This window comes from Janthinobacterium sp. GW823-FHT03B06 (assembly GCF_058796955.1).
In genome coordinates this window covers 171,195-227,280 of the sequence record NZ_JBXAJE010000004.1, presented here as the reverse complement: position 1 = coordinate 227,280, position 56,086 = coordinate 171,195, and the positions used below count along the sequence as shown (strand labels likewise).

Annotated in this window: 55 protein-coding genes and 1 other RNA gene (2 of these 56 only partly in view); 36 read left to right on the top strand and 20 right to left on the bottom strand. The window is 62.8% G+C overall.

All coding sequences use genetic code 11. The annotated features are described in order from the left end of the window. The 10 genes from AC1RBA_RS15670 to AC1RBA_RS15625 form a co-directional block, all read left to right on the top strand. Window positions 1-137, top strand: the 3' end of a protein-coding gene (locus tag AC1RBA_RS15670) for a UxaA family hydrolase (protein ID WP_070221792.1). It extends 199 nt beyond the left edge of the window; only the last 137 of its 336 coding nucleotides appear in the window; its start codon lies beyond the left edge, outside the window; the stop codon is at window positions 135-137. Next, on the top strand, window positions 134-1,357 hold the full coding sequence (locus AC1RBA_RS15665; RefSeq protein ID WP_230503746.1) for a UxaA family hydrolase: 1,224 nt from the start codon (window positions 134-136) through the stop codon (window positions 1,355-1,357). Before AC1RBA_RS15670 ends, AC1RBA_RS15665 begins: the two co-directional genes overlap by 4 nt. An 11-nt stretch (window positions 1,358-1,368) precedes the next feature. Beyond that, window positions 1,369-2,385, top strand: coding sequence for an aldo/keto reductase (locus tag AC1RBA_RS15660; protein ID WP_492418988.1), 1,017 nt, complete (start codon window positions 1,369-1,371; stop codon window positions 2,383-2,385). Continuing rightward, on the top strand, window positions 2,382-3,212 hold the full coding sequence (locus AC1RBA_RS15655) for an amidohydrolase family protein (RefSeq protein ID WP_492418986.1): 831 nt from the start codon (window positions 2,382-2,384) through the stop codon (window positions 3,210-3,212). Before AC1RBA_RS15660 ends, AC1RBA_RS15655 begins: the two co-directional genes overlap by 4 nt. 114 nt (window positions 3,213-3,326) lie before the next feature. After that, window positions 3,327-3,656, top strand: a complete 330-nt coding sequence (locus AC1RBA_RS15650) for an L-rhamnose mutarotase (protein WP_492418984.1) — start codon at window positions 3,327-3,329, stop codon at window positions 3,654-3,656. 77 nt (window positions 3,657-3,733) lie between these two features. Further along, on the top strand, window positions 3,734-4,489 hold the full coding sequence (locus AC1RBA_RS15645) for an SDR family oxidoreductase (RefSeq protein ID WP_070221788.1): 756 nt from the start codon (window positions 3,734-3,736) through the stop codon (window positions 4,487-4,489). A gap of 21 nt (window positions 4,490-4,510) precedes the next feature. Beyond that, window positions 4,511-5,377: a fumarylacetoacetate hydrolase family protein gene (locus tag AC1RBA_RS15640; protein WP_492418982.1), complete on the top strand. Its 867-nt coding sequence runs from the start codon at window positions 4,511-4,513 to the stop codon at window positions 5,375-5,377. An 81-nt stretch (window positions 5,378-5,458) separates the two neighbouring features. Further along, window positions 5,459-6,991: a sugar ABC transporter ATP-binding protein gene (locus AC1RBA_RS15635; RefSeq protein WP_492418980.1), complete on the top strand. Its 1,533-nt coding sequence runs from the start codon at window positions 5,459-5,461 to the stop codon at window positions 6,989-6,991. A 20-nt stretch (window positions 6,992-7,011) separates the two neighbouring features. Beyond that, window positions 7,012-7,986, top strand: a complete 975-nt coding sequence (locus AC1RBA_RS15630) for an ABC transporter permease (RefSeq protein WP_034759656.1) — start codon at window positions 7,012-7,014, stop codon at window positions 7,984-7,986. Window positions 7,987-8,046: 60 nt separating this feature from the next. Further along, window positions 8,047-9,009 carry an ABC transporter substrate-binding protein gene (locus AC1RBA_RS15625; RefSeq protein WP_070292077.1) on the top strand — a complete coding sequence of 321 codons (963 nt, stop codon included), beginning with the start codon at window positions 8,047-8,049 and terminating at the stop codon, window positions 9,007-9,009. A 355-nt stretch (window positions 9,010-9,364) separates the two neighbouring features. Here the strand turns inward: AC1RBA_RS15625 and AC1RBA_RS15620 are convergent, their stop codons facing one another. Beyond that, window positions 9,365-10,309, bottom strand: a complete 945-nt coding sequence (locus AC1RBA_RS15620) for an SMP-30/gluconolactonase/LRE family protein (protein WP_492418978.1) — start codon at window positions 10,307-10,309, stop codon at window positions 9,365-9,367. Between the two features lie 74 nt (window positions 10,310-10,383). Continuing rightward, entirely contained in the window at window positions 10,384-10,626 is a 243-nt protein-coding gene (locus tag AC1RBA_RS15615; protein ID WP_230503762.1) for an Imm32 family immunity protein, read from the bottom strand. Window positions 10,627-10,961: 335 nt separating this feature from the next. Between AC1RBA_RS15615 and AC1RBA_RS15610 the strand changes: the two genes are divergently transcribed. Beyond that, a complete protein-coding gene (locus tag AC1RBA_RS15610; protein ID WP_230503764.1) occupies window positions 10,962-11,204 on the top strand; it encodes a hypothetical protein in 243 nt (80 codons plus the stop codon). 45 nt (window positions 11,205-11,249) lie between these two features. Here the strand turns inward: AC1RBA_RS15610 and AC1RBA_RS15605 are convergent, their stop codons facing one another. Together AC1RBA_RS15605 and AC1RBA_RS15600 are read right to left on the bottom strand one after the other, a co-directional pair. Then, window positions 11,250-12,404, bottom strand: a complete 1,155-nt coding sequence (locus tag AC1RBA_RS15605; RefSeq protein WP_070292072.1) for a sensor histidine kinase — start codon at window positions 12,402-12,404, stop codon at window positions 11,250-11,252. A gap of 180 nt (window positions 12,405-12,584) precedes the next feature. Then, on the bottom strand, window positions 12,585-12,941 hold the full coding sequence (locus AC1RBA_RS15600) for a hypothetical protein (RefSeq protein WP_492418976.1): 357 nt from the start codon (window positions 12,939-12,941) through the stop codon (window positions 12,585-12,587). Between the two features lie 188 nt (window positions 12,942-13,129). On the opposite strand from AC1RBA_RS15600, the gene AC1RBA_RS15595 reads away from it, so the two are divergent. Beyond that, window positions 13,130-14,731 carry a GGDEF domain-containing protein gene (locus AC1RBA_RS15595; RefSeq protein WP_492418974.1) on the top strand — a complete coding sequence of 534 codons (1,602 nt, stop codon included), beginning with the start codon at window positions 13,130-13,132 and terminating at the stop codon, window positions 14,729-14,731. A 183-nt stretch (window positions 14,732-14,914) separates the two neighbouring features. Here the strand turns inward: AC1RBA_RS15595 and AC1RBA_RS15590 are convergent, their stop codons facing one another. Further along, entirely contained in the window at window positions 14,915-15,283 is a 369-nt protein-coding gene (locus tag AC1RBA_RS15590) for a hypothetical protein (protein ID WP_492418973.1), read from the bottom strand. A 1-nt stretch (window position 15,284) separates the two neighbouring features. After that, entirely contained in the window at window positions 15,285-15,749 is a 465-nt protein-coding gene (locus AC1RBA_RS15585) for a hypothetical protein (RefSeq protein ID WP_492418971.1), read from the bottom strand. A gap of 204 nt (window positions 15,750-15,953) precedes the next feature. Here AC1RBA_RS15585 and AC1RBA_RS15580 point away from each other — a divergent pair, with 204 nt between their 5' ends. The 5 genes from AC1RBA_RS15580 to AC1RBA_RS15560 all read left to right on the top strand — a co-directional run bounded on the left by AC1RBA_RS15580 (window position 15,954) and on the right by AC1RBA_RS15560 (window position 18,765). Further along, a complete protein-coding gene (locus tag AC1RBA_RS15580) occupies window positions 15,954-16,793 on the top strand; it encodes a hypothetical protein (protein WP_492418969.1) in 840 nt (279 codons plus the stop codon). A 12-nt stretch (window positions 16,794-16,805) separates the two neighbouring features. Continuing rightward, window positions 16,806-17,258: a GTP pyrophosphokinase gene (locus AC1RBA_RS15575; protein ID WP_492418968.1), complete on the top strand. Its 453-nt coding sequence runs from the start codon at window positions 16,806-16,808 to the stop codon at window positions 17,256-17,258. A 283-nt stretch (window positions 17,259-17,541) separates the two neighbouring features. Further along, window positions 17,542-18,003, top strand: coding sequence for a M74 family metallopeptidase (locus tag AC1RBA_RS15570; protein WP_139143186.1), 462 nt, complete (start codon window positions 17,542-17,544; stop codon window positions 18,001-18,003). Between the two features lie 13 nt (window positions 18,004-18,016). Beyond that, window positions 18,017-18,385 (top strand): hypothetical protein, encoded by a 369-nt coding sequence (locus AC1RBA_RS15565; protein ID WP_070292055.1) that lies wholly within the window; start codon window positions 18,017-18,019, stop codon window positions 18,383-18,385. After that, window positions 18,379-18,765 carry a hypothetical protein gene (locus AC1RBA_RS15560; protein ID WP_083293755.1) on the top strand — a complete coding sequence of 129 codons (387 nt, stop codon included), beginning with the start codon at window positions 18,379-18,381 and terminating at the stop codon, window positions 18,763-18,765. The genes AC1RBA_RS15565 and AC1RBA_RS15560 overlap by 7 nt, the downstream gene beginning before the upstream one ends. Window positions 18,766-19,036: 271 nt before the next feature. Here AC1RBA_RS15560 and ssrA read toward each other — a convergent pair. From ssrA to ompA, 4 genes are all read right to left on the bottom strand, one after another. Beyond that, window positions 19,037-19,397: a transfer-messenger RNA gene (gene ssrA / locus AC1RBA_RS15555) on the bottom strand. 91 nt (window positions 19,398-19,488) lie between these two features. Continuing rightward, window positions 19,489-20,193 carry an HAD family hydrolase gene (locus AC1RBA_RS15550; protein WP_121670972.1) on the bottom strand — a complete coding sequence of 235 codons (705 nt, stop codon included), beginning with the start codon at window positions 20,191-20,193 and terminating at the stop codon, window positions 19,489-19,491. A 68-nt stretch (window positions 20,194-20,261) separates the two neighbouring features. After that, a complete protein-coding gene (ubiG, locus tag AC1RBA_RS15545; protein WP_070219394.1) occupies window positions 20,262-20,957 on the bottom strand; it encodes a bifunctional 2-polyprenyl-6-hydroxyphenol methylase/3-demethylubiquinol 3-O-methyltransferase UbiG in 696 nt (231 codons plus the stop codon). Window positions 20,958-21,082: 125 nt separating this feature from the next. Then, complete coding sequence (gene ompA, locus AC1RBA_RS15540) at window positions 21,083-21,793, bottom strand: outer membrane protein OmpA (RefSeq protein WP_070219395.1); 711 nt, start codon at window positions 21,791-21,793, stop codon at window positions 21,083-21,085. Window positions 21,794-22,449: 656 nt separating this feature from the next. On the opposite strand from ompA, the gene gyrA reads away from it, so the two are divergent. The 15 genes from gyrA to AC1RBA_RS15465 all read left to right on the top strand — a co-directional run bounded on the left by gyrA (window position 22,450) and on the right by AC1RBA_RS15465 (window position 39,647). Continuing rightward, entirely contained in the window at window positions 22,450-25,128 is a 2,679-nt protein-coding gene (gene gyrA, locus AC1RBA_RS15535) for a DNA gyrase subunit A (protein WP_070219396.1), read from the top strand. Window positions 25,129-25,282: 154 nt separating this feature from the next. After that, entirely contained in the window at window positions 25,283-25,867 is a 585-nt protein-coding gene (locus AC1RBA_RS15530) for a DUF2059 domain-containing protein (protein WP_070219422.1), read from the top strand. A gap of 26 nt (window positions 25,868-25,893) precedes the next feature. Further along, a complete protein-coding gene (gene serC, locus AC1RBA_RS15525) occupies window positions 25,894-27,000 on the top strand; it encodes a 3-phosphoserine/phosphohydroxythreonine transaminase (protein WP_492418963.1) in 1,107 nt (368 codons plus the stop codon). Between the two features lie 83 nt (window positions 27,001-27,083). Continuing rightward, a complete protein-coding gene (gene pheA / locus AC1RBA_RS15520; RefSeq protein WP_099410369.1) occupies window positions 27,084-28,154 on the top strand; it encodes a prephenate dehydratase in 1,071 nt (356 codons plus the stop codon). 173 nt (window positions 28,155-28,327) lie between these two features. Further along, on the top strand, window positions 28,328-29,434 hold the full coding sequence (gene hisC / locus AC1RBA_RS15515; RefSeq protein WP_492418961.1) for a histidinol-phosphate transaminase: 1,107 nt from the start codon (window positions 28,328-28,330) through the stop codon (window positions 29,432-29,434). A gap of 4 nt (window positions 29,435-29,438) precedes the next feature. Next, window positions 29,439-30,347: a prephenate dehydrogenase gene (locus AC1RBA_RS15510; RefSeq protein ID WP_492418959.1), complete on the top strand. Its 909-nt coding sequence runs from the start codon at window positions 29,439-29,441 to the stop codon at window positions 30,345-30,347. Between the two features lie 18 nt (window positions 30,348-30,365). Further along, window positions 30,366-31,721: a 3-phosphoshikimate 1-carboxyvinyltransferase gene (gene aroA / locus AC1RBA_RS15505; RefSeq protein WP_034751802.1), complete on the top strand. Its 1,356-nt coding sequence runs from the start codon at window positions 30,366-30,368 to the stop codon at window positions 31,719-31,721. 111 nt (window positions 31,722-31,832) lie between these two features. Continuing rightward, window positions 31,833-32,501 (top strand): (d)CMP kinase, encoded by a 669-nt coding sequence (gene cmk, locus AC1RBA_RS15500; protein WP_070219400.1) that lies wholly within the window; start codon window positions 31,833-31,835, stop codon window positions 32,499-32,501. A gap of 119 nt (window positions 32,502-32,620) precedes the next feature. Next, entirely contained in the window at window positions 32,621-34,333 is a 1,713-nt protein-coding gene (gene rpsA, locus AC1RBA_RS15495; RefSeq protein ID WP_071650172.1) for a 30S ribosomal protein S1, read from the top strand. A 17-nt stretch (window positions 34,334-34,350) separates the two neighbouring features. Next, the gene (locus AC1RBA_RS15490) at window positions 34,351-34,656 is read left to right on the top strand and encodes an integration host factor subunit beta (RefSeq protein ID WP_008446215.1); all 306 of its coding nucleotides are present in this window, start codon (window positions 34,351-34,353) and stop codon (window positions 34,654-34,656) included. 240 nt (window positions 34,657-34,896) lie between these two features. Beyond that, window positions 34,897-35,199 carry a LapA family protein gene (locus AC1RBA_RS15485; protein ID WP_029496228.1) on the top strand — a complete coding sequence of 101 codons (303 nt, stop codon included), beginning with the start codon at window positions 34,897-34,899 and terminating at the stop codon, window positions 35,197-35,199. 46 nt (window positions 35,200-35,245) lie between these two features. Next, window positions 35,246-36,421, top strand: a complete 1,176-nt coding sequence (lapB, locus tag AC1RBA_RS15480; protein ID WP_070219401.1) for a lipopolysaccharide assembly protein LapB — start codon at window positions 35,246-35,248, stop codon at window positions 36,419-36,421. A gap of 79 nt (window positions 36,422-36,500) precedes the next feature. Further along, the gene (locus AC1RBA_RS15475; protein ID WP_409027002.1) at window positions 36,501-37,868 is read left to right on the top strand and encodes a UDP-glucose dehydrogenase family protein; all 1,368 of its coding nucleotides are present in this window, start codon (window positions 36,501-36,503) and stop codon (window positions 37,866-37,868) included. Then, window positions 37,865-38,818, top strand: coding sequence for a D-glycero-beta-D-manno-heptose-7-phosphate kinase (gene rfaE1, locus AC1RBA_RS15470; RefSeq protein ID WP_070219403.1), 954 nt, complete (start codon window positions 37,865-37,867; stop codon window positions 38,816-38,818). Before AC1RBA_RS15475 ends, rfaE1 begins: the two co-directional genes overlap by 4 nt. Window positions 38,819-38,984: 166 nt before the next feature. Beyond that, window positions 38,985-39,647, top strand: coding sequence for a ComEA family DNA-binding protein (locus tag AC1RBA_RS15465; RefSeq protein WP_492418956.1), 663 nt, complete (start codon window positions 38,985-38,987; stop codon window positions 39,645-39,647). 94 nt (window positions 39,648-39,741) lie between these two features. On the opposite strand, the gene AC1RBA_RS15460 is transcribed toward AC1RBA_RS15465, so the two are convergent. Further along, the gene (locus AC1RBA_RS15460) at window positions 39,742-41,307 is read right to left on the bottom strand and encodes a phospholipase D family protein (RefSeq protein WP_492418954.1); all 1,566 of its coding nucleotides are present in this window, start codon (window positions 41,305-41,307) and stop codon (window positions 39,742-39,744) included. A 199-nt stretch (window positions 41,308-41,506) separates the two neighbouring features. Between AC1RBA_RS15460 and AC1RBA_RS15455 the strand changes: the two genes are divergently transcribed. Further along, entirely contained in the window at window positions 41,507-42,871 is a 1,365-nt protein-coding gene (locus AC1RBA_RS15455; RefSeq protein ID WP_492418953.1) for a M20/M25/M40 family metallo-hydrolase, read from the top strand. Here the strand turns inward: AC1RBA_RS15455 and AC1RBA_RS15450 are convergent. Then, window positions 42,868-44,637: an FAD-dependent oxidoreductase gene (locus AC1RBA_RS15450; protein ID WP_492418951.1), complete on the bottom strand. Its 1,770-nt coding sequence runs from the start codon at window positions 44,635-44,637 to the stop codon at window positions 42,868-42,870. The two genes, AC1RBA_RS15455 and AC1RBA_RS15450, sit on opposite strands and share 4 nt — an antisense overlap. A 252-nt stretch (window positions 44,638-44,889) precedes the next feature. Between AC1RBA_RS15450 and cysM the strand changes: the two genes are divergently transcribed. Further along, complete coding sequence (gene cysM, locus AC1RBA_RS15445) at window positions 44,890-45,792, top strand: cysteine synthase CysM (protein ID WP_035825682.1); 903 nt, start codon at window positions 44,890-44,892, stop codon at window positions 45,790-45,792. A 100-nt stretch (window positions 45,793-45,892) separates the two neighbouring features. On the opposite strand, the gene AC1RBA_RS15440 is transcribed toward cysM, so the two are convergent. The 5 genes from AC1RBA_RS15440 to AC1RBA_RS15420 all read right to left on the bottom strand — a co-directional run bounded on the left by AC1RBA_RS15440 (window position 45,893) and on the right by AC1RBA_RS15420 (window position 51,736). Next, window positions 45,893-46,225 (bottom strand): hypothetical protein, encoded by a 333-nt coding sequence (locus tag AC1RBA_RS15440; RefSeq protein WP_034751784.1) that lies wholly within the window; start codon window positions 46,223-46,225, stop codon window positions 45,893-45,895. Between the two features lie 438 nt (window positions 46,226-46,663). Beyond that, entirely contained in the window at window positions 46,664-47,827 is a 1,164-nt protein-coding gene (gene mltB / locus AC1RBA_RS15435) for a lytic murein transglycosylase B (RefSeq protein ID WP_070219407.1), read from the bottom strand. Beyond that, window positions 47,818-49,839, bottom strand: a complete 2,022-nt coding sequence (locus tag AC1RBA_RS15430; RefSeq protein WP_492418949.1) for a transglutaminase TgpA family protein — start codon at window positions 49,837-49,839, stop codon at window positions 47,818-47,820. Before AC1RBA_RS15430 ends, mltB begins: the two co-directional genes overlap by 10 nt. Beyond that, complete coding sequence (locus AC1RBA_RS15425) at window positions 49,836-50,822, bottom strand: DUF58 domain-containing protein (RefSeq protein WP_492418948.1); 987 nt, start codon at window positions 50,820-50,822, stop codon at window positions 49,836-49,838. Before AC1RBA_RS15425 ends, AC1RBA_RS15430 begins: the two co-directional genes overlap by 4 nt. Window positions 50,823-50,827: 5 nt before the next feature. Beyond that, window positions 50,828-51,736 carry an AAA family ATPase gene (locus AC1RBA_RS15420; RefSeq protein WP_070219410.1) on the bottom strand — a complete coding sequence of 303 codons (909 nt, stop codon included), beginning with the start codon at window positions 51,734-51,736 and terminating at the stop codon, window positions 50,828-50,830. A gap of 217 nt (window positions 51,737-51,953) precedes the next feature. On the opposite strand from AC1RBA_RS15420, the gene AC1RBA_RS15415 reads away from it, so the two are divergent. Further along, the gene (locus AC1RBA_RS15415; RefSeq protein ID WP_070219411.1) at window positions 51,954-52,880 is read left to right on the top strand and encodes a histone deacetylase family protein; all 927 of its coding nucleotides are present in this window, start codon (window positions 51,954-51,956) and stop codon (window positions 52,878-52,880) included. A gap of 12 nt (window positions 52,881-52,892) precedes the next feature. Here the strand turns inward: AC1RBA_RS15415 and AC1RBA_RS15410 are convergent, their stop codons facing one another. Together AC1RBA_RS15410 and AC1RBA_RS15405 are read right to left on the bottom strand one after the other, a co-directional pair. Further along, a complete protein-coding gene (locus AC1RBA_RS15410; protein ID WP_070219412.1) occupies window positions 52,893-53,219 on the bottom strand; it encodes a hypothetical protein in 327 nt (108 codons plus the stop codon). A gap of 67 nt (window positions 53,220-53,286) precedes the next feature. After that, window positions 53,287-54,177, bottom strand: coding sequence for a hypothetical protein (locus AC1RBA_RS15405; protein WP_492418946.1), 891 nt, complete (start codon window positions 54,175-54,177; stop codon window positions 53,287-53,289). Between the two features lie 201 nt (window positions 54,178-54,378). Here AC1RBA_RS15405 and ylqF point away from each other — a divergent pair, with 201 nt between their 5' ends. Next, window positions 54,379-55,326: a ribosome biogenesis GTPase YlqF gene (gene ylqF / locus AC1RBA_RS15400; protein WP_071650173.1), complete on the top strand. Its 948-nt coding sequence runs from the start codon at window positions 54,379-54,381 to the stop codon at window positions 55,324-55,326. A gap of 202 nt (window positions 55,327-55,528) precedes the next feature. On the opposite strand, the gene AC1RBA_RS15395 is transcribed toward ylqF, so the two are convergent. After that, window positions 55,529-56,086, bottom strand: partial view of a DODA-type extradiol aromatic ring-opening family dioxygenase gene (locus AC1RBA_RS15395; protein WP_492418944.1) — the 3' portion only. It continues 279 nt past the right edge of the window; the window shows 558 of its 837 coding nt (coding positions 280-837); the start codon falls outside the window, past its right edge; the stop codon is at window positions 55,529-55,531.

Sequence of the window (56,086 nt, the reverse complement as noted above, 5' to 3'; positions counted from 1 at the left end):
CCCTGATCGGCAGCATCACGGCTCCCGTCGCCATCGGCGAGCATATCCACACGCACAACCTGGCAAGCGACTACATCCCCACATTTACCCTGGGCCAGGACGGCCACCATTTCCTGCACAAGGACGACCAAGCATGAACGCTCCCGTAACGACACCCGCCCTGTCGGGCTACCTGCGCGCCGATGGCCGCAAGGGCATCCGCAATATCGTGGTGGTGGCCTATATGGTCGAATGCGCGCACCATGTGGCGCGCCTGATGGTCAACGCCTTTCCCGGCCAGCCCGTGCACCTGATCGGCTTTACGGGCTGCTTCCCCAACGAATACGCGGACCAGGTGATGCGCCGCCTGCTGACGCACCCGAACGTGGGCGCCGTGCTGCTGGTGTCTCTCGGCTGCGAAGGCTTCAACAAATATGGCCTGTCCAGCGCCGTGGCCGACAGCGACCGCCCCGTGCACACGATCACCATCCAGGAAAACAGCGGCACGCGCCCCAGCGTGAGCAGCGGCGTCGAATGGATAGGCTGGGCTTTGGAACACCTGGCGCGGCAGGAGCGCGTGCCGATGGGGATCGAGGAACTGGTCGTCGCCACCATCTGCGGCGGCTCCGACAGCACCAGCGGCATCAGCGCCAACCCGGCCGTCGGCGTAGCCTTCGACACGCTGATCGCGGCCGGCAGCCCCTGCATCTTCGAGGAGACGGGCGAACTGGTGGGCTGCGAATACCACATGCAGCGGCGCGCCGTCAGCCCGGAGCTGGGCAACGCCATCGTCGACACCGTGGCCAAGGCCGCGCGCTACTACACCATCATGGGCCATGGCAGCTTCTCGCCGGGGAACGCCGATGGCGGCCTCACCACGCAGGAAGAAAAATCGCTGGGCGCCTACGCCAAGAGCGGCTCCTCGCCCATCGTCGGCATTCTGAAACCGGGCGACCAGCCGGCCGGCGGCGGCCTGTACCTGCTCGACGTGGTGCCGGACGGCGAGCCGCGCTTCGGTTTCCCGAACGTGTCGGACAACGCGGAAATCGTCGAACTCATTTCCTGCGGCGCCCACATCACCTTGTTCACTACCGGACGCGGCTCCGTGGTGGGATCGGCGATTTCGCCCGTCATCAAGGTGTGCGCCAATCCGCAAACCTTCGAGCGCCTGGCCGACGACATGGATATCAACGCCGGCAAGATCCTCACGGGCGCAGCCACCTTGGAAGAAGTGGGCGCCGAGATCGTCGCCGCCGTGCTGAACGTGGCCAACGGAGAACTGAGCCGCTCGGAAGACCTGGGCCACCAGGAGTTCGTGCTGACCTATAAACAATTCGACGCGGTGGGGCCAGGCTGCTTCCCCTTGCGCGCTGCTTGAGGACCGGGTTCATGGATGTCACACAATTGCGTACCTTGCCGCGTGGCGGCCTGTCGCTGCCTTGCATCGGCATGGGCTGCGCGCCGCTGGGCGGCCTGTATCAGCCGGTCAGCGATGCACAGGCGCGCGCCACCCTCGATGGCGCCTGGGACGCGGGCGTGCGCTTCTTCGACACGGCGCCGTTCTATGGCTATACCCAGTCCGAACACCGTCTCGGCGCGGCGCTGCGCGAGCGGCCCCGCAACGAGTTCGTGATCAGCACCAAGGTGGGACGGCTGATGCGGCCCGACCCCTGCGTGCGCCCCGGCGACGACGGCTTTGCCGCGCCGCTGCCGTTCCGCCCCCATTACGACTACACGTATGACGGCGTGCTGCGTTCGCACGACGACAGCCTGCAGCGGCTGGGGCTCGAGCGCATCGATATCCTGTTCGTGCACGATATCGGCACGGCCACGCATGGCGAACACGAGCAGCAATACTGGCGCCAGCTGACTGACGGCGGCGGCTTTCGCGCGCTGGACCAGCTGCGCGCCGGCGGCCAGGTGAAGGCCGTGGGCCTCGGCGTCAACGAATGCGAGATCGTGCTGCGGGCGATGGCGGAATTCGACCTCGACTGCACCCTGCTGGCCGGCCGCTACACCTTGCTGGAACAGGCTTCGCTGTCGCCATTGCTGGACCTGTGCGTGGAGCGCGGCAACGCCATCGTGATCGGCGGCCCGTTCAACTCGGGCGTGCTGGCCGGGAACGGCAAATTCAATTATGCCGATGCGCCGGCCGCGATACTCCAGCGCGTGGCGCAGCTCGACGCCATCTGCCGCGCATTCAACGTGCCGCTGCAGGCCGCCGCTCTGCAGTTTCCGCTCGCGCATCCGGCCGTCGCATCCTGCATCCCGGGCGGCCAGGACCTGGCGCAGCTGCGGCAAAACCTCGACTGGTTCGCCGCGCCCTTGCCGGACGCCTTGTGGACGGCCTTGCAGGAAGCAGGCCTGATCGATGCGCGCGCACCCGTACCCAAGGGAGCAGCATGATGCGCATCGACGCCCACCAGCACTGCTGGCAACTGGCCGCGCGCGGCGGCAACTGGCCGCCGCCATCCCTGGCCGCCATCCACCGCGATTTCGCGCCCGCCGATCTGGCGCCCCTGCTGGCCGAACATGGCATCGCTGGAACGGTGCTGGTGCAGTCGCTGCCGTCGTCCGCCGATACCGATTACCTGCTGGCGCTGGCGGAAAAGACCAGCTTTATCCGTGCCGTCGTGGGCTGGACCGACTTGTTGGCCAAAGACGCACCGGCGGCGATTGTCCGCCTGGCGTCGCACGGCAAGCTCAAAGGCCTGCGCCCGATGCTGCAGGACCTCGACGACGATCAGTGGATCGCCAACCCGGCGCTGAGGCCAGCGTTGACGGCCATGGCGGCACACGGCTTGCGCTTTGACGCGCTGGTGCTGCCGCGCCACTTGCCCGCGCTGCTGCAATGCGCGCGCGATTTTCCAGCGCTCCCCGTCGTGATCGACCATGCGGCCAAGCCGCCGATCGCCGATGCCGCCTTTGGCTGCTGGCGCGAACACATGGCGCAGCTGGCGGCGCTGCCGAACGTGCACTGCAAGCTGTCCGGGCTGGTGACGGAAGCGCGGCCCGGCTGGCGCGTCGACGATTTGCAGCCGTATGTGGCGCATGTGCTGGACGTGTTCGGCCCCCGGCGCGTGATCTGGGGCAGCGACTGGCCGGTAGTCGACCTGGCGGGCGGCTATGCGGCCTGGCTGGCCGCCAGCGAGGCGCTGCTGGCGCATCTCGATCAGCAGGACAGGGACGATATTTTCGGCCTCAATGCTTGCCGCTTTTATGGGCTTAAATGAGGTGGCTGGCTTGTCGGCTTACGCCGTGCCGGCTAAGCCGACCTACGAAACACCTCGATGCCAACTGTAGGTTGGCTTAGCCGGTACGGCGTAAGCCAACAAAAAGGAGCTGAAATGCAAAGAATGGGCATGGTCATCGGCATCGCGCCGGACCGCATCGCGGAATACAAGACCCTGCACGCCGCCGTCTGGCCGCAGGTGCTGGCCAAGCTGACGGCGGCGCATGTCAGCAATTATTCGATCTTTTTGCGCGAACCGGAAAACCTGTTGTTCGGTTACTGGGAATACCACGGCGAGGATTTTGAAGCCGACATGGCGGCCATCGCCGCCGACCCGGAAACGCAGCGCTGGTGGACCTTTTGCGCCCCCTGCCAGCAGCCGCTGGCCTCGCGCGCCGAGGGCGAGCATTGGGCGATGATGGAGCAGGTTTTCTACTTTGCTTAGCAAGAATCCGGGGTCAGACCCGCCGGGTCTGACCCCAGCACTTAAGGTGTCGGGTTAAAAAAATAAAAGGAGACAATATGACCGCCAGACTACAAGGAAAAATCGCCCTGCTCACCGCCGCCGGCCAGGGCATCGGCCGGGCCACGGCCGAAGCGTTCGTGCGCGAAGGCGCGACCGTGATCGCCACCGATATCAACCAGGCCCAACTCGACGCGCTGAAGGAAGTGACGGGCTGCGCCATCCGCCTGCTCGACGTGACCGATGGCGCGGCGATCACCGCGCTGGCCGGCGAGATCGGTCCCGTCGATATCCTGTTCAACTGCGCCGGCTTCGTCGATGGCGGCACCATCCTCGATTGCGACGATGCGGCCTGGGACCGTTCCTTCGACATCAACGCCCGTTCCATGTACCGGCTGATGCGCGCCGTGCTGCCCGGGATGCTGGCCAGGGGCGCCGGCTCCATCGTCAATATGTCGTCGGTGGCGTCGAGCGTGAAGGGCGCGCCGAACCGTTTTATCTACGGCACTTCGAAGGCGGCCGTGGTGGGCATGACCAAGGCGGTGGCCGCCGATTTCGTCACGCGCGGCATCCGCTGCAATGCGATCTGCCCCGGCACCATCGAATCGCCCTCGCTGAAGGAACGCATTGCCGCCCAGGCGGCAGCGACGGGCGTGAGTATCGATGAAGTGCAAGCCGCTTTCGTGGCGCGCCAGCCGATGGGACGAGTGGGCCGGGCAGAGGAAATCGCCGCCCTGGCCGTGTATCTGGCTTCCGACGAATCCGCCTTTACCACCGGCATGACTCACGTCATTGATGGCGGCTGGTCCAACTGATTACTACAACGAGAGAACCACATGAAACTGATGCGTTATGGCGCCAAGGGCGCTGAAAAACCTGCCTTGATCGATGCTGACGGCGCCGTGCGCGACCTGTCCGGCGTGCTGCCCGATATTACGGCCGCGACCCTGGGCAAGGATGGCCTGGCGGCCCTGGCCGCCATCGGCATCGCCAGCCTGCCGGTGGTGGCCAACCCCGGCCGCATCGCGCCGCCGTGGCAGGGCGTGGGCAAGTTTTTATGCGTGGGCCTGAACTATGCCGACCATGCGGCTGAATCGGGCATGGCCGTGCCGGCTGAGCCGGTGCTGTTCATGAAGGCCACCAGCGCCATCGTCGGCGCCAACGATGCCGTGGTGATGCCGCAGGACTCGCAGAAAAGCGACTGGGAAGTGGAGCTGGGCGTGGTAATCGGCACCACCGCGCGCTATGTGAGCGAAGCGGAGGCGCTGTCGCACGTGGCCGGCTACTGCGTGGTGAACGATTTGTCCGAACGCGAATACCAATTGGAGCGCGGCGGCCAGTGGGACAAGGGCAAGGGCTGCGATACCTTCGGCCCGATCGGCCCCTGGCTGGTGACCGCCGATGAAGTAGCGGACCCGCAAAACCTGGGCCTGTGGCTGGAAGTGAACGGCAAGCGCGTCCAGGACGGCAATACCCAAACGATGGTCTTCGGCGTGGCGAATCTGGTCAGCTATATCAGCCGCTTCATGACCTTGTACCCGGGCGACATCATCAGCACCGGCACGCCACCGGGCGTGGGCATGGGGCAGAAGCCATCGGCCGTGTATTTGAAACCGGGCGACACCATGCGCCTGGGGATCGACGGTCTCGGCGAACAGCGGCAGACCGTGCATGCGTGGAATCCGCAACTGATCGACAGTTAAACGAGTAGCAGACCGGCGCGCCGCCAAGGTGCTCAGACATCGGCGCGCCGGCCTATGGCAGTGGAGTGGAGGAGACACACCATGAATCAATCCGAAGAGATACTGGCCTTGAACAAGGTCAGCAAGCGCTTTCCCGGCGTGCTGGCCCTGGACAACGTCAGTTTCAGCCTGCGCAAGGGTGAGGCCCATGCGCTGTGCGGCGAAAACGGCGCCGGCAAGTCCACCCTGATGAAGGTGATGAGCGGTGTGTACCAGGCCGACGAGGGGGAACTGGTCTACAAGGGCAAGGTGTGCAGCTTTGCCAGCAGCGTGGATGCGGAGGCGGCCGGCATCGCCATCATCCACCAGGAGCTGAACCTGATCCCGCACCTGAGCGTGGCGGAGAATATTTTCCTCGCGCGCGAACCGGTACGCGGCATTTTCATCGACCGCAAGAAGATGCGCGCCGATGCGCAGGCGCTGCTGGACCGTTTAAAACTGCGCATCGACCCGCGCCAGCTGGTGAAAAACCTGTCCTGCGCCCAGCAGCAGATGGTGGAAATCGCCAAGGCGCTGTCGCTCAATACGGAAGTGCTGATCATGGACGAGCCCACGTCCTCGCTGACGGAAAGCGAGACGGGCCAGCTGTTCGACATCATCAATGAACTCAAGCGCAACGGCGTGAGCGTGGTCTACATCTCGCACCGGCTGGAAGAAATGCAGCACATCATCGACAGGGTGACGGTGCTGCGCGATGGCAAATTCGTCTGCACCGACGATTTTGCCGCTACCACCCTGGACGCCATCGTGGCCAGGATGGTGGGCCGCACCCTCGATGAAAAATTTCCCGAGCGCGTCTCGACGCCGACGGCTGAAGTGCTGCTGCGCGTGAGCGATTTGCACCGCAAGGATGTCTTCGGCCCGCTGAGCTTTGATTTGCGGCGCGGCGAGATCCTCGGCTTTTCCGGCCTGATGGGCGCGGGCCGCACGGAAGTGGCGCGCGCCATCTTCGGCGCCGACCCGCTCACCGGCGGCGCCATCCACCTGGGCGACGTGGCGGTGACGATCGCCAGTCCCATCGACGCCATCGGGCACGGCATCGCCTACCTGTCGGAAGACCGCAAGAGCCACGGCCTGGCGGTGCGCATGTCGGTGGCGGCCAACCTGACCCTGACGAATGTTTCGGCTCTGGCCAACCGTTTCGGCTTCATCGATTTTGCCAGGGAAGAGGCGGTGGCGCAGCAGTATATCGCTGCGCTGGGCATCAAGACGCCGACCTCGAAACAGGTCGCGCGCAACCTCTCGGGCGGCAACCAGCAAAAGATCGTCATCAGCAAATGGCTGTACCGCGAATCGAAAATCATCTTCTTCGACGAACCCACGCGCGGCATCGACGTGGGGGCCAAGTTCGCCATCTACCAGCTGCTCGACAAGCTCGCGTCGGAAGGCATCGGCGTGGTGCTGATCACGTCCGAGCTGCCCGAGATCATGGGCATGACGGACCGCGTGGCCGTGTTCCATGAAGGGCGCATCAGCGGCATCGTCAATACGCGCGAGTCGTCGCAGGAAGAGATCATGCAGCTGGCGTCGGGGCGCGTCGTCGCTCCAATCCCTGGCCAGGCGGCAGTCCACTAAAAACAGAAAGCTTTAAAAAAATGAACAAAGAACTGATCCAAAAATTCGCCGCGCTGGGCAGCCTGTCGCTGTTGCTGCTGGTGTTTTCCCTGACCAGCAACGCCTTTTTCTCCGTCAGCAACGGCATGAGCGTGGCCTTGCAAGTCACGTCGATCGCCTACCTGGGCATAGCCGCCACCTGCGTCATCATCACGGGCGGCATCGACCTCAGTTCCGGCTCCGTGCTGGCGCTGGCCGGCGTGGCCGCCGCGCTGCTGGTGAAAAGCGGCGTGCCCGTGCCGGTCGCCATGCTGGGCGGCGTCGTGGTGGGCGCCATGTGCGGCGCCGTCAACGGCTTTTGCATCACGCAGCTGAAACTGCCGCCCTTCATCGCCACGCTCGGCATGATGCTGATCGCACGGGGCCTGGCGCTGCAGGTGACGGGCGCGCGCGCCATTTCCGGTCTGGGCGAGTCGTTCGGCGAACTGGGCAATGGCGTGCTGTGGCGCATCGAGCGCGACACGGGCGGCACCTTTCCCGAAGTCGTCTTTCCTGGCATTCCGTATCCCGTGGTGCTGATGGTGGTGATCGCCGTGGCCGTGTCCATCATGCTCAGCCGCACCACCTTCGGCCGGCATATCTACGCCGTCGGCTCGAATGCGGAAGCGGCGCGCCTGTCGGGCGTGAAGGTGGGCCGCGTGACCCTGCTGGTGTACACCCTGTCCGGCGCCCTGTCGGGCCTGACGGGTTGCGTGCTGATGTCGCGCCTGGTGACGGCGCAGCCGAACGAAGGCGTGATGTATGAACTCGATGCTATCGCCAGCGCCGTGATCGGCGGCGCCTCGCTGATCGGCGGCATCGGCACCATTTCCGGCACCGTCATCGGTTCCTTCGTCATCGGCATCCTGCGCAACGGCTTGAACATGAACGGGGTATCGAGCTTTATTCAGCAAATCATTATCGGACTGGTCATCCTGCTGACCGTCTGGATCGATCAGAAGCGCAACCGCGCCTGAAGCAGCAAGCAGCACGCCATGAAGTCAATCCACCAAATCTATAATTAAATGAGGACGACAATGAACACCTTCAAAGCCTTCAACACCGTCTTGCTCGGTCTGTTGACCGCAGCCTCTGCCCTGAGCGCCAGCGCTGCCTTCGCCGCCCCGGGCGAGATCGCCGTGATCGTCAAGACGACCAATTCCAACTACTGGCAAAACGTCAGGAAGGGCGCGACGGCCAGCGCCGCCGACGCCAAGGGCTACAGCCTGACCTTCCAGGGACCGGCCTCGGAATCGGCCATCGCCGACCAGGTCAGCATGGTGGAAAACGCCGTCACGCGCAAGGTGGCCGGCATCGTGCTGGCCGCGTCGGACCCGGACGCGCTGGTGCCGGCCCTGAAGAAGGCGTGGGAAGCGAAGATTCCCGTGGTGCTGATCGATTCGCTGGTGGCCGACAGCGGCAAGCGCTATTACCAGTCCTTCCTGTCGACCGACAATGAAGCGGCCGGCGAGCAAAGCGCCAAGGCCCTCATTTCGCAGGTCGGCAAGACGGGCAAGATCGCCGTGATGTCGTACGTGGCGGGCGCCGGTTCCGAGACGGGCAGGGTGGGCGGCTTCAAGCGCTATATCGAAAAGAATTCGCAGCTGCAGATCGTCGGCACGTATTACTCGCAGTCGCAGATGGCCACGGCGCTGAACCAGACGACCGACGTGCTGGCCTCGAATCCGGACTTGAAGGGTATCTTCGGCGCCAACGAGCCGACGGCCGTGGGCATGGGCCGCGCCATCGCCCAGGCGGGCAAGGCCGGCAAGGTGATCGCCGTGGGCTTCGACGGCAATGAAGACCTGAAAAACTTCGTCAAGGACGGCACCCTGTATGCGACCGCCGTGCAGGGTTCGTACTCGATGGGTGCGCTGGGCGTGAAAACCCTGGTCAGCCTGATCGAGGGCAAGAAGGTCGCGCCGTTCGTCAACACGGGCGTGGTGATCGTCACCAAGGCCAATGTCGATCTGCCGGAAGCGAAGAACGTTTTATATTGAGCCTCAGCCGATCGTCAGGCGCTGCTTCAATTCCTTGAGCAATCGTGGCATGGCGGGGCCACGTCGGCTTGCTATTTGTTTCGTCGGCTTACGCCGTTCCGGCTAAGCCGACCTACCCGACCTGCGCGTGCATCGCGTGGAACGTAGGTCGGCTTGGCGCGCAAGCGCGTAAGCCGACATCGCGCCATGCGCCGCCAGGATCACGTGGGCTTGCTATTTGTTTTGTCGGCTTACGCCGTTCCGGCTAAGCCGACCTACCCGGCCTGCGCATGCATCGTGGCGTAGAGTAGGTCGGCTTGGCGCGCAAGCGCGTAAGCCGACATCGCGTCATGCGCAGCCAGGGCCATGTGGCTTGCTATTCGGCCTTGCGGCGCTCCTGCGCCCGCTGCCATTCGAGGCCCGGGCGGTCGACGCGGAATTGCAGCAGGCGGCCCTGCACCACTTCCGTGACGTAGGCCGTGCGGCCATCGGGGCCGCCGAAGGTGATGTTGCTGGGCTTGGCGCCGGGCACGCTGATCTCGCGCAGGATGCGCCCTTGCGGCGACAATTTTACTACCGTGCCCTTGCCGTAGCGCGTCACGTACAGGTTGCCGTCGACGTCCACGCGCATGCCGTCCATGCCGAAATCGTCGAACTTGATCAGCAATCGCTTGCCGCTCAGGCTGCCGTCCGCGGCGATGTCGTACATCCAGATATTGCGCTGTACACTTTCATTCACGTACAGAATCTTGCCGTCGGGGCTCACTTCGATGCCGTTGGCCGTGCCCATCGTGTCGAGCGCCAGCGTGACCGTGCCGTCGGCCGCGATGCGCCATACGCGGCCCGTGTTTTCTTTCCAGTTCGGATCGCTCGCATACAGCACGTCGTCGGCCGTGATGGCGATATCGTTCGGCTGCGTCATGCGCGGCTCGCGCGCGTGGATGGTGAGCGCGCGCGTGGCCGGGTCGACCAGGTAGATCGTGTGTTCCATGTAGTCGGCCAAATACATCTGGCCGCGGCTGCCGAAGCGGATGCCGTTGGCGATGCTGGTGCCGGGCAGGGTCAGGTACACCTCGCCAATGCCGCCGGGGCTGACCTTGCCGATGGTTTGCTGGCGCGCAAAGTTGACGGCATAGATATTGCCATCCGCATCGACGGCCGGGCCTTCGATGCCCTTGGTAAAGGAATGCGCGGGCGTGAAAGTGGTGGCGAGGAACAGCGCCTCGTGCGCGGGCTGGCTGGCGCAGGCGGACAGGCTGGCCAGCGCGGCGGCCAGCACGGCGGCGCGCAGCGGCGGCAGGGCGGTTCGGAAATCGGGCATCGTTGTTCTCTTGTTGCAAAGGTGGCGTATGTTACCCGACGCGCGCCAGCCGGAGCGCCATGCTACGCCGCACCTCAGGCGGCCACGACGACGAGGTCGGGGAAGTCGTCCTGCCAGCCTTCCCACTCGTCTTGCAGATGGGCGTGCATGCCGGCGCGCTCCTGCGCTTGCTCAAATGTATCCGCGCTGGCCAGCAGGAAGCGGGCGATGGCGCGCAGGGTGGCCGGATCGGCCTGGATGGTCACGTCGGAACAGGGCAGCGGACGTTCGGCGGCCTCGTCTTGCAGGTAGCAGTGCAGCGATAAATGTGGGGTCATGGATGTCAATGGTCGATGAGGGCGCCCGGTATGCCGTGCGCGAGCAGCCCGGCGCGCGCGGCCGCTTGTTCCCTGAGCGAGTGGCCAACGCGCATGATGCCATGCGCGGGACCCGGCGGCTAGCGCACACGCGAAGTCGCGCAAGGTGAACGAGCAGCAATTGACGCCGGACGGTCGGAATAGAAAAAGATGCACAACAGGACGGCGCAATGGCCGGCTTGAGGCGTATGATGGAAATACGGATGTGGTTGCCGCAAGGCAGTGCGACGGGCATGGACCGCACATCTTGCAGGTTTTTTTCGTGTTTTTGGCAGCAATGACAACGAGGAGACATCATGGACAAACCCGAATTCATCCTGGCCGCGAAAGCCATGGAAACGCTGGAGATGTATCAGACCTTCTATGGCCATTCGCAGGAATACCAGGTGCACCAGCAGGAAGTGCTGAAACTGCTGCGCCACAAGGGCGCGTCGCTGCTGGTGTCGGAACATGGCCCGGCGAAGTTCCTGCTGGCTTTTGCCGATGCGCTGGAAGCGGCCAGCTTGCCGGGCGAGTATGTGCCGCTCAGCCGCAGGTGAGGCGAGCCTGTCCCGGTGGGATGCCGCTTTCTGCCGGGATAGTCCCTAGCCGCCGTTCCCTCTGTCATTCAGCGCCACCCTGGGCAGGCGCACGGTAAATACCGTGCCGGACTCCAGGCTCGACTCGGCGCCGATGGTGCCGCCGTGCGCGCTGGCGATTTCACGCGCGATAAACAGACCCAGTCCGATACTGGTGGCGTTGGGTGCCTTGTGATCGTCGGAAATGGCCAGCTGCACCAGGGGATCGAAAATGCTCTTCAGCGAGCTTTCCGGGATCTGGCGGCCGAAATTTTTCACCTGCACCACGGCCGTATCGGCATCGCCGCAGGCCGTGATGGTCACCGGCTGGTCGTCAGTGCGATATTGCGCGGCATTGTTGAGCAAATTCGAAAACAGCTGGGCCAGGCGGGCCGCATCGAAGTCGCCGATCATCTCGCCCGTGGTGCTCAGCTCGAATTTACACTGCGGGTGGGCGGCCGAGGCATCTTCGACGGCCGTCTTGCAGATTTCCCCCAGATCGCCCAAGGTGGGTGAAATGGGCATGCGTCCCCCCAGCTGTGTCCTGGCGAATTCCAGCAGATCGTTCACCATGGTTGTCATGGTCGCTGCGCTGCGGGCGACCCGCGCACCGATCTGTACCGTGGAAGAAGAGCTCGCGCTGGGCCTGCTCAGCAGCGCACCGGCCATCGTCATCGTGCTCAGCGGACTGCGCAGATCGTGGCTGAGGATGGCGAGAAAGGTATTGCGGGTCCGGTCGCTCTGCTGCGAATAGCGTATGGCCGATTCCTGCAGCGCCTGGTCTATCGCTTCATTGAAGCGCAAGATGTCTTGCGTCGCCGTTTTCGTCGTCACCGACACCTGTGCCATCCACAGGCGCAGGACGCTGGCCCGCATCGCGCGAAATTCCGCCGTCAGCTGCGGCAGCGTGAAGCCGATCTGCTGGCGCAGCGAGCCATGCGTGGCGGCTGCCGTCTCCTTGCCCGTGATTTCCGACACGCCCGTGGTCGATTTCTTTTTTCGCTGCGCCGCGCTTTCGATGACATCCATGTCGCGCACGATGGTTTCCAGCATCTGCTTCGCATGATCGCGCAATTCGGCCTTCGAGATGGCGGTGCCCGGAATAGGAAGCGACCTGGCGAAAAGTTCCCACTCTTCCAGGATCGGCTCCAGATGGCCGGTAATAAAGCGCGATAGTTTCACTGTGGACCGATGCGTTGATGGAAGAGGAGCCAGTGTACGCGCTTGTGGTGAGGGATGGGGGATCGGGTTTTGCTCCGGGGGCATAGGCAGGCAGAGCCGCTCAGGCGAAAGCATCCGGCAGGCTGTGCGCCGGTACAATGAGGCGGCCTCTGGTTTTAACGGTGCCGGGCGGCGTCCAGGCTAGCAGATCGCTCCATACATCCCTTTTCCCGTGCGTAAATCGAGTCCGAAATAGCATGCGTATCCCGCCTCTTTTGTATGAACGCAGCTAATGTCCCCCCTGCGCCGCTCCCGGTAGTGCGCCGAGGTGCTGCATGCCTGTTCCTGTTTCACATCGGGGCCGAGCCGGGCAAACAGTTCCCGTGCCAATTCCTCTTTGACCATGATTGCCACTTTCCGGTCGTTTCGCGTGGGCGGCAGCATTTCGGACAGCGTTCCGCCATAGATCTGATAGTCACCCCGCAAGGGTCGTGGTTCACCAGTCCATGCCGGCGGCTTGTCCGCGGCTTGGGAAGGTAAGAATACAGCGAGCGCCATGGCGCAGCATGCAAGCCGAGTATGCATCAGTGCTCTCCGATATAGCACTCACCGATGCCATGGCCGAGGGGAGACGTGGCCCAGCAAGTGTCATGGTGACTTTTTTATATCATGTTTGTTACCAAGTGTGAGTATGTCGCTGCCTATTTCGTGCACACTTTGCCGGATATCAAACCGGGAGTGTATCCATGACCAGGTCACGCAGCTTGCCGCCACGATTGCTGGGAGCGGGCTTCCGGGGATTTTCCTTGCTGCCGCTGGCGATCTCATTTGTCGTGCTCGTATGCCTGTCGCTCCTGGCGACGCAGTTATGGATGACCTTGCGTGCGCGCGAGGTGCAATTGAATGAAGCGGGCCGTGAAAGCGCCAACCTGGCGCAATCTGTTGCCCAGCATGCCTATGACACCATCAAGGAGGCCGATACGGTGCTGGTCGGTTTGGTGGAGCGGCTGGAGGCGGACGGTGTCTCCGACCTTGAACTGGCCCGTCTCCATAAATTGCTGGTCACCCGCGTAGCCGAGCTGCGGCAGCTGCACGGCATCTTCGTCTATGCCAGGGATGGCAGCTGGCTCGTGAACTCTCAGAAAACTTTGTTGAGTAATCTGAATAATTCCGATCGAGATTATTTCAACTACCATCGAACGCATGATGATCGGGGGCCTTATGTCGGCCCGCCCGTGCGCAGCAAATCGATGGGGGACTGGATAGTCACGGTATCGCGGCGGATCAATTTGCCTGACGGCAGCTTTGGCGGCGTGGCGCTGGCGACCATCGAAATGCATTATTTCAGGCAGTTTTATGAACGTTTTTCAATAGGAGAAAAAGGCGCCATTTTCATCGCGAATGGAAAAGGCATTCTTTTATTGCGCAGGCCATTCGATGAGAGTTTGCTGGGGCGCGATCTTTCGCAGTTTCCCTTATTTCATGATTATTTACCGAAAAGTCCCGTAGGCACGGCCGTGATCAAGTCGCGGGTCGATGGCGTGACGCGCATCAACAGCTATCGAAGAGTCGAAGAATATCCGCTGGTGGTCTCTGCCGCATTGTCACAGGATGAAGTCCTCGCTGCATGGCGCCTCGATACCGTGATACAAAACGCCGTGGGCGGGGTGCTGGTATTGCTGATCGCGTTTATCGGATACCGCGTGGTGCGGCTGATCGATTTGCGGGTGAAAAGCGAGGCGGGACTGCTTGAAGCGCGCAACGAGCTGGAATTGATCAATGAAACCCTGGCCCGCCTTGCCAATCAGGATGGGTTGACGGGGCTGGCTAACCGGCGCCACTTCGACCAGTCGCTGCTTGCCGAGTTCAGCCGTGCGCAGCGTGAAAATAGCTCACTTGGACTGGTGTTGATCGATGTCGACTTCTTCAAGCAATACAACGATATCTATGGCCATGTGGCCGGCGACGAGTGCCTGAGAAAACTCGGCAAGGTGGTGGCTTACAGCATGCGCCGGCCGGGCGACCTTGCGGCGCGCTATGGCGGCGAGGAAATGGTCATTTTATTGCCGGGGACGGATCTGCCGGGCGCCTTGACGGTGGCGGAAGACGTCCGCCAGGCCGTGCAATCGCTGGGAATCGAGCATCGTGGCAATCCTCTTGGCGTGGTGACGGCCAGCGTCGGTGTGGCGGCGTTGATGCCGACGTACCTGAAAAACCAGGCGGTCGAGCTGGTTGAACTCGCGGATAAGGCACTGTACAAGGCCAAGGCAGCGGGGAGAAACCGGGTCTGCCATGCGTCAGCTTGCGATCATGCCGATCAGGCTGCGACGGCTTTGGCGTTTCGATAGCCATTGTTGAAGGCTGATGGCGCTGCGTCGGGTTTGCCCTGCGCTGCGCGTGCGCCAGCCTTGTCCATGTACAATCGGCAACATCCGGATCGACGTGTCCGCCTCTTCATTGCGGAGTACGCTTGCAGGGACTGGAAGCCGTGCAGGATTGGCTGGGCTAAGGCTCCGGTCACCCCACGCGATCTAGCAAATCGATCCAGCAATGCTTTTGCCACTGCGCAAGTTAAAGCCGAAGTGACACCTATAGCCGTCATCATCCCGGAGACAGGAAACATTTTCCTTGTCGCGCTGCCGATAGCCTTTCTCCAAACTGCAGCGCTCTTTCGAATCCGGAGCCATCGAGTCAAACATGTCCCTGGCAACGGCCCCCGTGACCACGAAAGAAATCTTGCGGTCATGCGGTGTGGGCGGCTGTTGCTCGCCCAAGGTATTCGAATAAATCAGATAAGCCCCTTTGAAATGTTTGTATTCGCCCCAGTCGCTGCTGCCGCCTGCATAGGCCAGCGAGAATACGGTGATGGCGCCGAAGGCCACAGCCCACAGTTTTTTCATATCAGGCTCTCAGTTCCAGATGGAAATGATGGTCGTGATTTTTGAATGGTGTCACGAATGGAATGCCGGTATCGTTAAACAGCACCCTGCGCACACTGGCATGGGCCCGAAAAAGTGCGATGAGCTTTGCCGTCGCGGCTTGATAGTAGTCTTTGTCGTACCAATAAACAGGGAGTTGAAGGCCGCCCCTGCGCAGTGGACGAATGTCTACCTCCAGGCCGGATTTGTGCGTTGAGTGTTCCCCGTAGGCGGTGCCGTTAGCCAGACTGATGTTGCCAATCCCGAATTGCCGGTCATCGATTGCTTGCCATTCGCGTTCCACATACAGGAGCGCCATCATCATGTTTGGATGCGCGTACTGGCCCGCGCCCCTGCCCGGGGTGCCATAGACGTAATACCCTGCGTCTTCCGGAGCCTGGGGCAGGATGAAAAACCCGCGCTTATCCCTGGGCTGAACTTCAAGCATGCTCGACTCCGCTAGGCGCAACGGTGGTGGAGTTGGTATTGTTTCGCATTTCTTTCCGCCTGGAATTGCGGGATCGCAAACAATGGCAAGCCGGAGCCGGGTTTGTCCCTTGCTCTCGGCGGCGCGTGCGTCAGCCTGGTCCATGTACAATCGGCAACATCCGGATCGACGTATCCGCCCCTTGATTGCGGAGTCTGCCCGAAGGTGACAAAAACATTGCAAACCTGGCTGCTGGCCTGGCGGGAAGCCTTCACTTGCGTGGGGCTGGGGCTGCGCGATGCCCGTCATGCGGGGCTGTGGTGGCGTTCCGCGCTGTGGTGCATGGCGGTCGTGGCGTTGTGGCTGGTGCTGTATAGCTGCTTCGGCCGTTTTTTTGTCGAGCTCAGCGCCATGCTGGCGCTGGTGTCCGTTACCGGCTTGCTGGGCCTGGGCGTGATGGATGGCGTCGGGACACTGGCCAACGGGCCTGCCACCGTCACGCAGATGGGCAATATCGCCGGCGGCCTGGGCAGCGCCGCCAAAGCCTTGCTGTCGATCGGCCAGATCGCCTTGGCGCTGCTGGCGCTGGCTGCATTTTTCTATGTGATGGTCTTTGTCGTCGGCGCCATCGGCACGGTGCGCGTGCCGCTGCGCTGGTTGTTGCTGGAGCGCGCCAAGGCCGTTGTGGCGCGCCGCTATGCCATGTGGCAAGCGCCGGCCGGCCTGGATGCGTCCGTCCCGCGCCCCGCCTGGCGGCGGCGCCTGTTGCTGCTGCTCTCCCTGCTGATCCCCGTGTGGGCCATGTGCGTGCTGATCGCGTACTTGCTGGCCTGGAACGTCCAGATGATCTACGGAGCGGCGGCCGCAGAGGTACTTGGCGCGGAACAGCAAGTGGCATTGCGCCGCGAACAGCGTCCGGCGATTGTTGCCCTGGGCCTGCTGTTGTGCTTGCTGATGCTCGTGCCGGTTCTCAATTTATTGGTGCCAGCCTTGCTGTGCACCAGCGTGTGCCACTTGCAGCGCCGCGGCTGGCGCGCAAGGGACACATCAATCAATGTGGAGTAAAAAGGAGTGAACATGAGTGAACATGCAAGTCGCGGCACCCTGGAGCGCGCGATTGAAATTGCCGCCGCCACCCATGCCGGCCAGACGGACAAGGGCGGCGCGCCGTACATTTTGCACCCCTTGCGCGTGATGCTGCGCGTCGCCCCCGGCGCCCAGCAGATCGTCGCCGTGCTGCATGACGTGGTGGAAGACAGCGATGGCAAAGTCACCTTCGATGACCTGGCGCGCGAAGGATTTTCCCAGGACGTCATCGACGGCGTGCGCGCCGTGACCAAGATCGAGGGCGAGTTGTATGAAGATTTCATCGCCCACGCGGCCTTGAACCCGGTCGGCAAGGCCGTCAAGCTGGCTGATCTGGCTGAGAATAGCGATCTGTCGCGGATAGGGGAGCCGACGCAGAAGGATCTGGAGAGGATAGAGAAATATCGGAGGGCGATCGGGTATTTACGGGGGGACGTTTTTTAGTTTCAAGGTGGCGCGGCGCACCTTTGCGCAGCATCAATATCTTGGCTTCAAGTAGCGGGAACACCCGAAAACGATGCCATCAGTGTATGGATGTTTGATTCTACGCAATGCCCAGAAAATGCATAAGGGCAAAAATCGTCGCGTGCGCATGTTTTTTTGCGAGCGAAGGTGCGAGCTCTGCCAACTACATCGGCGCGTGACATGCTCCGTGAGATGTACGGGAGCATCACCTGGCGCCATTTGCGTTGAGCTGAGCGCTGAGGTTTTACATTCAGGAGTGCGCATGCTGGAATTGCAGCCCATGGATAGACGCGGCTACTTTAATCTTCCGCAAAGGCCGGAAGGCGCGGGTTACTACACCTATGGAACACCGCCCAATGGTGCCGGCCAGTATGCTCATCCCAAGTTGCTTTCGCTGCTATTCTTGGTTGAACATCAATGGCAGGGCATCGATAGCCGGAAAATTGGTTTCGGAAATATCAGCCTGGCTGATGGAACTCCCTACAGTGAACATAAAGGTCATCGAAGCGGAAAAGACGTCGACGTCCGATTGCTTCGCAAAGACAAAATGGAGAGCGCTGTAACAAGGTTTGACACGCACTACGACCGCGATGCAACGGCACAGCTGATCCGCATATTTTTTGAATTCAGCTTTGTCCAGGTTATCTTTTTTAATGACCCCACCATCCCCCGGATAAGACCACTGATACGCCACGACGACCATTTTCATGTCACGATCAAGTAGCGGGGCAGATGACATGAAACGTCTTCTCGCTGTTTTTCTTCTCTTTGTTTTGGCTACGGCCATGGCCCAATCCGCCCCCCAATGGCTATTTTCTTATCAGCCATTCAAAGGCCGCTATGCGATTTATGGCGGAAGCCTGAGCGATCCACAGCCGCCGACAAGGAAAGACAAGCGCATCGCGTTCTGGATCGACGGCAAGGCGGCGAAACAGCTATTTGATGCGATGGGCCCCGACTTGCGCAACGCGTGCGGCGTGGATGGCGAATATCGCCTGCGCCAGCGGGCGGAAGTGAGCTGCTCCTACCATCCCCGTGATGGCCATCACTGCGACTTCGGCTTTGACCTGCTGACCGGGCGCAGCATCGGCGGCTCCATATGCTGAGACGCGCCAGCCTGCTATGCGTTACGCTGCTGTGCCTGCTGTTGGCGAACCAGGCCCGGGCTATATGGGAATTTGCAGAGAGAAATTTTTCAGCTTCGTACGCGATCTACGGTGGATATCTCGACGATACCGTGGCCCCGGTTGCGGGCGATACCAAAGTCGCGTTTCGCTTGACAGGCACCGCCGCAAAAGACGTGTTCGAAGCCATCGGTCCGGATATGCGCGATGGCTGCGCCGATCCGCAAATACGCATTCGTAATCGTGACATGCTGCTGTGCCGATATCGATCAAAGGATGGCTATCGCTGTGATTTTGGGTTTGATTTGTCGACGGGCTTGAGTATTGGGGGAACGGTGGGTGGGGCGGTGTGCGGGGAGTAGCGAGGGTCAGGCCCGGCATACGTCCACAGCCTGAACAGCTAAGGTTGTTGTTAGGAAAAACCGCCTGCGGCGCAAAAGCCAGTCAGACGAATCGGAGAGGGTTGCGCTTGCAAGCGCAACCCGGTTTTGCGGCGCCGAGCTGCGCTCGCCGAAGGCCCCGCACAACCCCCGCGCCCGTACCGGACGCGGATGCGCTGCCCGCGCTCTGCATGCATGGAATAAATAAAAAGGGCCTCCCCGCCAAAACGGGGAAGCCCTTTTATTTATTCAGTGGTGGAGACGGCGGGAATCGAACCCGCGTCCGCAAGCACTCCACAGACAGTTCTACATACTTAGCACTATCATTTGATTTAACTCAGCCAGCACGGATGTGCACGTTATGGGCAAGCGAGTTACCTATTATTTAGTCGGACGCTAAGTAACCCAGCATACGACGAGTCCCTGTAAATGACTCTAGAGCTTTTGACGGCCCACCCCAGGGACGAGGTGTTCTAGAGCTAACAGCGATTAAGCTGCCAGTGCGTACGAGTTATCGTTTGCAGTTAAGTTTTTTCAGGTTGTATTTACGAGGTAGCCCGCCCTCGGTATGCCCTGCGCTGCTTTGCAACCCACGTCGAAACCAGGTCGTCCCCACAGAACCTTCATTGTAGCGCAATCTGCCCACTCTTGCATGATGCATTCGCAGTAATGGATAGAAGGCCAGGCAGATGCAGTTTCAAGCCATCAAGCCGCCAGCTGCCGCTCCTGCGCCGCCTTCACCACAGTACTCACCAGCTCGAGCAACGCTTGCGGCGTATCGAGCAAATGGTCGGCGTTCCAGTGCTGCGGCTCGACGGGGCCGCAGTAGCCCCAGGCGCAGGCGACCGTGCGCATGCCGGCGGCGCGGCCGGCCTGGATGTCGCGCAGGTCGTCGCCCACGTACCAGCAGTCTTCCGGCGCCAGCTCCAGGCGGCGGGCCGCTTCCAGCAGGGGGGCGGGGTGGGGTTTCGGGTGCGCCATGGTGTCGCCCGAGATCACGCAGCCGGCGCCGCCCAGGCCGATCTGTCCCACCAGCGGGTCGGTGAAGCGGGCGGCCTTGTTGGTGACCACGCCCCAGGCCAGGCCCAGGGCGCTCAAGCCTTCCAGCATGGCGGGGATGCCGTCGAATAAACGGCTTTCCACGGCCAGGGCCGCTTCGTAATTGTTCAGGAAACCGTCTTTCAGCGCTTCGTAGCCGCTTTCGCCCGGTTGGACGCCATACGATGCGCCTATCATGCCGCGCGCGCCGGCCGAGGCTGTGGGGCGCAGGATGTCATACGGAGTCGGCGCCAGGCCGGCGCGCGCGCGCAGCAGGTTGATGGCCGCCGCCAGGTCGGGCGCGGTGTCGGCCAGGGTGCCGTCGAGGTCGAACAGGATGGCGCGCGGGGCTGGCAGATGGTCAGTGATCATGGCGGGCAAAGTGTGTCAAGTGGGAATGAAAAATGGCGGCCGCAGCCGCCTTGTATTGTGCGTGATGGTTACAGCGGCCGGGTGCAGGCCACCAGATAATTGACGCTGGTATCGCTATTAAGTGAGTAAATCTTGGTCAGCGGATTGTAGCCCATGCCGCGCATGCTGTTGACGTCCAGGCCGGCACTGCGCAGGTATTGCGACAGTTCGGCCGGGGTGATGAATTTGTCATAGTCGTGCGTGCCTTTCGGCAGCAGACGCAGCAGGTATTCGGCGCCCAGGATGGCGAACAGATACGCTTTCGGGTTGCGGTTCAGGGTCGACAGGAAAACGTGGCCGCCCGGTTTCACCAGGGTGGCGCAAGCCTTGACGATGGCGGCGGGGTCCGGCACGTGCTCGAGCATTTCCATGCACGTCACGACGTCGTACTGGCCCGGCTCTTCCGCGGCCATGGCTTCGGCGGCGATCAGCTTGTAGCGTACCTTGGCACCGGATTCCAGGCTGTGCAGGTCGGCCACTTTCAATGCCTTGTCGGACAGGTCGATGCCCGTCACGTCGGCGCCCTTGCGGGCCATCGATTCGGCCAGGATGCCGCCGCCGCAGCCGATGTCGATCACGCGTTTGCCGGCCAGCGGCACTTTCGCGTTGATCCATTCCAGGCGCAGGGGATTAATTTCGTGCAGGGGACGAAACTCGGAAGTGGGGTCCCACCAGCGGTGGGCCAGCTCACTGAATTTTTGGATTTCGAGAGGGTCGGCGTTCATAGGTCGAATAATAGCGGCAATTTTACAATTGGGCAGCCACGGACGAAAAAAAACCCCGCCGTGGCGGGGTTTTTCAGCTGTTCTTGACTTGCGCGATGATTTGCGCCGAGTCGAGGGGGCAGCTATTACTTGTTGCGGGTACCAACAACTTCGATTTCCACGCGACGGTTTTTCGCACGGCCTTCGGCAGTTTTGTTATCAGCAACAGGTTGTTTTTCGCCTTTGCCTTCGGTGTACACGCGGTTGCTTTCAACGCCTTTGGTAACCAGGTAGGCTTTGACAGCATCAGCACGACGTACCGACAGTTTTTGGTTGTAAGCATCGGTGCCGACGGAGTCGGTGTGACCCACAGCGATGATGACTTCCAGGTTGATGCCGCCCAGTTGTGCGGTCAGCTCGTCCAGCTTGGCTTTGCCTTCTGGCTTCAGCGTAGCTTTGTCGAAATCGAAGAATGCATCAGCGGCGAAGCTGACTTTTTCCGAGGTAGGAGCAACGACGACTGGCACTGGCACGACTGGTGCTGGTGCTGGTGCAGGTACGACTGGCGCTGGAGGTGCTACGCATTTGCCGTCTTGCAGGGTTTCTGGCTCTACGCACAGTGGTACGTCGCAACCTGGCACTGCGTCAGCAGGTGTCCAGTAGCCGGTGCGCCAGCACAGGCCGAATGGGTCACGCACGATCACGCCGCGGGCATCTTGCACGTAAGCGCTTTTCGGGCTTGGTGCTTGGATGTCAGTGGTAACTGGCGCGAATGGTGGGGAGGTTGGGGTTTGGGCCGAAGCCGAGCCAGCAATCACTGCGGATGCAGCGAAAAACAGCGTTACAAATTTATTCATTCTTTTTTCCTTTCGGGGGGTGATATCCGCAGAACAACACTGCGCTACTGGTGCTACGTGCCAAGATTTTATCATGTAGACCATATGCGCTCGTTTCAGATTGCGAAACTAGCAATTAACTTCCCAGTCATTTTGCCACACGCATCAGGGGCGCACGACCGTGGTTAAATCAAAGCTTGCCCGATTTTAGACCGTGCGTTGTTTTTGCGCAACGAAAATGCCCATTTGTAACGCATCTGTAACAATTGATCGCTTTTCTTGCCACTTTTAAGGGCAGGTGTCTTGAACTGACATTGCCGTTGTGCATTATCGGCAGAGCAACATGCACGACCCCGGTGCAAACTGCCAATGTTGCTGGTCTGGCCAATTTGTACAGGTAGCTGGGCGCGCATGCTAAAATCGTGCGCTTGACTGTTAAGAGTGCCGGGCAAATGCCCACGGCGGCACTGCATGGCCAGCACGTACCCTTGCGGTACCCGTACTGGCCTTGCCGCCAGCCCGCCGATTTGTTTTGGCACTCTGCGACATGGAAGCCGGGCCACGCCAGCAGCGCGCGGCGCGGCGTCCACGACGACAGCCACCCAGGATATGCAGTATTGCGTCATACATTGCGTAACAGATAAGTTAACCACAGCCTGAGATCAGTCGAACCGCCAATGGATCAATTCGCAAAAGAAACAATTCCTATTTCCCTCGAAGAAGAGATGCGCAAGAGCTACCTCGATTACGCCATGAGCGTGATCGTCGGTCGCGCCTTGCCCGATGCGCGCGATGGCTTGAAGCCAGTGCACCGCCGCGTCTTGTTCGCGATGCATGAAATGAATAACGTGTGGAACCGCCCTTACGTCAAGTGCGCCCGCGTGGTCGGCGAAACCATGGGTAAATACCATCCCCACGGCGATGCCTCGATCTACGACACACTGGTACGCATGGCGCAGGATTTCTCGCTGCGCTACATGCTCGTCGATGGCCAGGGCAACTTCGGTTCCGTCGACGGCGACGGCGCCGCGGCGATGCGTTACACCGAGTGCCGCCTCGACAAGATCGCCGGCGAGCTGCTGGCTGATATCGACAAGGACACCGTCGACTTCCAGCCCAACTACGACGGCAAGGAAAAGGAACCGACGGTCTTGCCGACGCGTATCCCGAACCTGCTGATCAATGGCTCGTCCGGTATTGCCGTCGGCATGGCGACGAACATTCCGCCACACAACATCACCGAAGTCATCGACGGCGCGCTGCACGTGCTGCGCAATCCCGAGTGCACGATCGATGAATTGATCGAGCTGATCCCGGCGCCGGACTTCCCGACGGCCGGCATCATCTATGGCGTGTCCGGCGTGCGCGACGGCTATCGCACGGGCCGCGGCCGCGTTGTCATGCGCGCCAAGACCCACTTCGAGGAATACGGCAAGGATGGCGGCCGCATCGCCATCATCGTCGACGAGCTGCCTTTCCAGGTCAACAAGAAATCCTTGCTGGAACGCATCGCTGAAAACGTGCGCGACAAGAAGCTCGACGGCATTTCCGACATCCGCGACGAATCCGACAAGTCGGGCATGCGCGTGGTGATCGAGCTGAAGCGGGGCGAAGTGCCGGAAGTGGTGCTGAACAACCTGTACAAGCAGACCCAGTTGCAAGACACCTTCGGCATGAACATGGTGGCCCTGGTCGATGGTCAGCCGAAGCTGCTGAACCTCAAGCAGATGCTGCAATGCTTCCTGTCGCACCGCCGCGAAGTGGTCACGCGCCGCACCGTGTTCGAACTGCGCAAGGCGCGCGAACGCGGTCACGTGCTCGAAGGCCTGGCGGTCGCGCTGGCCAACATCGATGACTTCATCGCCATCATCAAGGCCGCGCCGACGCCGCCGATCGCCAAGGTCGAGCTGATGGCCAAGGCCTGGGATTCGTCCGTCGTGCGCGAAATGCTGGCCCGTACGGGCGACGGCACGACGCCGGGCGGCGTCGATGCCTACCGTCCGGAAAACCTGCCGAAGCACTACGGCATGCAGACGGATGGCCTGTACAAGCTGTCGGACGACCAGGCGCAGGAAATTCTGCAGATGCGCCTGCAGCGCCTGACCGGCCTGGAGCAGGACAAGATCGTCAACGAGTACAAGGACGTGATGGAACATATCGCCGACTTGCTCGACATCCTGGCCAAGCCGGAACGCGTCACCGTCATCATTACCGATGAAATGACCCTGGCGAAGAACGAATACGGCGCCGGCAACAAGGACGTGCGCCGCTCGCAGATCGAGTTGAACGCGACCGACCTGGAAACGGAAGACCTGATCACGCCGCAGGACATGGTCGTGACCCTGTCGCACACCGGCTACATGAAGGCCCAGCCGATCACCGAATACCGCGCGCAGAAGCGCGGCGGACGCGGCAAGCAGGCCATGGCGACCAAAGAGGAAGACTGGATCGACCAGCTGTTCATCGCTAACACGCACGACTACATCCTGTGCTTCTCGGATCGCGGCCGCATGTACTGGCTGAAGGTGTGGGAAGTGCCGCAAGGCTCGCGCAACTCGCGCGGCAAGCCGATCGTCAACATGTTCCCGCTGCAGGACAACGAAAAGATCACCGTGATCCTGCCGCTGTCGGGCGAGAACCGCACGTTCCCGGAAGACCATTACGTGTTCATGTCGACCAGCCTCGGTACCGTCAAGAAGACGCCGCTGAAGGACTTCAGCAATCCACGCAAGGCCGGCATCATCGCGGTCGACCTGGACGACGGCGACTTCCTGATCGGCGCGGCGCTGACGGACGGCCAGCACGACGTGATGCTGTTCTCCGATTCGGGCAAGGCAGTGCGCTTCGACGAAAACGATGTGCGTCCGATGGGCCGCACGGCGCGCGGCGTGCGTGGCATGAACCTGGAAGAAGGCCAGCACGTGATCGCCCTGCTGGTGGCCGAGAACGAGCAGCAGTCGGTGCTGACGGCCACGGAAAACGGTTACGGCAAGCGTACGCCGATCACCGAATACACGCGCCATGGCCGTGGCACCAAAGGCATGATCGCCATCCAGACCAGCGAGCGCAACGGTAAAGTGGTTGCCGCGACCCTGGTCGATGCCAGCGATGAAATCATGCTGATCACCACCGGCGGCGTCTTGATCCGCACCCGCGTGTCGGAAATCCGCGAGATGGGCCGCGCGACACAGGGCGTGACCCTGATCGCCGTGGAAGACGGCACCAAGCTGTCCGGCCTGCAGCGCGTGGTGGAAACGGATATCGACGAAGTCGAGCTGACGACGGAGGCGGGCACGGATGCCGCACCGGCAGCGGCCGAACCAGCCGATCCTGTCGACCCGGCCCAGCCGGAGTAAGATGATTGGGGCTCTTTCGGGAGCCCCAATTGCTATTGGCGCGTCTTTTCGTGGTGCTGCCAGCAGAATTTCGTAGGTCGGCTTAGCCCGTCGGGCGTAAGCCGACATGCATCCGGCAGTGCCCTTTTACCAGTCATTCAACATCCCGCATGCCATGAGAAAAATCGTCGCCACCTTCTTCGCCGCGTTTTCGCTGGCCTTTCTTGCGACCCTGCCGGCCCTGGCCCAGAGCACGCAAGCCACGCCCGCCCGCCAGGCGGCGCCAAGCCCCGCCATGAAAGTGGCCGTGCGGCGCATGCTCGACGCGATGCAGTTCCCGCAACTGACGCGCAGCATCTTCGACCAGATGCTGCAATCGGTGCCGGCCATGATCCGCCAGTCGGCGCAGCAGCAAATCAACAGCAACCCGAAACTGGACGAGCAGCGCAAGGCGCGCGCGCTGGCCAGCGCCGAGGAAGAAATCCCCCTGGCCATCGCCACCCTGACGCAGGTACTGGCCGACCCGACCCTGATCGACGAGCTGGGCGACGAAATGGTGCCCCTGTATGCGCGTTTTTACACGGTGCCGGAAGTCGAGCAGCTGACGGCCTTCTACAAGACGCCGCTGGGCCGCAAGATGCTGGCCACCATGCCGCAGCTGTCGGCCGAATCGATGGCCATCAGCCAGCGCGTGCTGATCCCCCGCGTGAACGCCGTGCTTGATCAGGTCATGCGGGCGGCCACGCAATCGCCCCAATAATTCTCATTTTCGCCAAGGACTGTATCGTGACCCATCAAGCCTTAAGCCCTATTTACAACTTCTCCGCCGGCCCCGCCGTTCTGCCCAAGGAAGTGCTGGCGCAAGCGGCCGCCGAGATGCAGGACTGGCACGGCAGCGGCATGTCGGTGATGGAAATGAGCCACCGTGGTCCCGAATTCATCTCCATTTACAAGCAGGCCGTGGCCGACCTGCGCGAGCTGCTGGCCGTGCCCGAGAACTACAAAATCCTGTTCCTGCAGGGCGGTGGCCTGGGTGAGAACGCCATCATCCCGATGAACCTGGTGGGCCTGGCCGCGCAGCAGCCGGCCACCGTCGACTTCGTGCACACGGGCTCGTGGTCGGGCAAGTCGATCCAGGAAGCGGCCAAGTATGCCAATGTGAACGTGGCCGCGTCCTCGAAGGCTGCCCGTTTCACTGGCGTGCCGCCCGTCGCCGAATGGAAGCTGACGCCAGGCGCCGCCTACCTGCACATCTGCACCAATGAAACCATCGACGGCGTGGAGTTCCAGCAGGCGCCAAGCGTGCCGCCAGGCACCACTATCGTGGCCGACATGTCCTCGCACATTTTGTCGCGCGTGATCGACGTGTCGCAATACGGCGTGATCTTCGGCGGCGCGCAGAAAAATATCGGCCCGGCCGGCTTGACCCTGGTCATCGTGCGCGAAGACTTGCTGGGCAAGGCGCTGCCGATCTGCCCGTCGGCTTTCGACTGGACCATCGTGGCCGAACATGAGTCGATGTACAACACGCCGCCCACCTACGGCATCTATATCGCCGGCCTGGTTTTCCAGTGGCTCAAACGCCAGGGTGGCGTTGCAGCCATGGAACAGCGTAATATTGAGAAAGCGGCGCTGCTGTACGCGGCGCTCGACGCGGACGACTTCTACCAAAACCGGGTCGACCCTGCATACCGTTCGCGCATGACCATCCCGTTCTATCTGCGCGATGAAAGTCTGAACGACGCATTCCTGGCCGGCGCCAAGCAGCGCGGCCTGCTGCAACTGAAGGGCCACAAGTCCGTCGGCGGCATGCGTGCATCGATCTATAACGCGATGCCGATCGAGGGCGTGCAAGCCCTGGTGAATTATCTGAACGAGTTTGCCGGACGCTGAGTCGCTTAACCGACCGCGCCGGCCCGCCGCCGGCGCAGGCCGCGCGGCCATGATTGAAGTACAGCTGACGAAACAAACCATCCATGACCGATAAATTGAAACCGCTGCGCGAACAGATCGATGCGATCGACGCGCAAATCCTCGAACTGCTGAACCGCCGCGCGCAAATCGCCCAGCAGGTGGGCCACGTGAAGGCCGAGACGCAGGCGCCCGTATTCCGTCCCGAGCGCGAAGCGCAGGTGCTGCGCGGCGTGGCCGAGCGTAATCCCGGCCCCATGGGCAACCGCGAAGTGCAGACCATCTTCCGCGAAATCATGTCGTCCTGCCGCTCGCTGGAAAAGCGCGTGACCGTGGCCTACCTTGGCCCGGCCGGCACCTTCAGCGAGCAGGCCGTGTATCAGCAGTTCGGCAGCGCCGTCGAAGGCTTGCCGTGCGCGTCCATCGATGAAGTATTCCGTTCCGCCGAGGCGGGAACGGCGGACTTTGGCGTCGTGCCGATCGAAAATTCCTCGGAAGGCGCCGTCAACCGCACGCTCGACATGATGCTGCAGACTAGCCTCATCATCAGCGGCGAGGTGGCGATCGCCGTGCACCACAGCCTCATGACGAAGAGCGGCAACATGGATGGCGTCACGTCCATCTGCGCCCATTCGCAGGCGCTGGCGCAGTGCCAGGTCTGGCTGAACCAGAACTACCCGCACATCGAGCGCCGCGCCGTGGCCTCGAATGCCGAGGCGGCCCGCATGGCCGGCGAAGACGGCACGGTGGCGGCGATTGCCAGCGAACTGGCCGGCGCGCAGTACAAGCTGGGCGTGGTCAAGGGCCATATCCAGGACGACCCGCACAACCGCACGCGCTTTGCCGTCGTGGGCACCTTGCAGACGGCGCCATCGGGCAAGGACCAGACCTCGCTGGTGCTGGCCGTGCCGAACAAGGCGGGCGCCGTGTACCAGCTGCTGGCGCCCCTGGCCAAGCACGGCGTGTCGATGACGCGCTTCGAGTCGCGCCCGGCGCGCATGGGCAGCTGGGAGTATTATTTCTATGTCGACGTGGAGGGCCACGTGCACGACGCGGCCGTCGCCCAGGCGCTGGCCGAGCTGCAGAGCAATGCGGCGTTTTTCAAGGTGCTGGGGTCGTATCCGGTCAGTTTGTGACTTCGTTGACTGGTGTCGGATTACGCTGCGCTAATCCGACCTACGGTAAGCTGTAGGTTGGGTTAGCGCAGCGTAACCCAACAAACAACCACGGTAAGCCGTAGCTTGGGTTAGCGCAGCGTAACCCAACAACAGCCACCAGCCTAATCATTCACCAACTTTTAAAGAACACCATGTCTAAAAATATCGGTCCAGAATACGTCCGCGCCATCGCCCCTTATCAGAGCGGCAAACCGATCGCGGAAGTTGCGCGCGAATTCGGCCTCGACGAGGCAGCCATCGTCAAGCTGGCGTCGAATGAAAACCCGTACGGCATGCCGGAATCGGCGAAGCAGGCGATGATCGCCGCCATCGATGACCTGGGCCGCTACCCGGACGCCAACGGCTTCGACTTGAAAGCCGTGCTGTCGAAGCGCTACGACGTGCCGGCCGACTGGATCACCCTGGGCAACGGCAGCAACGACATCCTGGAAATCGCCGCGCACGCCTTCGTGCAGCATGGCCAATCCGTCGTCTACTCGCAGTACTCGTTTGCCGTGTACGCGCTGGCCACGCAAGGCCTGGGCGCGCGCCACATCGTCGTGCCGGCGCAAGCCTACGGCCATGACCTCGACGCGATGGCTGCGGCGATTGCCGATGACACGCGTCTGGTCTTCATCGCCAACCCGAACAACCCGACCGGCACCTTCCTGTCGGCCGCGCAGCTCGAAGCCTTCCTGCAAAAAGTGCCGGCGCATGTCGTCGTCGTGCTCGACGAAGCCTACAACGAATTCCTGTCGGCCGACGACCAGTACGAGTCGACGGCGTGGGTGCGCCAGTATCCGAACCTGGTGGTGTCGCGCACCTTGTCGAAGGCGTATGGCCTGGCCGGCCTGCGCATCGGCTTCGCCATCGCCCAGCCGGTGCTGACGGACCTGATGAACCGCATCCGCCAGCCGTTCAACGTCAACTCGCTGGCGCAGGCCGCCGCGATCGCCGCCCTGAACGACAAGGCCTTCCTCGAGCAAAGCGCGCGCAACAACGCGGCCGGCTACCAGCAGTTCACGGAGGCGTTCGACGCCCTGGGCCTGGAATACGTGCCGTCGCACGGCAATTTCGTGCTGGTGAGGGTGGGTGACGATGACGAAGCTGGCGCGCGTGTCAACCTGGCATTGCTCAAGCAGGGCGTGATCGTGCGTCCGGTCGGCAGCTATGGCTTGCCGCAATGGCTGCGCATTTCCATCGGCCTGCCGCAGGAAAATGCCATCCTCATCGCCGCGCTGACGAAAGCGCTGGCCTGACGATATGATGACGCCTGCACTGAACAAGGTAGTCATCTTTGGCGTGGGCCTGATTGGCGGTTCGTTCGCGCGCGCCTTGAAACATGCGGGCGCGGTCGGCACGGTGGTCGGCATGGGCCGCTCGCCGGCCTCGATGGCGCGCGCGTTGGAGCTGGGCATCATCGACGAGATCGGCGGCGACATGGCTGCTGCCTTGCTTGGCGCCGACCTGGTGCTGGTCGCCGCGCCCGTGGCGCAGACGGGCGCCATCCTGGCGTCCATCGCGCCGCACCTGCGGCCCGGTACCATCGTCACCGACGCGGGCAGCACGAAAAGCGACGTGGTGGCGGCCGCGCGCGCGGCCTTGGGGGGCAAGGTGGCGCAATTTGTGCCCGGCCACCCGATCGCGGGACGCGAGACGAATGGCCCCGATGCGGCCATCATCGACCTGTATCAAGGCAAGAAAGTGGTGCTCACGCCGCTGGCGGAAAATAGCGCCGCCGACGTGGAACGCGTGGCGGTCGCATGGCGCGCCTGCGGCGCCATCCTGCACACCTTGAGCCCCGAAGAACATGACAAGGTGTTTGCCGCCGTCAGCCATCTGCCGCATTTGCTGGCCTTTGCGCTGGTCGACGACATCGCCAAGAAACCGCACGCGGGCCTGCTGTTCCAATACGCGGCCAGCGGCTTTCGCGACTTTACGCGCATCGCCGGCTCATCGCCGGAAATGTGGCGCGACATCAGCCTGGCCAACCAGCCGGCGCTGCTGCATGAACTGGACGCCTACCTGGCGCAGTTGACGACCTTGCGCGCCCACCTGGCCACGCACGACGGCGCCGCCATCGAGGGCGTGTATGCGAACGCCCAGCACGCGCGCCAGCAATGGATCGAGGCGATCGAAACGGCGGAAGTACCGGCCGCGCCCACACGATAAATACTCAAGGATTCCAGCATGACCCAGACCAAGCACTACCCCCACCATATCGATCTGAAGCCGGTGATGCACGCCGAAGGCACGGTGCGCTTGCCCGGCTCGAAAAGCATTTCCAACCGCGTGCTGCTGCTGGCCGCGCTGGCCAAGGGCACGACGAAGATCATCGACCTGCTCGCCTCCGACGACACCTTCGTCATGCTGACTGCCCTGACGTCGCTGGGCGTCAAATGGACGCAGGATGAATTGACGGGCGATCCGGCCACCGCCCACCAGGTGCACCACGTGGAAGGCTGCGGCGGCGTGTTCCCGCACCACGAGGCGGACCTGTTCATGGGGAACGCCGGCACGGCGATCCGCCCGCTGACGGCGGCGCTGGCCGTGATCGGCGGCGACTACACCTTGCACGGCGTGTCGCGCATGCACGAGCGCCCGATCGGCGACCTGGTCGACGCGCTGAACGCCGTCGGCACGCAGATCGAGTACACGGGCGAGCAGGGCTTCCCGCCGCTGCGCATCCGCCGCGGCCACATCCACGCGCAACGCATCGCCGTGCGCGGCAACGTGTCGAGCCAGTTCCTGACGGCCCTGCTGATGGTGGCGCCGCTGATGGCGCGCGACCATGCCGTGACCATCGATGTCACGGGCGAGCTCATTTCGAAGCCGTATATCGAGATCACCCTGAACCTGATGCGCCGTTTCGGCGTGACCGTCGAGCATGACGGCTGGCAGTCGTTCACCGTGCAGCCGGGCCAGCAGTATCAAAGCCCGGGCACGATCCACGTGGAAGGCGATGCCTCGTCGGCCTCGTATTTCCTGGCGGCCGGCGCCATCGGCGGCGGTCCCGTGCGCGTGGAAGGCGTGGGGCGCGACAGCATCCAGGGCGACGTGCGTTTCGTCGAAGCCTTGCAGCAGATGGGCGCGACCATCACCATGGGCGAGAACTGGATCGAGGCGCGTTCGAACGGCGTGCTGAAAGCCGTCGACATGGACTTTAACCATATTCCCGACGCGGCCATGACGATCGCCGTGGCCGCCCTGTACGCGGACGGTACCTCGACCTTGCGCAATATCGCCAGCTGGCGGGTGAAGGAAACGGACCGCCTGGCCGCCATGGCGACGGAATTGCGCAAACTCGGCGCCGAAGTGGAAGAGGGCGCCGATTACCTGCGCGTGACGCCGCCGGCCGAAATCCAGGCAGCGACCATCGACACGTATGACGACCACCGCATGGCCATGTGCTTCTCGCTCGCTTCGCTGGACGGCGCCGCGCGCCGCGGCAACGAGATGCGCATCAACGACCCGAAATGCGTGGCCAAGACCTTCCCCGAGTATTTCGCCGCCTTCGCGGGGATTGCCAAAGATACTCTTATTTAACCGAAATCCGGGGTCAGACCCTCTCCACCCGCAACGCCAGTTCAGGCGTTGACGCAAGCGGGGGTCTGACCCCAGCCCTTTTGGGTTTAGTTTTTTTAAAGTGACAAAATAATGCCAACATCCACCATCCCAGTCATCGCCATCGACGGCCCCACCGCTTCAGGCAAGGGCACGGTGGCGCACCGCGTGGCCGACAAGCTGGGCTTTCATTACCTGGACTCGGGCGCGCTGTACCGCCTGACGGCCTTGAGCGCGCTGCGCCGCGGCACGGACTTGCGCGACGAGCACGCGCTGGCCAAGCTGGCCGAGCACTTGCCTTGCCACTTCGCCAATGGCGAGATCCTGCTGGCGCAGGAAAATGTCACCGAGCAGATCCGTGCCGAAGAGGTGGGCAACACGGCGTCGAAAATTGCCGTATTGCCAACTGTGCGCCATGCCCTGGTCAGCTTGCAGCTGGGTTTTCGCAAGACGCCGGGCCTTGTGGCCGACGGGCGCGACATGGGCACGGTGATCTTCCCGCATGCCCAATTGAAGGTCTTCCTCACGGCCAGCGTCGAGGCGCGCGCGCAACGGCGCTACAAGCAATTGATAGACAAGGGTTTTTCTGCTAATATGGAAGACCTTCTGATGGATTTGCAGGCGCGGGACGAACGTGATACTCACCGTGCGATTGCGCCGCTGGTCCCCGCGGAAGGGGCGCATGTCCTCGATACGTCGGCAATGACGGCAGATGATGCCGTTGAAACCGTGTTGAAATGGTATGCAGCTGCAGCAAAATAGTGTGATTTCTATGCTATGTGGTGCCCGTTGACGGCTCCTGGCCTGTCCGGGTGTGTCAAAAACCTAACCCAGTTTAAGTCGCATCGTGCGATCTCTGCTGGATAACCTGTGTGAACCCTATGTCTACTGTTACAACTAACGAATCTACCGGTATGGAAAGTTTTGCTGCGCTCTTCGAGGAATCGTTGTCGCGTCAAGATATGCGCTCCGGCGAAGTTATTTCCGCTGAAGTCGTGCGCCTCGACCACAATTTCGTGATCGTGAACGCTGGCCTCAAATCCGAAGCATTCATCCCTGTCGAAGAATTCAAGAACGACCACGGCGAACTGGAAGTCAAAGTTGGTGACTTCGTTTCCGTGGCGATCGAATCGCTGGAAAACGGTTTCGGCGATACCATCCTGTCGCGCGATAAAGCCAAGCGTCTGGCTTCGTGGCTGGCTCTGGAAAAAGCGATGGAATCGGGCGAAATCGTCGTCGGTACCGTCAATGGTAAAGTCAAAGGCGGTCTGACCGTGTTGACCAACGGCATCCGCGCATTCCTGCCGGGCTCGCTGGTTGATACCCGTCCTGTCAAAGACACCACCCCATTCGAAGGCAAAACCCTCGAATTCAAAGTGATCAAGCTCGATCGCAAGCGTAACAACGTGGTTCTGTCCCGCCGCGCCGTCATCGAAGCTTCGATGGGCGAAGAGCGTCAGAAACTGATGGAAACGCTGAAAGAAGGCACGGTCGTGACCGGCGTCGTCAAAAATATCACCGACTACGGCGCGTTCGTGGATCTGGGCGGTATCGATGGCCTGCTGCACATCACCGACCTGGCATGGCGCCGTGTACGTCACCCGTCGGAAGTACTGACGGTTGGCCAGGAAATCACCGCCAAGGTCCTGAAATACGATCAAGAGAAAAACCGTGTTTCGCTGGGTGTGAAACAACTGGGCGACGATCCTTGGACCGGTCTGTCCCGTCGTTACCCACAAAGCACCCGTCTGTTCGGTAAAGTAACGAACCTGACCGACTACGGCGCGTTCGTTGAAGTGGAACAGGGTATCGAAGGTCTGGTACACGTTTCCGAAATGGACTGGACGAACAAAAACGTTGCTCCTAACAAAGTTGTCCAACTGGGCGACGAAGTAGAAGTAATGGTTCTGGAAATCGACGAAGAGCGTCGTCGTATTTCGCTGGGCATGAAACAGTGCAAAGCCAATCCATGGGATGACTTCGGTGTTACCCATAAGAAAGGTGACAAAGTCCGCGGCGCGATCAAATCGATCACCGACTTCGGCGTGTTCATCGGCCTGGCCGGCAACATCGACGGTCTGGTGCACCTGTCCGACCTGTCCTGGACCGAAACCGGCGAAGAAGCCGTGCGTCGCTTCAAGAAAGGTGACGAACTGGAAGCCATCGTTCTGGCCATCGACGTTGAGCGCGAGCGCGTTTCCCTGGGCGTCAAGCAACTGGAAGGTGACCCATTCAACAACTTCGCAGCCATGAACGACAAAGGTTCGCTGGTCACCGGTACCGTTAAATCGGTTGAGCCTAAAGGCGCCGTGATCCAACTGTCCGAAGAAGTTGAAGGCTACCTGCGCGCTTCCGAAATCTCGCGCGACCGCGTTGAAGATGCTGGTACGCACCTGAAAGTCGGCGACACCGTCGAAGCGATGGTGTTGAACATCGACCGCAAAGCCCGTGGTATCCAACTGTCGATCAAAGCGAAAGACAACGTTGAAACCCAGGAAGCCATGCAGAAGATGGCAGCTACCGACAACAACGCAGCTTCGGGCACCACCAGCCTGGGCGCCTTGTTGAAAGCTAAGTTCGATAACAAGAACTAAGACTGCGGATACGGCAGATGACAAAGTCCGAGCTGATCAACCGCCTCGCTGAGCGTTATTCTCAGCTGGTGGCGAAGGATGCGGAGTATGCCGTCAAGACCATTCTCGATGCGATGACCAACGCCCTGGCGACCGGTCAGCGTATCGAGATCCGCGGTTTTGGCAGTTTTGCCCTGAACAGCAGGCCCCCGCGCATCGGCCGCAACCCGAAATCCGGCGACAAGGTGATGGTTCCTGAAAAACGGGTACCCCACTTCAAACCGGGCAAACAGTTGCGCGAGCGGGTGGACGCGATGGTCGGGCAACCGATCATCGAGGATTAATCGTCTGCTGGAAGGCGACATAAAGAGCGGCGTCCTTGGATGCCGCTTTTTTTTGTTAATATGCTGTAGAGCACTGCTCAAACCTACTGCGCGTCGCGCTTTGCGGCCGGCGATGCTCACCGTACTTCAGTACGGTTGCGCTTCTCGGCCACAAATCGCTGCCGCTCGCTACGGTTTGATCAGCACTCTACGTTTGTGCCATGTGGTACGGGCATTTTTTTGTTCACTCTGGACCTATCGATGAAAATCATCTCCACCATCGTTGGCTGTGTTCTTTTCGTCCTGTTCTTCAGTTTTGCGCTGAAGAATGCGCAGGTTGTCGACCTGCATGTTTTCCTCAATTATGAAATTCGCGGCCCCCTGGTCCTGATGCTACTGGGCTTTTTTGTCGCCGGCGCCAGCCTGGGCGTACTGGCGCTGACGCCGACCGTGTTCCGTCACCGCCGCGAAGCGAACAAGCAAAAGACCACCATTGCTGCGCTGCAGACCGTTGGCGTGGCCAGCAATGTCCAGCCGCAACCGGACAGCGTGAGCGCGCAGTAAGCGGCGCCGTCGCTCCTATCTCTCTTACTCGAATAAAAACAATCGCATGGATTTTGAACTCTGGTGGCTCTTGGGTATCCCGATGTTTTTCGCGCTGGGCTGGATCGCCGCGCGCGTGGACATTCATCAACTGGTGTCGGAATCGCGCAGCCTGCCGCGCAATTACTTCAAGGGCTTGAATTTCCTGCTCAACGAGCAGCATGACAAGGCCATCGACGCCTTCATCGAAGTCGTCAAGCTGGACCCGGAATCGGCCGATATGCACTTTGCGCTGGGCAACCTGTTCCGCCGCCGCGGCGAAACGGAGCGCGCCATCCGCGTGCACCAGAACTTGCTGGCCCGTCCGGACTTGCCGCTGGAACAGCAGGGCCACGCCGCCTACGAGCTGGGCATGGATTACCTGAAAGCAGGTCTGCTGGACCGCGCCGAAGAAACCTTCAACAGCCTGGTCGACACGCAATATGCGGCCCAGGCGCGCCGCGCGCTGCTGGAAATCTACCAGCGCGAAAAGGAATGGCCACGCGCCATCGAAGCGGCCGTGGGCTTGCAGGAATCGGGCGCCGGCGCGCGCCAGAAGGAAATCGCCCAGTTCTATTGCGAACTGGCGCATGACGCCCTCGTGCACATGAAGCCGGACGACGCCATGCCGCTGCTGGAAAAAGCCTTGCAGACGGACCGCAAGAGCGTGCGCGCCACCATCCTGACGGGCGACGTGCTGCTGGCGCGCGGCGACGTGGAAGGCGCGCTGACCACCTGGCGCCGCGTGGAACAGCAAAGCGTGCCGCACGTGGCCCTGGTCGCGCAGCGCCTGATGGATGGCTACACCAAGCTGGGCCGTGCACAGGAAGGCGTCAACCTGCTGCGTTCCTACCTGGAAGAGGCATCGTCGATCGACCTGATCGAAGTCGTCTTCAAGGCCGTTATCGAGCTCGACGGCGTGGAAGCGGCGAAGCAGCTGGTCAGCGCCGAGCTGCGCCGCACGCCGACCCTGCTGGGCCTCGACAAACTGCTGGAAGCGCGCATGATGGACGCCCCGGCCGCCATCTGGTCCGAGCTGTCGATGGTGAAAAACCTCGTGCACGGCTACACGCAGAAGCTGGCCCGCTACCAGTGCAGCCACTGCGGCTTCAAGGCACGCCAGTTCTATTGGCACTGCCCTGGCTGCAACAAGTGGGAAACGTATCCACCGCGCCGCACAGAAGAACTTAACGTCATGAACTGATTCGTACACGTCACCTTGCCCTGAGCAATGTGGCGTGTACTTCTATGTAAGACCTGCTTTTTATCCATACGGTACATCCATGAAAATCACTATTATCGGCACCGGCTATGTTGGCCTCGTGACCGGCGCCTGCCTGGCTGAGCTGGGCAACGACGTCTTTTGCCTCGACCTGGACGCACAGAAGGTAGCCTTGCTCAACAGCGGTGGCATCCCCATCCATGAACCGGGCCTGGAAGAAGTCGTGGCGCGCAACCGCGCCGCCGGACGCATGACCTTTTCCACCGACGTCGAAGCGGCCGCCGCGCACGGCGCGATGCAATTCATCGCCGTCGGCACGCCGCCCGATGAAGACGGCTCGGCCGACCTGCAATATGTGCTGGCCGCCGCGCGCGGCATCGGCAAGTACATGACGGACTTCAAGGTCATCGTCGACAAGTCGACCGTGCCCGTCGGCACGGCCGAAAAAGTGCGCGCCGCCATCCAGGGCGAACTCGACGCGCGCGGCGTGGCCGCCACGTTCTCGGTGGCATCGAACCCCGAATTCCTCAAGGAAGGCGCGGCCGTCGAAGACTTCATGCGCCCCGATCGCATCGTCATCGGCGTCGACGCCACGCCGGACGGCGAACGCGCGCGCGAATTGCTGAAAAGCCTGTACGCGCCGTTCAACCGCAACCACGAACGCACTTACTGGATGGATGTACGCTCGGCCGAATTCACGAAATATGCGGCCAACGCCATGCTGGCCACACGCATCTCGTTCATGAATGAACTGGCGAACCTGGCCGACAAGGTGGGCGTCGATATCGAAGCCGTGCGCCACGGCATCGGTTCCGACCCGCGCATCGGCCACAGCTTCCTGTATGCGGGCTGCGGCTATGGCGGTTCCTGCTTCCCGAAAGACGTGCAGGCGCTCGAGCGCACGGCACGCGGCCACGGCCAGGAATTGCTGATCCTGCGCGCCGTCGAAGCCGTCAACGACCAGCAGAAGCAGGTGCTGGGACGCAAAGTGGTCACTCGCTTCGGCGAAGATCTGACGGGCCGGCATTTCGCCGTGTGGGGCCTGGCCTTCAAGCCGAATACGGACGACATGCGCGAAGCATCGGCCCGCGTGCTGCTGGCCGACCTGCTGGGACGCGGCGCCACGGTGGCCGTGTACGACCCCGTCGCCATGGCCGAGGCGCGCCGCGTGCTGCAACTGGACTTGACGCCGGAGCAATTGGCCAGGGTGCGTTTTGCCGACAGTCCGAAGGATGCGCTGCAGGACGCCGATGCGCTGGTCATCGTGACCGAGTGGAAAGCCTTCCGCAGCCCCGACTTCGAGCAGGTCAAGGCGCGCCTGAAGCAGGCAGTGATCTTTGACGGACGCAATCTGTTCGAGCCGGCCGTCATGGCCGAGAACGGCATCGAATACCACGGGATCGGTCGCTCGATCCTGACGCGCGCATGAGCGCCCAGGAGGTAGTCGCCTTGACGGCGCCGGCCGCGCTGGCCCAGGTACGCCTGCTGGTGGTGGGCGATGTGATGCTGGACCGCTACTGGTTCGGCGATGTCAGCCGTATTTCGCCGGAAGCGCCCGTGCCCATCGTGCGCATCGAGAAGCGCGAAGAGCGCCTGGGCGGCGCGGCCAATGTGGCGCGCAATGCGGCCGCGCTGGGAGCGAAGACGAGCTTGCTGGGCGTGGTGGGCGACGACGAGGCCGGCAGCCAGGTCGAGCGCCTGCTCGAAGGCGGCGGCATCCACAGCTATCTGCAGCGCGATGCGGCCATTTCCACCATCATCAAGCTGCGCGTGATCGGCCGCCAGCAGCAGATGCTGCGCATCGACTTCGAGGATGCACCGAGCGATACCGTGCTGCGCGACAAGCTCAAGCAATTCAATGCCCTCTTGCCGCACTACGACGTGGTGATCCTGTCGGACTACGCCAAGGGTAGCCTGGTGAACGTGGCCGAGATGATCAAGGCGGCCCGGGCGGCCGGCAAGATCGTCATGGTCGACCCGAAAGGCGATGATTTCAGCCGCTATACGGGAGCGTCAGTGCTCACTCCGAACAAGTCGGAACTGCGCCGCGTGATCGGCAACTGGAGCACGGAAGAGCAGCTCACGGAACGCGCGCAGCAGATGCGCGCGCAGCTGGGCCTGGACGCCTTGCTGCTGACCCGTTCCGAAGAGGGCATGAGCTTGTACACGGCCGACGAGGTGCTGCACATGCCCACCGATGCGCGCGAAGTGTTCGACGTCTCGGGCGCCGGCGACACGGTGATCGCCACCATGGCGGCCATGCTGGGCGCCGGCATGGGCCTGGGCGACGCCGTGCGCACGGCCAACCGGGCCGGCGGCATCGTCGTCGGCAAGCTGGGCACGGCCACTGTCACCCGCGACGAGCTGTTCTCCCAGTAACCATGCTGTACCACCTGCGCCGGAGCGTTTGATCTGGCGCAGGTTTTCCCATCCTTCCGCCGTCCCGTCTTGTCAACCGTATCACGTCCCAGCCGTTAAAGCCGTTAAGGCGCTGCTCTTCCCTTGCGTTCGAGTCATCTTGAAACCACACCACGGAGAGATACCCATGTTCAAAAAAATACTGCTGGCCATCGCCACCTTGATCGCGACGATGGGCTTTGCCTTTGCCCAGGTCGATGTCAACAAGGCGGACCAGGCGGCACTCGACAGCGTCAAGGGCATCGGCCCCGTGACGTCGAAAGCCATCATCGACGAGCGTGCCAAGGGCGGCGCCTTCAAGGATTGGGCCGATTTTGAAAGCCGCGTGAAGGGCATCGGTCCGAAAAGTTCCGTGAAGTTGTCGGAAGCGGGCTTGCAAGTGAATGGCCAGGCCAAGTCCGGCGCGCCGGCGGCACCCGCTCCGGCGGCGAAAGCTGCCCCGGTAAAAAAGGAAGCTGCTGTGAAGGAAGTTGCAGCGAAAGAAGCCGCACCGAAGCCAGCTGCTGCGACCGACACCGCTGCGGCGCCAGCCAAGACAGCCGCTGAAGCGAAAAAAGAAGCTGCTGCCGCGAAGAAAGAAGCCAAGGCTGCCGCCGCTGCCGCCAAGAAAGAAGCTGCCGCCGCGCCTGCCGCTGCAGCGGCCGATGCCGCTCCCGTGAAAACGGCTGCCGAAGCGAAGAAGGAAGCTGCCGCTGCCAAGAAAGAAGCGAAGGCTGCTGCCGCTGCCGCGAAGAAAGAAGCGAAACTGGCTACCGCCGAGGCGAAGAAAGCGGAAGCCGAGAAAAAATAAGCGTTTTGTCGTAAAGCGTGTTGCGTGGTGGTGCCGCGCAGCACGAGAAGAAAACCCCGCGCGGTACCGGCCGCGCGGGGTTTTTTTTATACACCTACAGCTGCGATTCGATCGGCAGCCAGCGCATCACGGACACCAGCAGGCGGCGCCAGAAGCCGGACTCCGGATCGTGCGTCCACACCTTGGCGGGCTGTTCGGTGGCGTCGGACCAGCGCAGGGCGCCGTTGTCGAGGAACAATCGATAGCTGGTGTCGCTCGCCGTCGAATGCAGGAACAGCGCGCGCATGTCGGCCGCCAGCGCGGCATCGTCGAACAGCACGCCCATTTCCGTATTCAGCTGGGCCGAGCGGGGATCGAGGTTGAAGGAACCGACGAAGCCCCGCTGGCCGTCGATCACCACGGCCTTGGTATGCAGGCTGGCGCGGCTCGACCCCATCAGGCTGATGCGCTTGCGGTGCTGGGTCTTCAATTCGAACAGGGCGACGCCGCCACCCAACAGCGCTTCGCGGTAGCGCGCATAGCCCGCATGCACGAGGGCCACGTCGGTGGCGGCCAGCGAGTTGGTCAGCACCTGGACCTGGACGCCGGCCGCGACCTTGTCGGCCAGCATCGTGCTCAGCGCCGCGCCGGGCACGAAGTAGGGCGAGGTCAGCAGCGCTTCCTCGCGCGCGTCCGTCAGCTGGGGCAGCAGGCTGTGCATGAGCCAGTGCTCGCTGCGCTGCAAACTGGCCACGGGCGCGGCTTTTTCCGGCGGGTCCGACAGCACCTGCACTTGCCCGCTCCAGTGCAGGCGCAGCCGGCCATCGAGGTGGGCCTGCAGCTGGCCCGCATCGGTCAGCTGCTGGAGGTAGGGGGAAGCGCCCACTTCGCCCGTGAGCGTATCGAGGCGCGCACGCACAGCCTGCAGTTCCGGCGCGCGCGCGTCCTTGCCGGCGTGCAAGGCGCCGATGGGTAGGACGGCGCGGCTGTTCCAGAAGCGGTCGAAGATGTCGCTCGTCTGCTGCACGGCGGGTCCCACCAGCAGCAAGTCGGCATCCTGGAAATTGACTTGCTCGGCGGCATCAAAATATTCATCGCCGATATTGCGCCCGCCGACGAGGGCCACCCTGCCGTCGACGATCCAGGCCTTGTTGTGCATGCGCCGGTTCAGGCTTACGGCGCGCAAGGCCATTTCCACGGCGCGCCACCAGATGCCGTCGCGGTTGCGGCTTGGATTGAAGATGCGCACGTCGATCAGCGGATGGCTGTCGAGCGCGAGGATGGCGGCGTCCTGGCCCCGTGCGTTGATATCGTCGAGCAGCACGCGCACGCGTACGCCGCGGTCAGCCGCGCGCAGCAGTTCGCGCACCAGCAGGCGTCCCGTGACGTCGTTATGCCAGATGTAGTATTGCAGGTCGATGCTGCGGCCCGCTTCGCGCGCGCTCAGGGCGCGCAGGGCAAACGCTTCCAGGTTGTCGTCGATCAGGGCCGTGCCGCTGTGGCCCGGGCGTTGCGCCAGCTGCGGCGCCAGCACGCGGTCGAGCAGGGTGGCATCCGTCGCCACGGGCAAGGCCGTTCCCGGCGCGCCCTGCGAGCGTTCGGCGAAGCGCCCGTAGCTGTACAGGGCAGCGATGCTGAGCACGGCAAACAAGGTGGCCAGCAGCAGCAATTTGACGAGCATGCGGCGCACCGTCAGCGGACCGCGCGCATGCTGCGGCGTGCGGGATGGAGGGCGGTCTGGCGCATGCGTGCCTTTCGTGAACGGGGGAGTGGCCGATTGTAGCAGTTTCTACAATGCACGATTTTCGACCTGGAACATCCTTGCCTGCCGTCAAAAATGCGAGAATGGTCAGCTCAATCAATCATCGGGAGACGGCGGCATGGCAGGGATTGTGACGGCAATGACGGCAATGACGGCAGCCACGCTGTCGGCGAGTGTGGCGGCGGCGCCGGGCGCCGACCCGGCACAGCAGCAGATACGGCAGCTGGTGGCCGACATCTCGCCGCAGCGCATCGAGGCGCATGTGCGCAAGCTGGTCAGTTTCGGGACGCGCCACACCATGTCCGATACCGTGTCCGACACGCGCGGCATCGGCGCGGCCCGGCGCTGGATCAAGGCCGAGCTGGAGCGCTGCGGCGCGCAGGCGGGCGGACGGCTGCAGGTGGCGTTCGACAGCCATGTGGCGCCCGTGTCGAAACGCATTGCGCGGCCGACGGAAATCGTCAACGTGGTGGCGACCTTGCCGGGCAGCCAGCCGCAGTCGGCCGGGCGCATCTATGTCGTCAGCGGCCATTATGATACGCGCGCCACCGACGTGATGGATGCGCAGGGCGACGCGCCCGGCGCCAACGATGACGCCTCGGGCACGGCGGCCGTGATCGAGATGGCCTGCGCGATGGCGCGCTACCAGTTCGACGCCACGCTCGTCTTCATGGCCGTGGCGGCCGAGGAACAGGGTTTGTTGGGTTCCGGCCATTGGGCGCAGCAGGCAAAGTTGAACAAGCTCAACATCGCCGGCATGCTCAATAACGACATCATCGGCAGTTCGCGCGCCGACGACGGCACCGTCGATGGCGGCCAGGTGCGCCTGTTTGCCGAGGGCATTCCCGCCGTCAAGGAGATGAGCGACGGCGTGCGCGCCCTGGTGGCGACGGGCGGCGAAAACGATTCCCTCTCGCGCCAGCTGGCGCGCCATGTGAAGCAGTTGGGCGAGCGCTACGTGCCCGGTTTCAAGGTCAACGTCATCCAGCGCGCCGACCGTTATCTGCGCGGCGGCGACCATATGCCGTTTCTGGCACAAGGCTACGCGGCGCTGCGTTTCACGGAACCGCACGAGGATTTTGCTCACCAGCACCAGGATGTGCGCGTGGAAAATGGCGTGCAGTACGGCGACCTGCCGCAATTCGTCGACTATGACTACGTGGCGAAAGTGGCGCGCGTGAATGCGGCGGCGCTCGCGTCACTGGCCCTGGCGCCGGCCGCGCCCGCCGGCGTGCAGGTGCGCACGGCCCAGCTGGAAAACGCCACCATGCTGTTGTGGCAGCCGAATACGGAGCCGGACCTGGCCGGCTACCGCATCGTCTGGCGCGCCACGACGGCCGACCAGTGGCAAGGCGCGCAGGATGTGGGCAAGGTCACCGAGGCCAAGGTCAAGCTGTCGAAAGACAGCTATTTCTTTGGCGTCCAGGCCATCGATCGCGACGGCAATGTCAGCGTGGCCACGTATCCCATGCCCTTGCGCTAGGCGCTGTTGACAGGCAAGCGGGCAAGGAAACCGTGAATCTGGGAAACGACGGCCGCGCCTTCGCCCACGGCGGCGGCCACGCGTTTGGTCGAGCCGGCCCGCACGTCGCCGATGGCGAACACGCCCGGCACGCTCGTTTCCAGCGCGGCCCGTTCCGGCAAGTCCGGAGGCGGGTAGGCTAAATGCGCGCCGTGGCCATGGGCGCGGCATTCGGCGCGCGTGACGTCGAAGCCCGTGCGGATAAAACCCTGCTCGTCGACGGCCACGGCGCAGTCGTGCAGCCAGTCCGTGTTCGGATCGGCGCCGACAAACAGGAATACGCGGCGCACGGCGCAATCGCACTCCTTGCCCGTCTGGTTGTTGCGCCAGCGCACCTCCGTCAAGCCGTCGTCGTCGCCTTCGAGGGCGATGATTTCCGTGTGCGTGTGCAAGGTGATATTGGGCGTGGCGGCGATGCGCTCGATCAAATAGCTCGACATGCTGGCCGCCAGTCCCTCGCCGCGGATCACCATGTGAACTTTGGCGGCGTGGCCGGAGAGGAACACGGCGGCCTGGCCGGCCGAATTGCCGCCGCCCACCAGGATGATTTCTTCCTGCCGGCACAGCTTGGCTTCGATGGGCGAGGCCCAGTAATACACGCCCCGTCCCTCATACGTTTTCAGGTTGGCCAGCGAGGGACGGCGGTAGCGCGCGCCGCACGACAGCACCACCGTGCGGGCGCGCACCTGCGTGCCGTCGCACAGCTTGACGCGCAGGGGCCAGCTGTCGCACAGCAAGTTGGCGGCGCTGGCCGGGGTGGCGATCTCGACGCCGAACTTTTGCGCCTGCACGTAGGCCCGTCCTGCCAGTGCGCGGCCAGAAATGCCGGTGGGAAAGCCCAAATAATTTTCGATGCGTGCGCTGGCGCCCGCCTGGCCGCCGTACGCGCGCTGCTCGAGCGCCAGCACCGATAGCCCTTCCGAGGCCGCATACACGGCCGTGGCCAGGCCGGCGGGACCGGCGCCCACCACCAGCACGTCGAAGAGTTTGTCGTCGGATAAATCGGGCAGCATGCCCAGGCAGCGTCCCAGTTCCGCATTGCCGGGATTCTTCATGATTTTGCCGTCCGGACAGACCACCAGCGGCCAATCCTGCGGCGTGGGCTGGTAGCGCTGGGCCAGCGTGGCGGCCGCCGCATCGGTGGCCGGGTCGAGCACCGTGTGCGGATGGCCATTGCTCGATAAAAAGCTTTGCAGATGGAACAGATTACCATTGCCGCGCGGGCCCACCAGCACGGGCCCGCCCGAATTCGATTCGATCAGCGCCACGCGGCGCAGGATCAGGGCGCGCACGATGCGTTCACCCATCTCCGCCTCGGCCACGATCAGCGCGCGCAAGGATTCCGAACTGATGTCGAGCAATTCCACCTCGCCCACGGCGCTGCCATTGACGAGGGTAGGGCGGCCGGACAATTGCGCCACCTCGGCAATGAAGTGGCCGACGCCCACTTCGCGCAGCACGGATGCCTGCCCCAGCACTTCGTGGCGCGTGATGCTGACCCGCCCGGACAGTATCACCAGCATGCCGAAGCTGCTGCTGCCCGCCTCGAACAGCGTTTCGCCGTCGGCAAAGCGCCGCCGCGTGCCGTAGCGCTGCAAGCGCTGCAGTTCGAGCGCATTGAAAACGGGCGAGATCTGGTGGCTGCGGCCCTGCAAGTCGAGCGTGGCGAACTGGACGGGATCGTCCTGCGTCGTTTCGGGAATGAATTCGGGTGTGCTGCTGGCCATGGCGGGTCCGTTCGGAGGCTGAATAAGCAAATAACAAAAATAACTAACAGTGGCGAGTCTAGCGCATGCGGCGCGCGCCTGCCGCAATACCCCTTGCGCACGCCCGGAAATGGCGGGGCGGCAGGCGCCATGCGGCCAATGGCGGCGCAGCGGCGCGCGCGCGCGGGCCCGAATGCCGCCGCCGATCAGCGATACGCCGTCCAGCATCTCATATTAGAATGGGTCTTTGTTGAATCTACTCAAACAGACACGATGGCTTACAAGACACTTGAAGATACGATAGGCAATACCCCGCTGGTGCAACTGACGCGCTTGCCGGGTGCCGATGCGCTCGCGCGCAACAACGTCATCCTGGGCAAGCTGGAAGGCAACAATCCGGCCGGCTCCGTGAAGGACCGCGCGGCCATGTCCATGCTCAAGCGCGCTGAAGAGCGCGGCGTCATCAAGCCGGGCGATACTCTGATCGAGGCGACCAGCGGCAATACGGGCATCGCGCTGGCCATGGCGGCCGCTTTGCGCGGTTACAAGATGCTGTTGCTGATGCCCGACAACCTGAGCGTGGAGCGCCGCCAGAGCATGGCCGCCTACGGCGCCGACATTTTATTGACGCCGAAGACGGGCGGCATGGAGTATGCGCGCGACCTGGCCGAGCAGATGCAGAAGGATGGCCGCGGCGTCATCCTCGACCAGTTCGCCAACGAAGACAATTCGCGCGCCCACTATGAAAGCACGGGGCCGGAAATCTGGCGCGATACCAATGGCCAGGTCACGCACTTCGTCAGCGCCATGGGCACGACGGGCACAATCATGGGCGTGTCGCGCTATTTGAAGGAGCAAAATCCCGCCATCCAGATCATCGGTGCCCAGCCCGAGGAAGGCTCGCAGATTCCCGGCATCCGCAAATGGCCGGAAGCATATTTGCCGAAAATCTACGACAAATCGCGCGTCGACCAGGTGGAGTACGTGAGCCAGGGCGTGGCCGAGCGCATGGCGCGCAGCCTGGCGGCGGAAGAGGGCTTGTTTTGCGGCATCTCGGCAGCCGGTGCGTGCGAAATCGCGCTGCGTATCTCGCAAACGGTGGAAAACGCGACCATCGTGTTCGTCGTCTGCGACCGTGGCGACAGATATCTGTCCACAGGTGTTTTCCCTGCGTAACGGGGAAGGATGTGAAGTGAGGTCGGCCAGAACGGCCTGAGAACTGCTGGAAATACCCCCTCCCCATGGCGGGGAGGGAAAACCTGCGAAACTGGCAGGATCAGCCTTGTGGCGTTTCGCCTTCTTTTGGCTTGAATTGCTTGTCGCTGATGCGGAATTTGTTACGACGGTCACCCATCAGGTAACGCAGGTCGCGGATGCTCAGGTCGCTGACTTCGTGCATGCGGATCAGCAGCGATGCGCCGACCGGCAGGCGGTGGTGGCGAATTTTACTGATGACCGGTGGCGCCACTTCCAGCGCGCGGGACAAGGCTGCGTCGTTTTTCAGGCGCAGGTTTTCGATCAGGGTATCGAGCAGTCTGTTTGGGTTGTACTGAAGCAGATCGTCGGAGTCCGAATCGCTGTTCATATCAATGCCGACTTGGTTTGTCATGATGTTATTGTTCCTTCTGTAGTTGCACTGCAAAGTAAAAAACACTCGGAGCTCGCTCTTGCTGCGTTCATGTTCATTCTTTACTAAAAGGAACGAATTCACACACGGTACGATCCGGGATACAGTTTTTCATGATATATACACAATTGTACAACAGGATTCAATTTCAGGCGGGAAAGCCCGCTAATCTTGCTTTGTACAGAACCGGTGTTGTCTAGCTGCAACACCTATTTATTCTTTATTATGCTCTATGATAGAGCAAAAATTGTACTTTGACAAAAGTTAAGTATAAAACCACTACTGCATCCCGTGCCGCACAAAGGCTGGCGAGCGAGGCTGGCACATGTTATCGGCCCCACCATAGACCTGTTTGCCGGTCGCTTCAACATCGCTTACGCTTTCTTACAAGTAATATTATAACTTTACACTGACTTTCGGTTAGCGTGCGCGCACTTGACTGATGGCCTTGCCCAGGTCAATCACTGACATGGCATAAAAATAACTTCTGTTGTACTGAGTTATAGCAAAGAAGTTATTGGTTGCCAAGTGATACTCAGTTGCTTCTGAACCATTTTGTAAATCGATCAAGCCAAACAACATGTTCTGGGGCGTGGCCACGACGGTACTCACGCCGGCTTCCTGCAATTCTCCCAGCCGGTATTTGGCTTGCAAGCCCTGGCCGACGAACTTTTCCCACGTGCGGCTGGCCGACACGGTGACGGGATACGTGCTGATGGCCGGGTCGTCGCGCCGCCAGCCATGTTCGACGAGGAAATGCGCGACGCTGCCGATGGCGTCGGCCGTGGAATTACGCAGGTCGATATGGCCATCGCCATCGAAGTCCACCGCATATTTCATGATGCTGCTGGGCATGAATTGAGGCAGGCCGATGGCGCCCGCATACGAGCCGAGCAGGGTCAAGGGATCGATGCCATCCTTGCGCGCGTACAACAGCGCGTTTTCCAGTTCTCCCTTGAAAAATTCCATGCGCGCGGCGCGGGTCGGGCTGTCCGGATAGGAAAACGCCAGGGTCGTCAGCGCGTCGAGCACGCGGAAACGGCCCGTATTGCGTCCGTACACGGTTTCCACGCCGATGATGCCGACGATGATCTCGGCCGGCACGCCATATTCGCGCTCGGCGCGCGCCAGCGCTTCCGCATTCTCTTCCCAGAATTTCACGCCCGCATTGATGCGCACCGGCTCGATGAAGCGGGCGCTGTACGCTTGCCAGTTCTTCGGCTTGCCGGGCGGCGCCGGCTTCATCAGCTGCACGGTCGACTCGACATAGCGCACCTTGCCGATCAGGGTATCGAGCCCTGCGCGGTCAAAGCCATGCTTGGCGGACATGTCGTCGAGGAAGGCGCGGACCTCTTTCCAGTTGGCATAGTCGACAAACTCGCCTTCGAAGTCGAATTTTGCCGGTGCTTTCTTGGCTGTCGCCTTGGCGGGCGGGGCCTTGGCCGCGCGCACGGCGCGGGCGCGGTCGGCAGCGGAAATATGGCTGTTTTCCCCAGCGTGCGCGGTCGTCAGGCACAGGGGAAGGGAGAGGAGCAGGGACAGGGCGGAGGTTTTGATCGGTAACAAGGAGCGTCTCATCGGCATTGGGTTAACAGGCGGCGCAAGCTGCGCCGCGCGCGGAGTTGTTCGTCTGGGTGGGCATTACCATACTTCATCGCGGCATAGATTGCCAGAAACTGTGCGATGGCGGCGTGCGCCTCTTGTGTGGCCTTGCCTGCGGCCAACCGTGCAGCATAACCGTGCGGACCTTCATGCGGCGCACGGCTGTAGCCGCGCCGCGCCTGCTGGCGGCAAAACTGCGCGTACAGGAGGTCGAGCGGATCGCCTTGCCGCGCCTGCCGCCACCAGACCAGTCCACCGGCCACGGCGGACAGCACGGCCAGCACGGCGCAAGCGACTGCCAGCTGCTTCGCTGGCAAGTTTTTCAAGCCATCGAGCATGGCGCGCTGGCGCTGCGGCGTGGTGTCGAGCACCCAGCTGCTCCAGGCGTGCTCGGCCTGCTGCCATTGCTGGCGCCATGCGGCAAGCGCTCCTTGCGCGCCGCCGTCGAGGCCGGCCAGGGCGCGCCACGCCGTCAGCGGCGACGGGGGCGGCGGCAGGGCGGCGTCGAGGTTGCGCTCCGTGCGCAGGGGCGCGACGGCGCCCGTGGGATCGATGCGCACCCAGCCCCGGCCCGCCAGCCACACTTCGCTCCAGGCATGGGCGTCGGACTGGCGCACCGTCAGGCTGGCGCCGTCACTGTTGCGTGCGCCGCCCTGGTAACCGGTGACGACGCGGGCGGGAATGCCCATGGCGCGCATCAGCACGACAAAGCTGCCCGCGTAGTGTTCGCAGAAGCCCGACTGCGTGCGAAACAGGAAGTCGTCGACGCCATGCTTGCCCAGCAGCGGCGGCTGCAGGGTGTAGCGGAAGGGCGCGCGGCGGAAGTGCTCGAGCACGGCGGCGACGGCGTCGGCGGGCGCCAGCGCATGCGCGCTATGGCCGCGCAGGGCGCGGGCCCAGGCCACGCTGCGCGGATTGCTGCCAGCGGGCAAGGCCAGCCATGGCTGTTGCTGCGCGGCCGACAAGCCGGCCTGCAGCCGGTAGCGCGCTTGGGAACTGGCGCGGTAACGCACGGTCGAAGTAATGGGCTGTATGGTCAGCACTTCCAGCGCCGACGACACGACATACGGGTTGCCGGGCAAGCGTTCGATGCTGCGCGGCACGTCAAGCGCGAAGATGCGCCGCTGGCCGCTCGCCTGCAAGGTGACTTCGTATTGGCTGGGCTGGCCTTGCAGCGCGATGTCGATGCGGCTGTCGCTGGCAGGCGCGCGCCCCTTCGCCCCCCTGCGCGTCCAGGTGGCGCCGTCGAAGTCGCCCAGCACCACGCCGCGCCAATACAGCTGGTCTTGCGGCGGGATCGGCGTGCTGAAACGGGCCGTGAAGACAGGGTCGCTTGACAGGGCCAGCGAGGCGATGGCGCCCGGCTGCATGCTGTCGGACAAGCCCGTGCGTGCCTGCGCGTCTTCTGGTGCGGCGCCCCACAGGGGGCCGTCGACGCGTGGCACGGCAAGAAACATGACGGCCGACAGGGGGACGGCCAGTGCCAGCATGCGCCCCAGCAAATTTAACCGTTGCGTCAGGCGGGGCTGCACGGTGCCGTACTGGGCCGACAGCAGGGCGGCCAGCAGGACGATGACGGTGGCCAGCATCCAGGCAGCGCTGAGGATGCCTTGCGTATGGAAAAAGTTCGCCAGCAAAAGGAAAAAACTGAGGAAGACGAAGACGAAGATGTCGCGCCGGCCATGCATTTCCAGCGACTTCAAGGCCAGCAGCAAGGCCAGCATGGCCACGCCGGCATCGCGTCCCAGCACGGTGCCATAGCTGGCGTAGACGCCGGCAATGCCGAGCAGGGCCAGCGGCGCAAGCAGGGTTAGCTGCGGCTGGCGCCTGCCCCGCACGGTAATGACGGCGCGCCACAGCAGCAGGGCGGCGCTTGCCATCGACAGCCATGGGGGCAGGTGCAGCGCGTGCGGCGCCAGCACCATGGCGGCCGCCAGCAACAGCAGCACAATGTCGGCTTTCTCGCGCGGCAAGCTGTTGAACCAGCGGATCATGGTGACTCCTTGCTGGGAGGTGAGTCGTGCAGGGCCAGTGCGCGCAAACAGGCGTCGCGCTGGCTGGCGCCCAGGGCCGGTGCCAAGGTCAGCGCGCCCAGGCGCAAGCCATATGGCAAGCCCGTGCGTTCCGCCTGCAGCACCCAGGCGGCCAGGCGCGACAGGCGCGCTTCCGGCGCCAGCGCGTGCAGCGAGGCGTGCTCGAACACGATGCTGCCATGGGATGCGCCTGCCGGCGCGCCGGCGGCAGGCTGGAATTGCTTGCTGAATACGTGCTCGCCGTCGTGGCGGGCGATCTGGCGCCAGGCCAGGCGGTGCAAGGGATCGCCTGGCCTGTAGGCGCGCACGCCGGCCAGTTCCAGGCTGCCATCGGGCGGGTCTGGCTGCCGTGCCTGCTTTGCCGGCCGCACCGTGAAGGCAGGCAAGGGCAGCGGCGGCGCGCCCTGTTCTGGCTGCGGATACACGAGCACGCGCGCGTCGGGCTGCCAGTGGCACCATGCCACAAACAGGCCCAGCGGAAAACTGCCGGACAGGCGCACGGAGGGTGCATCGAGCCATCCGCGTTGCCGCGCCGCCACGACGATGCTGACGGCTGTTTCCCCGTGGGCGGCGATGTCGGCCAGGCTGGGCGCTGCCTCTACACCGCTGATGGCAAGGTGGATCGCATGGCGCGGGCGCGCGCTGCGGTTGATCAGGCGCAAGGTGAACAAGGCGTGGCTGCCCGCGAACACGGGGCTGCCCGGCGTGGCGGCCAAGGCCAGGCCCGCCAGGTTGCGGCTGGCAAACAGCATGTCGGCGATGGCGCAGGCGGCGGCGAAATACGTGAGCGCATAACCGAGGCCCAGGCGGTAATTGACGGCGGCGATCCACAGTGCCAGCAGCAGCGCGGCAAACGCCAGACCCGCGCGCGAAGGGCGGATGTGCACGCGCTGCGCGCCCAGCCAGGGACGCGCCGGCAGCCAAGAGATATTGCGCCAGCGCATGCCGCTCAGACGGGAATGCTCAACAGCATGTGCTGCAGCAGCGCGCGGCTATCCAGCGAGCCTTGCGCCGCATGCAGGCGGTGGGCGCAGACGGGCAGCAGCACGGCTTGCACATCGTCGGGCGTGACGTGGTCGCGTCCGGCCAGCGCGGCCCAGGCGCGCGCCGCCTGCAGCAGCGCCAATGCGGCGCGCGGGCTCAGGCCATCGGCAAACACGCCCGGCGCGCGCGTGGCATGCACGAGGGCCAGCACGTAGTCGACGACGGCGGCCGAGGCGTGGATGGCGCGCAGGCCCGCTTGCGCCTGCAGCAATTCTTCCGCGTTCATGACGGCAGGCAAGGTGTGCAGCATGGCGCGGCGGTCGGCGCCCAGCAGCAGCGCCCTTTCCGCGGCCGCATCGGGGTAGCCCAGGGTGACGCACATGAGAAAACGGTCGAGCTGCGATTCTGGCAGGGGGAAGGTGCCCAGCTGGTGCGCGCAGTTCTGCGTGGCGATGACGAAAAACGGCTGCGGCAGCGCATGCGTGACGCCGTCGAGCGTCACTTGCCGCTCTTCCATCGCTTCGAGCAGGCCCGATTGCGTCTTCGGCGTGGCGCGGTTGATCTCGTCGGCCAGCAGCACTTGCGTGAACAGGGGGCCGGGATGAAAGAGGAAGCTGCCGCTGCCCCGGTCATACACGCTCATGCCGGCCACATCGGCGGGCAGCAGGTCGCTGGTGAATTGCTGGCGCTTCCATTGCAGGCCCAGCGAGATGGCCAGCGCATGGGCCAGGGTTGTCTTGCCCACGCCGGGCACGTCTTCGATCAGCAGGTGGCCGCCAGCCAGCACGCAGGCGAGGGCCTGGCGGATCTGCAAGTGTTTGCCGACGAGAACTTCGCCGATCTGCTGTGCGGCCTGGTGTATTTTCGAAAACATGCTATTTCTATCACAGTAAGTCGGATTATTTAATTTACAATCGCTTTGGCCAGGTCAAGTCGTGCCGCCCGCCCGTTGCGCGCACGTGGTAGATTAGAGAGGCAGCGACGGCGGCACAGACCAGCCAGTGATTTTATGCGAGAACGCGCAGGGCGAACAGGAATGCCATGCAGTGTTCCCGGAGAATGGACAGAGACAGAGGTAACCAGTACAGCGCATGAGCACAGCCATTTATACCCATCCCGATTGCCAGCGCCATGAAATGGGCGACTGGCACCCAGAATCACCGGCCCGCTTGCAGGCAATCAACGATCAATTGATCCTTGCGCACATCAGCGACCTGGTCGAGCATCGCGACGGCGTGCGCGCGCAATTGTCCGATATCGAGCGCAACCACAGTGCCACGGCCATCGGCCTGGTGCGCGACAATGTGCCGCAGGAGGGCGACTACTATCCGCTCGACGGCGACACCCTGCTCAATGCGCACAGCTATGAGGCGGCACTGGCTGCGGCCGGCTCGGCCGTGGCAGCCACGGATGCCGTCATCGATGGCGAGATCAGCAACGCCTTCTGCGCGATCCGCCCGCCCGGCCACCATGCGCGGCCCAGCGAACCGATGGGTTTCTGCCTGTTCAATAATGTCGCCATCGCCGCCAAGCATGCGCTCGACGTGCGTGGCCTCGAGCGCGTTGCCATCGTCGACTTCGACGTGCACCATGGCAATGGCACGGCCGAGTCCGTGGCGCACGACCCGCGCATCCTGATGGTGAGTTTTTTCCAGCACCCGTTCTATCCGTACAGCGATGTCGAATCCTACACCGACACGCGCGTCAACGTGCCCGTGCCGGCCCGCTCGAAGGGCGATGCCGTGCGCCAGCTGGTGCTCGACCACTGGCTGCCGGCGCTGCACCGGCAACAGCCGCAGATGATTTTCATTTCCGCCGGTTTCGATGCCCACCGCGAAGACGACGTGGGCGGCATGGGCCTGGTGGAGGCCGACTACACATGGATGACGCAGCAGATGATGGCCGTGGCCCATCAGTATGGCAAGGGCCGCATCGTCAGCTGTCTCGAAGGGGGCTACAACCTGTCGTCCCTGGGCCGCAGCGTGGCGGCGCACGTGAAGGCGCTGGCGGAACTGTAACGGCGCAGCGCACTACAGCAAGGTGGGACGGCGGCTGGAATGCGTGTGGCGGTGGGTCTGATAGTCGAGCGCGTCGCCGGCCATGAAGCGGCGCCATGCTTGCGTGTAGACAAGCGATGATTTATCCGCATCGAAGCTGTCGAGCTGCAACATGTCGCGGTGGTGCTTGATTTCATTGACCAGTTGGTCATACAGCATTTGCAAGCCATAACTGTCGGCGCTCTGACGTTTCAAGCGCTCCTCGAGCTGCGCCACTTGCCCCTGCAGCTGCCGGCATTCCTTCTTCCAGTCATTGCGCGGCACGCGCTTGGGCGCCATGCCAGTGTGTTCCATCATCATATCGAGCTATCCCATCGCCTGTCTCCCTGCGCCTGTGCCAGCCAGTCCGGAAAACATTGCTTTTCATTTAAGAGGCGATATTAGAGCATACTTTTTTGTTTCTTTCAGTAAATATAAAAGTCTGCGTGGAAATATTTGACCCGGTTCCCGCGCGCGTATCACTGGCGCAGCGCCGCCTTCTTGGGGGGGGGGCCGGGGCGGCTTCCGCCATGTTGCCGTCATCGGCATACGTGAGGGTCAGCAGGGTATTGTCGTCCCAGCTCACGTCATGCAGCGGCGGCACGTAGCGCTGGCGGTCTTCCGTGATGCGGATGTCCAGCGTGCGCTCGCCCGAGCGCGCCTGCACGGCAAGCAGCTTGCGGAATACGGGAAACGGCACGTGGATCAGCGACGAGTGGCAAGGCCCGCCCGCCAGACGGAACAGGTTGCGCCGCACAAACGGCAGGTCATCCTGCTCGACGGCCCAGCGGATTTCGCATTCCAGGCGCAAGTCGCCCAGGCGGCGCACGTTCTGGGGCAGGCCTGGCGTGTGAATGTCGGCGCGCCAGCGCACGGTGTCGCGCTTCTTGTTGCTGACCAGGTCGGCATTTGCATCGTAGGCGGTCTTGTCGCGCGTCAAGGTGAAACCGCCGTCCGCTGCCAGCGGTACGGGGATGGACAGATTGTCGGCCGACAGGTGCAGGGTCACGCCTTCGAGCCTGGCCTTCGGCGTGGCGGGGATCAGCATGAAGCGCAGCGGCGCGCCTGGCGCCAGGCGCTGGTGGTCGGCGTACGCATCGAGTCCCTTGAGCATGGTGCGGTAGGGGCGCAGGTCGGGATCGCGCGTGCCTTGCACGTCGACAATCTGTTGTATTTCCTGGTTCGCTGCGTCGCCTGGCGCCGCCGCTTGTTCCTGGGCCATGGCGGGCAGCAGACAGGCGCAAAGGGGGACGAGGAGGAGAAAACGGGGAAGATGCATGGAATGCGTGCCAGGTTGTACTTGCAATGTGGAAACCGGCCAGGCTGGACGGACTGCGGATATTATCATTCGTGTAACTGCCAAATTATCACCAATTGTCTCGTTCGCGTCGCACGGCTGGCGCTGGCGGCGGAAAATGGGACGTCGCGGCGGCAACCACGTAAAATAGCGGATTGACCGAACGATTTTGAAAGCAAGAGCATGGCGATACAATGGTACCCAGGACACATGAACGCGGCCCGCAAGAAAGCGGCCGAAACCATGGAAAACACCGATCTGGTGATTGAAGTGGTGGACGCGCGCCTGCCGGCAGCCAGCTGCAATCCCATGGTGGACGAGCTGCGCCTGTTCCGCCAGCGCCCTTGCCTGAAAATCCTCAACAAGACCGACCTGGCCGACCCTGCCGCCACCGCCGCCTGGGTGGCCTATTTCAATGCCCAGGAAGGCGTGACCGCGTATGCGATGACGACCAAGAAGCCGGGCGACGTGGCGCGCATTCCTGACCTGGCCAAGTCGCTGGCGCCGCACCGTGGCGTGCCGACCAAGCCGCTGCGCATCATGATCATGGGCATCCCCAACGTGGGCAAGTCGACGCTGATGAACGCGCTCTTGAAAAAACGCGTGGCCAAGGTGGGCGACGAGCCGGCCGTGACGAAGATGCAGCAAAAGCTGTACCTGGACAAGAACACCATCCTCGTCGACACGCCCGGCATGCTGTGGCCGAAGATCGCCATCCCCAGCGACGGCCTGATGCTGGCGGCCAGCCACGCGATCGGCTCGAACGCGCTGATCGAAGAGGAAGTGGCCGTCTTCCTGGCCGAGGAATTGCTCAAGCGCTACCCCGACTTGCTGGCAACCCGCTACGGCACCAAGATCGGCGAAGTCGACGCCATCGGCGTGGTCGAGGGCATCGCCGCCAAGCGCGGCTTCCGCATCAAGGGCGGCGACTACGATTTCGAGAAAGCGTCGCATACCCTGCTGCTCGACTACCGCAGCGGCATCCTCGGGCGCATCTCGCTGGAAACGCCGGACACGCGCGCGGCCCTGATGGCCCAGCATGCGGCCGAAATGGCGGAAAAAGCGGCGAAGGCGGCGGAAATTGCCGCTGAAAAGGCGAAGAATGCGGCGCGGGGCAAGCGCGGCACGTAATGAAACAAAAGCCGCTAGCTAGCGGCTTTTTTAAATTCTGGGGTCAGACCCCCGGTGACGTAGGCGTCGAACCTGCCGTTGGCGGTGTTGCGGGACTCGGCGTCCCCGTCTGACCCCGGCTTCCGAATTCACCCCAAAGCAAATTCTGGGGTCAGACCCCCGGTTACGTTGACGCTGAACCAGCCGTTAGCGGTGTTGAGGGTCAGACCCCGGCTTGCTGCTCATTTCCGCTCGCCGCCCCGAACCTGAAACTGGTCACCGCCAGCGCCCCAAAGAAATCCTCCTCGTGATACACGACGTGCGCCGCTTCCTGCTCGGCCGCGCCGAGCGCCACCATCAGCGGCAGCAGATGGTCTTCCTGCGGGTGGGCCTGGCGCGCGCCCGGGGCCCGGTCCCAGGCCAGCAACTGTTGCAGCCGCTGCGCCGGCGGCAGGGCCATCGTCTGGCGCAGCCACGCGTCGAACTGATGCGAGGCGACGGCGCCCGCCTGGCCGAACTGGCGCAGGTTATGGTAACTCAGGCCGCTGCCGACGATCAGCACGCCTTGCCGGCGCAGGCCGGCCAGCGCGCGGCCCACCTCGACGTGCGTCAGCGGGTCGTAGCCGTGCTTGAGCGACAGCTGCACCAGCGGCACGTCCGCCTGCGGGTAGATGGGGAACAGGGCGCTGAAGGTGCCGTGGTCGAAGCCGCGCTCGTGGTCCAGGCGCGCCGGGTGGCCAGCCGCATCGAGCAACTGTTTTACCTGCGCCGCCAGCTCCGG

Coding starts and splice junctions, on each gene's coding strand:
- AC1RBA_RS15665 (WP_230503746.1), top strand. CDS start 134: ATGAACGCTCCCGTAACGACACCCGCCCTGTCGGGCTACCTGCGCGCC.
- AC1RBA_RS15660 (WP_492418988.1), top strand. CDS start 1,369: ATGGATGTCACACAATTGCGTACCTTGCCGCGTGGCGGCCTGTCGCTG.
- AC1RBA_RS15655 (WP_492418986.1), top strand. CDS start 2,382: ATGATGCGCATCGACGCCCACCAGCACTGCTGGCAACTGGCCGCGCGC.
- AC1RBA_RS15650 (WP_492418984.1), top strand. CDS start 3,327: ATGCAAAGAATGGGCATGGTCATCGGCATCGCGCCGGACCGCATCGCG.
- AC1RBA_RS15645 (WP_070221788.1), top strand. CDS start 3,734: ATGACCGCCAGACTACAAGGAAAAATCGCCCTGCTCACCGCCGCCGGC.
- AC1RBA_RS15640 (WP_492418982.1), top strand. CDS start 4,511: ATGAAACTGATGCGTTATGGCGCCAAGGGCGCTGAAAAACCTGCCTTG.
- AC1RBA_RS15635 (WP_492418980.1), top strand. CDS start 5,459: ATGAATCAATCCGAAGAGATACTGGCCTTGAACAAGGTCAGCAAGCGC.
- AC1RBA_RS15630 (WP_034759656.1), top strand. CDS start 7,012: ATGAACAAAGAACTGATCCAAAAATTCGCCGCGCTGGGCAGCCTGTCG.
- AC1RBA_RS15625 (WP_070292077.1), top strand. CDS start 8,047: ATGAACACCTTCAAAGCCTTCAACACCGTCTTGCTCGGTCTGTTGACC.
- AC1RBA_RS15620 (WP_492418978.1), bottom strand. CDS start 10,309: ATGCCCGATTTCCGAACCGCCCTGCCGCCGCTGCGCGCCGCCGTGCTG.
- AC1RBA_RS15615 (WP_230503762.1), bottom strand. CDS start 10,626: ATGACCCCACATTTATCGCTGCACTGCTACCTGCAAGACGAGGCCGCC.
- AC1RBA_RS15610 (WP_230503764.1), top strand. CDS start 10,962: ATGGACAAACCCGAATTCATCCTGGCCGCGAAAGCCATGGAAACGCTG.
- AC1RBA_RS15600 (WP_492418976.1), bottom strand. CDS start 12,941: ATGGCGCTCGCTGTATTCTTACCTTCCCAAGCCGCGGACAAGCCGCCG.
- AC1RBA_RS15595 (WP_492418974.1), top strand. CDS start 13,130: ATGACCAGGTCACGCAGCTTGCCGCCACGATTGCTGGGAGCGGGCTTC.
- AC1RBA_RS15590 (WP_492418973.1), bottom strand. CDS start 15,283: ATGAAAAAACTGTGGGCTGTGGCCTTCGGCGCCATCACCGTATTCTCG.
- AC1RBA_RS15585 (WP_492418971.1), bottom strand. CDS start 15,749: ATGCTTGAAGTTCAGCCCAGGGATAAGCGCGGGTTTTTCATCCTGCCC.
- AC1RBA_RS15575 (WP_492418968.1), top strand. CDS start 16,806: ATGAGTGAACATGCAAGTCGCGGCACCCTGGAGCGCGCGATTGAAATT.
- AC1RBA_RS15570 (WP_139143186.1), top strand. CDS start 17,542: ATGCTGGAATTGCAGCCCATGGATAGACGCGGCTACTTTAATCTTCCG.
- AC1RBA_RS15565 (WP_070292055.1), top strand. CDS start 18,017: ATGAAACGTCTTCTCGCTGTTTTTCTTCTCTTTGTTTTGGCTACGGCC.
- AC1RBA_RS15560 (WP_083293755.1), top strand. CDS start 18,379: ATGCTGAGACGCGCCAGCCTGCTATGCGTTACGCTGCTGTGCCTGCTG.
- AC1RBA_RS15550 (WP_121670972.1), bottom strand. CDS start 20,193: ATGATCACTGACCATCTGCCAGCCCCGCGCGCCATCCTGTTCGACCTC.
- ubiG (WP_070219394.1), bottom strand. CDS start 20,957: ATGAACGCCGACCCTCTCGAAATCCAAAAATTCAGTGAGCTGGCCCAC.
- ompA (WP_070219395.1), bottom strand. CDS start 21,793: ATGAATAAATTTGTAACGCTGTTTTTCGCTGCATCCGCAGTGATTGCT.
- gyrA (WP_070219396.1), top strand. CDS start 22,450: ATGGATCAATTCGCAAAAGAAACAATTCCTATTTCCCTCGAAGAAGAG.
- AC1RBA_RS15530 (WP_070219422.1), top strand. CDS start 25,283: ATGAGAAAAATCGTCGCCACCTTCTTCGCCGCGTTTTCGCTGGCCTTT.
- pheA (WP_099410369.1), top strand. CDS start 27,084: ATGACCGATAAATTGAAACCGCTGCGCGAACAGATCGATGCGATCGAC.
- hisC (WP_492418961.1), top strand. CDS start 28,328: ATGTCTAAAAATATCGGTCCAGAATACGTCCGCGCCATCGCCCCTTAT.
- AC1RBA_RS15510 (WP_492418959.1), top strand. CDS start 29,439: ATGATGACGCCTGCACTGAACAAGGTAGTCATCTTTGGCGTGGGCCTG.
- aroA (WP_034751802.1), top strand. CDS start 30,366: ATGACCCAGACCAAGCACTACCCCCACCATATCGATCTGAAGCCGGTG.
- cmk (WP_070219400.1), top strand. CDS start 31,833: ATGCCAACATCCACCATCCCAGTCATCGCCATCGACGGCCCCACCGCT.
- rpsA (WP_071650172.1), top strand. CDS start 32,621: ATGTCTACTGTTACAACTAACGAATCTACCGGTATGGAAAGTTTTGCT.
- AC1RBA_RS15490 (WP_008446215.1), top strand. CDS start 34,351: ATGACAAAGTCCGAGCTGATCAACCGCCTCGCTGAGCGTTATTCTCAG.
- AC1RBA_RS15485 (WP_029496228.1), top strand. CDS start 34,897: ATGAAAATCATCTCCACCATCGTTGGCTGTGTTCTTTTCGTCCTGTTC.
- lapB (WP_070219401.1), top strand. CDS start 35,246: ATGGATTTTGAACTCTGGTGGCTCTTGGGTATCCCGATGTTTTTCGCG.
- AC1RBA_RS15475 (WP_409027002.1), top strand. CDS start 36,501: ATGAAAATCACTATTATCGGCACCGGCTATGTTGGCCTCGTGACCGGC.
- rfaE1 (WP_070219403.1), top strand. CDS start 37,865: ATGAGCGCCCAGGAGGTAGTCGCCTTGACGGCGCCGGCCGCGCTGGCC.
- AC1RBA_RS15465 (WP_492418956.1), top strand. CDS start 38,985: ATGTTCAAAAAAATACTGCTGGCCATCGCCACCTTGATCGCGACGATG.
- AC1RBA_RS15460 (WP_492418954.1), bottom strand. CDS start 41,307: ATGCTCGTCAAATTGCTGCTGCTGGCCACCTTGTTTGCCGTGCTCAGC.
- AC1RBA_RS15455 (WP_492418953.1), top strand. CDS start 41,507: ATGGCAGGGATTGTGACGGCAATGACGGCAATGACGGCAGCCACGCTG.
- AC1RBA_RS15450 (WP_492418951.1), bottom strand. CDS start 44,637: ATGGCCAGCAGCACACCCGAATTCATTCCCGAAACGACGCAGGACGAT.
- cysM (WP_035825682.1), top strand. CDS start 44,890: ATGGCTTACAAGACACTTGAAGATACGATAGGCAATACCCCGCTGGTG.
- AC1RBA_RS15440 (WP_034751784.1), bottom strand. CDS start 46,225: ATGACAAACCAAGTCGGCATTGATATGAACAGCGATTCGGACTCCGAC.
- mltB (WP_070219407.1), bottom strand. CDS start 47,827: ATGCCGATGAGACGCTCCTTGTTACCGATCAAAACCTCCGCCCTGTCC.
- AC1RBA_RS15430 (WP_492418949.1), bottom strand. CDS start 49,839: ATGATCCGCTGGTTCAACAGCTTGCCGCGCGAGAAAGCCGACATTGTG.
- AC1RBA_RS15425 (WP_492418948.1), bottom strand. CDS start 50,822: ATGCGCTGGCGCAATATCTCTTGGCTGCCGGCGCGTCCCTGGCTGGGC.
- AC1RBA_RS15420 (WP_070219410.1), bottom strand. CDS start 51,736: ATGTTTTCGAAAATACACCAGGCCGCACAGCAGATCGGCGAAGTTCTC.
- AC1RBA_RS15415 (WP_070219411.1), top strand. CDS start 51,954: ATGAGCACAGCCATTTATACCCATCCCGATTGCCAGCGCCATGAAATG.
- AC1RBA_RS15410 (WP_070219412.1), bottom strand. CDS start 53,219: ATGATGATGGAACACACTGGCATGGCGCCCAAGCGCGTGCCGCGCAAT.
- AC1RBA_RS15405 (WP_492418946.1), bottom strand. CDS start 54,177: ATGCATCTTCCCCGTTTTCTCCTCCTCGTCCCCCTTTGCGCCTGTCTG.
- ylqF (WP_071650173.1), top strand. CDS start 54,379: ATGGCGATACAATGGTACCCAGGACACATGAACGCGGCCCGCAAGAAA.